At 26.8% G+C, this 57,671-nt stretch carries 58 protein-coding genes and 1 other annotated feature; of the genes, 44 read left to right on the top strand and 14 right to left on the bottom strand.

Features of this window, described 5'->3' with window-relative positions; all coding sequences use genetic code 11:
• From O212_RS0106925 to O212_RS16395, 4 genes are all read left to right on the top strand, one after another.
• On the top strand, nt 1-134 hold a 134-nt coding region (locus O212_RS0106925), incomplete at its 5' end, for a BhlA/UviB family holin-like peptide (RefSeq protein WP_029699229.1).
• Nucleotides 135-149: 15 nt separating this feature from the next.
• The gene (locus O212_RS0106930) at nt 150-641 is read left to right on the top strand and encodes a hypothetical protein (protein ID WP_024614397.1); all 492 of its coding nucleotides are present in this window, start codon (nt 150-152) and stop codon (nt 639-641) included.
• 138 nt (nt 642-779) lie between these two features.
• A complete protein-coding gene (locus tag O212_RS16195; RefSeq protein ID WP_051372995.1) occupies nt 780-1,487 on the top strand; it encodes an N-acetylmuramoyl-L-alanine amidase in 708 nt (235 codons plus the stop codon).
• Nucleotides 1,488-3,004: 1,517 nt separating this feature from the next.
• Complete coding sequence (locus O212_RS16395) at nt 3,005-3,703, top strand: PH domain-containing protein (RefSeq protein ID WP_024614399.1); 699 nt, start codon at nt 3,005-3,007, stop codon at nt 3,701-3,703.
• Nucleotides 3,704-4,268: 565 nt separating this feature from the next.
• Here the strand turns inward: O212_RS16395 and O212_RS0106955 are convergent.
• Nucleotides 4,269-5,150, bottom strand: a complete 882-nt coding sequence (locus tag O212_RS0106955; RefSeq protein ID WP_024614400.1) for a polysaccharide deacetylase family protein — start codon at nt 5,148-5,150, stop codon at nt 4,269-4,271.
• A gap of 336 nt (nt 5,151-5,486) precedes the next feature.
• Between O212_RS0106955 and O212_RS0106960 the strand changes: the two genes are divergently transcribed.
• From O212_RS0106960 to pflA, 10 genes are all read left to right on the top strand, one after another.
• Nucleotides 5,487-6,524 carry a TDT family transporter gene (locus O212_RS0106960; protein ID WP_024614401.1) on the top strand — a complete coding sequence of 346 codons (1,038 nt, stop codon included), beginning with the start codon at nt 5,487-5,489 and terminating at the stop codon, nt 6,522-6,524.
• Nucleotides 6,525-6,782: 258 nt separating this feature from the next.
• Nucleotides 6,783-7,706: an aspartate carbamoyltransferase gene (pyrB, locus tag O212_RS0106965; RefSeq protein WP_024614402.1), complete on the top strand. Its 924-nt coding sequence runs from the start codon at nt 6,783-6,785 to the stop codon at nt 7,704-7,706.
• Between the two features lies 1 nt (nt 7,707).
• On the top strand, nt 7,708-8,133 hold the full coding sequence (locus tag O212_RS0106970; protein WP_024614403.1) for an aspartate carbamoyltransferase regulatory subunit: 426 nt from the start codon (nt 7,708-7,710) through the stop codon (nt 8,131-8,133).
• 15 nt (nt 8,134-8,148) lie between these two features.
• Entirely contained in the window at nt 8,149-9,345 is a 1,197-nt protein-coding gene (locus tag O212_RS0106975; RefSeq protein ID WP_024614404.1) for a dihydroorotase, read from the top strand.
• Between the two features lie 13 nt (nt 9,346-9,358).
• Complete coding sequence (gene pyrF / locus O212_RS0106980) at nt 9,359-10,231, top strand: orotidine-5'-phosphate decarboxylase (protein WP_024614405.1); 873 nt, start codon at nt 9,359-9,361, stop codon at nt 10,229-10,231.
• Nucleotides 10,232-10,242: 11 nt separating this feature from the next.
• Nucleotides 10,243-10,983, top strand: a complete 741-nt coding sequence (locus O212_RS0106985; protein ID WP_024614406.1) for a dihydroorotate dehydrogenase electron transfer subunit — start codon at nt 10,243-10,245, stop codon at nt 10,981-10,983.
• A gap of 11 nt (nt 10,984-10,994) precedes the next feature.
• Nucleotides 10,995-11,891, top strand: a complete 897-nt coding sequence (locus O212_RS0106990) for a dihydroorotate dehydrogenase (RefSeq protein ID WP_024614407.1) — start codon at nt 10,995-10,997, stop codon at nt 11,889-11,891.
• Between the two features lie 30 nt (nt 11,892-11,921).
• The gene (gene pyrE / locus O212_RS0106995) at nt 11,922-12,599 is read left to right on the top strand and encodes an orotate phosphoribosyltransferase (protein ID WP_024614408.1); all 678 of its coding nucleotides are present in this window, start codon (nt 11,922-11,924) and stop codon (nt 12,597-12,599) included.
• A 209-nt stretch (nt 12,600-12,808) separates the two neighbouring features.
• Nucleotides 12,809-15,037 (top strand): formate C-acetyltransferase, encoded by a 2,229-nt coding sequence (pflB, locus tag O212_RS0107000; RefSeq protein WP_024614409.1) that lies wholly within the window; start codon nt 12,809-12,811, stop codon nt 15,035-15,037.
• A gap of 126 nt (nt 15,038-15,163) precedes the next feature.
• Complete coding sequence (gene pflA / locus O212_RS0107005) at nt 15,164-15,871, top strand: pyruvate formate-lyase-activating protein (protein WP_024614410.1); 708 nt, start codon at nt 15,164-15,166, stop codon at nt 15,869-15,871.
• Nucleotides 15,872-15,928: 57 nt separating this feature from the next.
• On the opposite strand, the gene O212_RS0107010 is transcribed toward pflA, so the two are convergent.
• Complete coding sequence (locus O212_RS0107010) at nt 15,929-16,543, bottom strand: 3'-5' exonuclease (protein WP_024614411.1); 615 nt, start codon at nt 16,541-16,543, stop codon at nt 15,929-15,931.
• A gap of 204 nt (nt 16,544-16,747) precedes the next feature.
• Between O212_RS0107010 and O212_RS0107015 the strand changes: the two genes are divergently transcribed.
• From O212_RS0107015 to O212_RS15975, 3 genes are all read left to right on the top strand, one after another.
• A complete protein-coding gene (locus O212_RS0107015) occupies nt 16,748-17,698 on the top strand; it encodes an L-lactate dehydrogenase (protein ID WP_024614412.1) in 951 nt (316 codons plus the stop codon).
• A 96-nt stretch (nt 17,699-17,794) separates the two neighbouring features.
• Entirely contained in the window at nt 17,795-18,808 is a 1,014-nt protein-coding gene (gene asnA / locus O212_RS0107020) for an aspartate--ammonia ligase (RefSeq protein WP_024614413.1), read from the top strand.
• A 191-nt stretch (nt 18,809-18,999) separates the two neighbouring features.
• Nucleotides 19,000-19,551, top strand: a complete 552-nt coding sequence (locus O212_RS15975) for a restriction endonuclease (RefSeq protein WP_024614414.1) — start codon at nt 19,000-19,002, stop codon at nt 19,549-19,551.
• A 42-nt stretch (nt 19,552-19,593) separates the two neighbouring features.
• Here O212_RS15975 and O212_RS0107030 read toward each other — a convergent pair whose 3' ends face one another.
• Nucleotides 19,594-20,556 carry a biotin--[acetyl-CoA-carboxylase] ligase gene (locus O212_RS0107030; protein WP_024614415.1) on the bottom strand — a complete coding sequence of 321 codons (963 nt, stop codon included), beginning with the start codon at nt 20,554-20,556 and terminating at the stop codon, nt 19,594-19,596.
• A 251-nt stretch (nt 20,557-20,807) separates the two neighbouring features.
• On the opposite strand from O212_RS0107030, the gene O212_RS15980 reads away from it, so the two are divergent.
• Nucleotides 20,808-22,187 (top strand): LCP family protein, encoded by a 1,380-nt coding sequence (locus tag O212_RS15980; protein WP_024614416.1) that lies wholly within the window; start codon nt 20,808-20,810, stop codon nt 22,185-22,187.
• Nucleotides 22,188-22,278: 91 nt separating this feature from the next.
• Nucleotides 22,279-22,923: a site-2 protease family protein gene (locus tag O212_RS0107040; protein WP_024614417.1), complete on the top strand. Its 645-nt coding sequence runs from the start codon at nt 22,279-22,281 to the stop codon at nt 22,921-22,923.
• 41 nt (nt 22,924-22,964) lie between these two features.
• Here O212_RS0107040 and O212_RS0107045 read toward each other — a convergent pair whose 3' ends face one another.
• On the bottom strand, nt 22,965-24,476 hold the full coding sequence (locus O212_RS0107045; RefSeq protein ID WP_024614418.1) for a Ppx/GppA phosphatase family protein: 1,512 nt from the start codon (nt 24,474-24,476) through the stop codon (nt 22,965-22,967).
• Nucleotides 24,477-24,626: 150 nt separating this feature from the next.
• Nucleotides 24,627-24,852 (top strand) — a binding site (T-box leader).
• A 56-nt stretch (nt 24,853-24,908) separates the two neighbouring features.
• Here O212_RS0107045 and argS point away from each other — a divergent pair.
• Both argS and O212_RS0107055 read left to right on the top strand, forming a co-directional pair.
• Entirely contained in the window at nt 24,909-26,603 is a 1,695-nt protein-coding gene (gene argS, locus O212_RS0107050; RefSeq protein WP_024614419.1) for an arginine--tRNA ligase, read from the top strand.
• A 176-nt stretch (nt 26,604-26,779) separates the two neighbouring features.
• Nucleotides 26,780-27,898, top strand: a complete 1,119-nt coding sequence (locus O212_RS0107055) for an AI-2E family transporter (RefSeq protein WP_024614420.1) — start codon at nt 26,780-26,782, stop codon at nt 27,896-27,898.
• A gap of 40 nt (nt 27,899-27,938) precedes the next feature.
• Here O212_RS0107055 and O212_RS16400 read toward each other — a convergent pair whose 3' ends face one another.
• Genes O212_RS16400 through O212_RS0107070 form a run of 3 tightly spaced genes read right to left on the bottom strand, consistent with a single transcriptional unit; the run spans nt 27,939 to nt 30,106 of the window.
• Nucleotides 27,939-28,073 carry a FeoB-associated Cys-rich membrane protein gene (locus O212_RS16400; protein ID WP_081705815.1) on the bottom strand — a complete coding sequence of 45 codons (135 nt, stop codon included), beginning with the start codon at nt 28,071-28,073 and terminating at the stop codon, nt 27,939-27,941.
• A gap of 17 nt (nt 28,074-28,090) precedes the next feature.
• Nucleotides 28,091-29,854, bottom strand: a complete 1,764-nt coding sequence (gene feoB, locus O212_RS0107065; RefSeq protein ID WP_024614421.1) for a ferrous iron transport protein B — start codon at nt 29,852-29,854, stop codon at nt 28,091-28,093.
• Between the two features lie 30 nt (nt 29,855-29,884).
• Nucleotides 29,885-30,106 (bottom strand): ferrous iron transport protein A, encoded by a 222-nt coding sequence (locus O212_RS0107070; protein ID WP_024614422.1) that lies wholly within the window; start codon nt 30,104-30,106, stop codon nt 29,885-29,887.
• Nucleotides 30,107-30,313: 207 nt separating this feature from the next.
• Here O212_RS0107070 and O212_RS0107075 point away from each other — a divergent pair, with 207 nt between their 5' ends.
• Nucleotides 30,314-31,045, top strand: a complete 732-nt coding sequence (locus O212_RS0107075; protein WP_024614423.1) for an HAD-IB family hydrolase — start codon at nt 30,314-30,316, stop codon at nt 31,043-31,045.
• A 14-nt stretch (nt 31,046-31,059) separates the two neighbouring features.
• On the top strand, nt 31,060-31,845 hold the full coding sequence (locus O212_RS0107080) for a ribonuclease H-like domain-containing protein (protein WP_024614424.1): 786 nt from the start codon (nt 31,060-31,062) through the stop codon (nt 31,843-31,845).
• A 29-nt stretch (nt 31,846-31,874) separates the two neighbouring features.
• On the opposite strand, the gene O212_RS0107085 is transcribed toward O212_RS0107080, so the two are convergent.
• Nucleotides 31,875-32,702: a ComEC/Rec2 family competence protein gene (locus O212_RS0107085; protein ID WP_242829563.1), complete on the bottom strand. Its 828-nt coding sequence runs from the start codon at nt 32,700-32,702 to the stop codon at nt 31,875-31,877.
• 185 nt (nt 32,703-32,887) lie between these two features.
• Here O212_RS0107085 and O212_RS0107090 point away from each other — a divergent pair, with 185 nt between their 5' ends.
• From O212_RS0107090 to feoB (O212_RS0107115), 6 genes are all read left to right on the top strand, one after another.
• A complete protein-coding gene (locus O212_RS0107090) occupies nt 32,888-33,601 on the top strand; it encodes a lysophospholipid acyltransferase family protein (RefSeq protein ID WP_024614426.1) in 714 nt (237 codons plus the stop codon).
• A 370-nt stretch (nt 33,602-33,971) separates the two neighbouring features.
• The gene (locus O212_RS0107095) at nt 33,972-35,717 is read left to right on the top strand and encodes a hypothetical protein (protein WP_024614427.1); all 1,746 of its coding nucleotides are present in this window, start codon (nt 33,972-33,974) and stop codon (nt 35,715-35,717) included.
• A gap of 218 nt (nt 35,718-35,935) precedes the next feature.
• A complete protein-coding gene (locus O212_RS0107100) occupies nt 35,936-36,187 on the top strand; it encodes a hypothetical protein (protein WP_024614428.1) in 252 nt (83 codons plus the stop codon).
• Nucleotides 36,188-36,202: 15 nt separating this feature from the next.
• Nucleotides 36,203-36,421: a FeoA family protein gene (locus O212_RS0107105; protein WP_024614429.1), complete on the top strand. Its 219-nt coding sequence runs from the start codon at nt 36,203-36,205 to the stop codon at nt 36,419-36,421.
• A gap of 12 nt (nt 36,422-36,433) precedes the next feature.
• Nucleotides 36,434-36,649 (top strand): FeoA domain-containing protein, encoded by a 216-nt coding sequence (locus tag O212_RS0107110; protein WP_024614430.1) that lies wholly within the window; start codon nt 36,434-36,436, stop codon nt 36,647-36,649.
• 17 nt (nt 36,650-36,666) lie between these two features.
• Nucleotides 36,667-38,673: a ferrous iron transport protein B gene (feoB, locus tag O212_RS0107115; protein ID WP_024614431.1), complete on the top strand. Its 2,007-nt coding sequence runs from the start codon at nt 36,667-36,669 to the stop codon at nt 38,671-38,673.
• A 48-nt stretch (nt 38,674-38,721) separates the two neighbouring features.
• Here the strand turns inward: feoB (O212_RS0107115) and O212_RS0107120 are convergent, their stop codons facing one another.
• Both O212_RS0107120 and O212_RS0107125 read right to left on the bottom strand, forming a co-directional pair.
• Nucleotides 38,722-38,925 carry a DUF378 domain-containing protein gene (locus O212_RS0107120; RefSeq protein WP_024614432.1) on the bottom strand — a complete coding sequence of 68 codons (204 nt, stop codon included), beginning with the start codon at nt 38,923-38,925 and terminating at the stop codon, nt 38,722-38,724.
• Nucleotides 38,926-38,996: 71 nt separating this feature from the next.
• Nucleotides 38,997-39,464, bottom strand: coding sequence for an Lrp/AsnC ligand binding domain-containing protein (locus O212_RS0107125; RefSeq protein ID WP_024614433.1), 468 nt, complete (start codon nt 39,462-39,464; stop codon nt 38,997-38,999).
• Between the two features lie 265 nt (nt 39,465-39,729).
• On the opposite strand from O212_RS0107125, the gene O212_RS0107130 reads away from it, so the two are divergent.
• Nucleotides 39,730-40,053: a hypothetical protein gene (locus O212_RS0107130; protein ID WP_024614434.1), complete on the top strand. Its 324-nt coding sequence runs from the start codon at nt 39,730-39,732 to the stop codon at nt 40,051-40,053.
• A gap of 30 nt (nt 40,054-40,083) precedes the next feature.
• Here the strand turns inward: O212_RS0107130 and O212_RS0107135 are convergent, their stop codons facing one another.
• Nucleotides 40,084-41,073 (bottom strand): hypothetical protein, encoded by a 990-nt coding sequence (locus O212_RS0107135; RefSeq protein WP_024614435.1) that lies wholly within the window; start codon nt 41,071-41,073, stop codon nt 40,084-40,086.
• Nucleotides 41,074-41,192: 119 nt separating this feature from the next.
• Between O212_RS0107135 and O212_RS0107140 the strand changes: the two genes are divergently transcribed.
• Complete coding sequence (locus O212_RS0107140; protein ID WP_024614436.1) at nt 41,193-41,693, top strand: gamma carbonic anhydrase family protein; 501 nt, start codon at nt 41,193-41,195, stop codon at nt 41,691-41,693.
• Nucleotides 41,694-41,706: 13 nt separating this feature from the next.
• Nucleotides 41,707-42,540 carry a S1-like domain-containing RNA-binding protein gene (locus tag O212_RS0107145; RefSeq protein ID WP_024614437.1) on the top strand — a complete coding sequence of 278 codons (834 nt, stop codon included), beginning with the start codon at nt 41,707-41,709 and terminating at the stop codon, nt 42,538-42,540.
• A gap of 27 nt (nt 42,541-42,567) precedes the next feature.
• Here O212_RS0107145 and O212_RS0107150 read toward each other — a convergent pair whose 3' ends face one another.
• Entirely contained in the window at nt 42,568-45,180 is a 2,613-nt protein-coding gene (locus O212_RS0107150; RefSeq protein WP_024614438.1) for a calcium-translocating P-type ATPase, PMCA-type, read from the bottom strand.
• 209 nt (nt 45,181-45,389) lie between these two features.
• Here O212_RS0107150 and O212_RS0107155 point away from each other — a divergent pair, with 209 nt between their 5' ends.
• From O212_RS0107155 to O212_RS0107185, 7 genes are all read left to right on the top strand, one after another.
• Nucleotides 45,390-46,382 carry an MqnA/MqnD/SBP family protein gene (locus O212_RS0107155; protein WP_024614439.1) on the top strand — a complete coding sequence of 331 codons (993 nt, stop codon included), beginning with the start codon at nt 45,390-45,392 and terminating at the stop codon, nt 46,380-46,382.
• Complete coding sequence (locus O212_RS0107160; protein WP_024614440.1) at nt 46,357-47,118, top strand: ABC transporter permease subunit; 762 nt, start codon at nt 46,357-46,359, stop codon at nt 47,116-47,118. Before O212_RS0107155 ends, O212_RS0107160 begins: the two co-directional genes overlap by 26 nt.
• Complete coding sequence (locus tag O212_RS0107165) at nt 47,111-47,782, top strand: ABC transporter ATP-binding protein (protein ID WP_024614441.1); 672 nt, start codon at nt 47,111-47,113, stop codon at nt 47,780-47,782. The genes O212_RS0107160 and O212_RS0107165 overlap by 8 nt, the downstream gene beginning before the upstream one ends.
• A 154-nt stretch (nt 47,783-47,936) precedes the next feature.
• On the top strand, nt 47,937-48,251 hold the full coding sequence (gene trxA / locus O212_RS0107170; protein ID WP_024614442.1) for a thioredoxin: 315 nt from the start codon (nt 47,937-47,939) through the stop codon (nt 48,249-48,251).
• Nucleotides 48,252-48,262: 11 nt separating this feature from the next.
• On the top strand, nt 48,263-49,117 hold the full coding sequence (locus tag O212_RS0107175) for an NAD(P)/FAD-dependent oxidoreductase (RefSeq protein WP_029699236.1): 855 nt from the start codon (nt 48,263-48,265) through the stop codon (nt 49,115-49,117).
• A 96-nt stretch (nt 49,118-49,213) separates the two neighbouring features.
• Nucleotides 49,214-49,354 carry a hypothetical protein gene (locus O212_RS16660; RefSeq protein ID WP_160166407.1) on the top strand — a complete coding sequence of 47 codons (141 nt, stop codon included), beginning with the start codon at nt 49,214-49,216 and terminating at the stop codon, nt 49,352-49,354.
• Between the two features lie 203 nt (nt 49,355-49,557).
• A complete protein-coding gene (locus tag O212_RS0107185) occupies nt 49,558-50,496 on the top strand; it encodes an alpha/beta hydrolase (RefSeq protein ID WP_024614443.1) in 939 nt (312 codons plus the stop codon).
• Between the two features lie 20 nt (nt 50,497-50,516).
• On the opposite strand, the gene O212_RS0107190 is transcribed toward O212_RS0107185, so the two are convergent.
• Nucleotides 50,517-52,088, bottom strand: coding sequence for a DEAD/DEAH box helicase (locus tag O212_RS0107190; RefSeq protein WP_024614444.1), 1,572 nt, complete (start codon nt 52,086-52,088; stop codon nt 50,517-50,519).
• 273 nt (nt 52,089-52,361) lie between these two features.
• On the opposite strand from O212_RS0107190, the gene O212_RS0107195 reads away from it, so the two are divergent.
• Together O212_RS0107195 and O212_RS0107200 are read left to right on the top strand one after the other, a co-directional pair.
• Nucleotides 52,362-53,024, top strand: a complete 663-nt coding sequence (locus O212_RS0107195; protein ID WP_024614445.1) for a deoxynucleoside kinase — start codon at nt 52,362-52,364, stop codon at nt 53,022-53,024.
• Nucleotides 53,025-53,083: 59 nt separating this feature from the next.
• Nucleotides 53,084-53,461, top strand: a complete 378-nt coding sequence (locus O212_RS0107200; RefSeq protein ID WP_024614446.1) for a PH domain-containing protein — start codon at nt 53,084-53,086, stop codon at nt 53,459-53,461.
• A gap of 87 nt (nt 53,462-53,548) precedes the next feature.
• On the opposite strand, the gene O212_RS0107205 is transcribed toward O212_RS0107200, so the two are convergent.
• The gene (locus O212_RS0107205; RefSeq protein ID WP_278244694.1) at nt 53,549-55,465 is read right to left on the bottom strand and encodes an NAD(+) synthase; all 1,917 of its coding nucleotides are present in this window, start codon (nt 55,463-55,465) and stop codon (nt 53,549-53,551) included.
• A gap of 259 nt (nt 55,466-55,724) precedes the next feature.
• On the opposite strand from O212_RS0107205, the gene O212_RS0107210 reads away from it, so the two are divergent.
• The 3 genes from O212_RS0107210 (at nt 55,725) to O212_RS0107220 (ending at nt 57,580) form a co-directional block, all read left to right on the top strand.
• A complete protein-coding gene (locus tag O212_RS0107210) occupies nt 55,725-56,159 on the top strand; it encodes an NfeD family protein (RefSeq protein ID WP_024614448.1) in 435 nt (144 codons plus the stop codon).
• A complete protein-coding gene (locus tag O212_RS0107215; RefSeq protein ID WP_024614449.1) occupies nt 56,159-57,103 on the top strand; it encodes an SPFH domain-containing protein in 945 nt (314 codons plus the stop codon). The genes O212_RS0107210 and O212_RS0107215 overlap by 1 nt, the downstream gene beginning before the upstream one ends.
• 144 nt (nt 57,104-57,247) lie before the next feature.
• Nucleotides 57,248-57,580: a hypothetical protein gene (locus O212_RS0107220; protein WP_024614450.1), complete on the top strand. Its 333-nt coding sequence runs from the start codon at nt 57,248-57,250 to the stop codon at nt 57,578-57,580.
• Nucleotides 57,581-57,671 lie beyond the last annotated feature (91 nt).

Below are 57,671 nucleotides of genomic sequence, written 5' to 3' on the forward strand. Positions count from 1 at the left end.
AAGAAGCAAGAGAAAGAGAAACAAAACTTAATAACCTCATAGATAAGTTTGCAGATAAATTTAACATTGTAGAAGATATTAAAGAAGATGTAGATACAATTAAAGATCATCTTTTTAATAATAAAAGTAAATAGAAAGAAGGAATTAATATGGATAAAATTTTAGAACCAATACTAGGAGCAGTAGCTATAGGAGTTACAGGAATATTAGTAGCAATAATTAAAAGTGTAGGAGATGTAGCCATTGAATATATAGGTAAGAAAAAACAAGTAGTAGAACAAAGATTACAACTAGATAAACATGTAGAAGAAGTAGAAACAGCTAAACAAATATGGAATATAGTAGAAGAAAAATATAGAATTACAGATAATATTAAAGACTTAGCTAAATCTAAAGCAGATGAATTTGATAAGTTATTGCTAGAAAAGATACCTTATCTTACTGAAAATCAAGTTAAAATGTTAAGACAAGCAATAGCTGGTGAAGTGAATAAAGGAAAAGCATTATTAAATGAAGATAATTTAAAACAACAAGCAACAGAATTAGTAAATAAAAATAATGCTTTAGAATCAGAAAATGCAGCACTTAAAAATAAATTAGCAGCTATATCAAGTTATGTACCAACAGAGCAAGAACAATAATCTTTGCTCTGTTTTATTATCAAAAATTAGTATAAAAATTAAAATGAGAATTTATTATATATAAGTTAGATGTAATAACGAGTTATAGATTCTCATTTTTTATATAAAAATAAATTAATGAGAAAGAAGGAATAAATTATGAAAATTAATAAAGTATATTTAAGAGGACAAGATGATGTAACAGGATGGAATGAACCAAATAAAATTATAATTCATCATCCAGAATATTATGGATCAGTTCAAGGATTGAATGATGTTATGAGAAATATGGGATTTACTATGATAGGATACAATTATTATGTAAGAAAAGATGGTTCAGTATGGCAAGGTAGACCAGTAAATGTTACAAGTGGTAATTGTTATGGTCAAAATCATAGCAGTATAGGAGTTTGTTTTGAGGGTAACTATGATAAAGATACATCTATGCCAGAAGCTCAATTTAATGCAGGTGTAGAGCTTATTAAATACTTAAAATCTAAATATGGAATAAGCGAAGTAAATGGACATAAGCATTATTACAATACAGATTGTCCAGGTAATAACTTCCCATTATCAAGAATGTTAAGTGCTGTAAAATCAAATAGTTCAGCTACTGACCATAGTAGTGGATTAGTTGAACAACACGGAAAATGTACAGTTATAGTTGATGAATTAATGATAAGGGAAAGACCTTCTACTAATTCAAAGGCAGTAGGTTCTTATACCAGAGGTGAAAGTGTAAATTACGACTATTATATAGATAACGAAGGTTATAGATGGATTAGCTGGATAGGTGCTAGTGGAAATCGTAGATATATGGCTGTAAGGGTTTTATCTTCTAATAAAAGATATGGTAAATGTGTATAGAAAGTAGATGATTTTATGTACAATATAATTATGTTAAAGATTAAATTATATAGGGTGGAATTAAGATTATATAAAATAATTAATAAGAGATTACCTAGACTATCAAATTTAATTAGAAAAAACATTAGCAAAAATATTCTTAATTTAGGTATTGAAATAAAAGAATATATAAAATAGTAAAAGAGCTGTAGGGATTAAGTTCCTTACAGCTCTTTTTTTATTGGATTTGAATTAGTAGTAAATTTAATGAATTTAATATTTGAAAAACTCTAATAACTTTATTGGATAAGTATTAACAGAGATATTTTTATTATTAACTATATTAAAAAACTTATTCATCATAAAACAAAAAGATCTGGAAGAATAATCTTACAAATCTTTTTGTTTTCCATTTGAGCATAAAGTAATATTTAATTAAATTGATAAAGGCATATCAATAATAAGCTAAGTAAATCTTAGATTATTATTGATTTTAGAGTTTAAATTATTATTGAAAAAACCTAGAAGTTAATTTATGAGTATATTATAAATTAAAATTTAAAATAAGAATAGAGTTGAAAAAGTATTTTAACAAAACGTTTACAAGAACTTGATTTAAGATTAAATTCATTATGTAATGATATTTTTTACTTCATTTTAAATGGAACAGTTTGAATAAAATAGTTATAATTTAAGGTAAAAGAGCTATAAGGATTAAGTTCCTTATGACTTTTTTTGTGATTACATATTCTTTATAGGAGAATAATTTTTATAAACCTCTTTCATTATAAAGTATATTTATTAAAGTAAATATTTAATATATTAAGTTTACAAAAATAGTATTTATATTTACAAATTATTTATTGTTAAACACAAAAAGAACTGCAAGAATAAATCTAACAGCTCTTTTTATGTTTTCTAATTGTGAAAAAGTAATAATTCAACTTTGTAAAAGTAATGACAATGATAAAAATATTATAAAATAAAAATATACTTATTTGATAAAAAATAGAAATAATTAACATAACGTTTACAAAGAAAGGTTGAACTTATGATATTATATTAAAAATACTTTATAATATAGTTAAATGGGGGATGTATGTTATCAGAAATTACTCAAATTTTAATATTCATTTTTAATATAATATTATTTGTAATAGCAGTAATAATTATAATAAAATGGATAAAAAATAAATAAATTAAAAAAATAATTGTAAGTTAAAAACCATAAAAGAGCTGTAGGAACTTAATCTCTACAGCCTTTTTGTTTTCTAATTTGTTTATGTAAGCGATGAAAAAATAGTATAGTTACTACAAATTAATTATATATTATATAAAATAAAAAAATCAACCAAGAGACTGGTGCAACTCAGTTGATTTTTTTCATTTAAGTTTGGCATGATATAAAAATATTTTAATATAAAATATAAAACAATAAAATATTAAATTACTAAAAATAAACATAATTTACAATTGATTAATAATTGTTAGTTTTGTCTATGCTAAAATATTCTTATAAATAACTAAGGAGGATTTTTATGGGATTTCTATTTGATAAAATTACTGAACAAAGAGAAAAAGAAATAAAAGAAGATATATCTAAACTTGGAGAATATTCTTTAGATAGTGATAAAGATGATATTAAAGAATTAAAAAGATTAATAAAAAATAATGAAGAATGTTTATTGATAGTATCAGGAACTGCATTTAATAATAACTGGAAAATAGCAATAACAAATATTAGAATCATACTAATAAGAAAAAAAATATTTAGTAATGGAATAGATGAAAAAGATATTTATTTAGAAGATATATTAAGATTAGATAGTAAAAAAGGAAAGATGTTATCAGAAGTAAAAATTATTTCAAAATATGAAGAGATTTTAATAACTAATTTAGGAACAGTGTATTTAAATATGTTTTTAGAAACAATAAACAACAATATTAAATCAAGTAGTAATGAAGCAATAGAATTTAATATAGAGTCTAAAGTATCTAAAAGACAGAAAGAAAAACAATATCAAAAAGATAGGTTAGAACAATTAGAAAGAGATCATATACCATATTGTCCTAAATGCAAGAGTACATCATTAACGTATGAAAATAAAAAGTTAAGTGTTGGCAGAGCTGTAGTAGGAGGAACATTATTTGGTGAGAATGGTGCTATCCTTGGAGGACTTACAAGCAAAAAAGGATATGTTAAATGTTTAAATTGTGGGCATAGATGGAAGTTATAATAAAAAGACTGGGAGTTTTTATTCCCAGTCTTTTTCGTCAAAAATTCGTCAAAAATATGTTAATGATTCTACTTATTCATTAACTATATATTAAGATACATTAATCCCTTAAAATGACACAATAACTAATGTTAGCTACGATTTTTCAAAAATTGATTAAATATATTTTTTTATGTGGGACAATGTAATGAATAATTGGAATTAGTATTTTTAAATATTAATGGTATATAAAAAAAGCAGTAATAGAAAATTTACTGCTTTTTTTATTCTAAGTTAATGAGAAAAATATAATTAATAATTATAAAAGTAAATAATACTATAAGTTTATAGGTTTTATTAAAGTGCACTTAAGGTTTAGTTTAAGAAAATGGTTCGAAATTTATTTGTTTAATTGATAATATTTATTTTTAGTATACATAATTTAATTGATAATATTTATTTTCAGTGTATATAATAAGTTCTATTTTATCTTTATTAGTTATTAAAAATATTTTATATAGTATTAGTATTTAAAGTGAAATTTATAATATAAAAGATATATTATAGCGACTAATGAAATTTTAATTTATTTTATTGTCTTAAATTCAAACCCTTTACTTTTAAAATATTCAATTATGTCAGGTAAAGCTTTAGCAGTTTCAGATTTACCATATGTATCATGCATTAAAACAACAATACTATCTGCATCTTTTCCAAGTTTATTTACACTATTTTTTAAATATGAAACTAATTCTTTAGAATTTTTTTTTCTGCCTTCTGCATCTCCATTTAATGCATTCCAATCAATATTTTTTATGCCAAGTTCATCTATTTTATTTTTAAAGTTTTCTTTTCCATTCCAAGTACGATATCCTCCTGGTAATCTGAAAATTCTAGTACAAAAGTCTTTACCTAATATATCTTTCATTAAATTATTATTTTTCTCTAAATCTGATATAACATTATCTACATTTATAGTTCTAGAAGGATAAAGATAATTATAATTATGACTATATGTATGATTTCCTATGGCATGTCCGTTCTTAGAAATTTCTTTTAACAGTTCTTTAGACTTTTCAGTTGCTATTATGGATTTACCTACTACGAAAAATGTTGCTTTGACATTATATTTTTTTAAAGTATGGAGTATATTTGGGGTGTTTGTTATTGATGGTCCATCATCAAAAGTTAAATATACAACTTTTTTATTATCTGATCTAATAGGATAATGTTTAAATCCTTTCAATAAATCATTTATATTTTGAGAAACGATTAATGCATCATCTGCATTTGGATCTTCTTTTAGTTCTAGATAATTACTGTTATCTAAATTTTCTTTTACAGTTATATTTTCGGCCTTAGCAATTTTAGGAGTATCAAATTTATAATTTTTTATACATAATAAAGAAAGTGATATAATTGATAAGGTTATTATTGTAAATAGTATTGTTTTTCTATTTTTGTACATATATAAGTCTCCTTTTAATATTAATTGATACTTTTAGTATTGTTATTAATTGAAATTTTATTCTAATATTAAATTGAACTAGATTTAATTAATAGGATTTTAAGGTATAAATAAATTATTCATAAATACAATATAATTTGTGTGATAAAATACTTTATGAAGTGTTATGTAATAAATATTTATATAAATAAGACTTTGTAAATGGAAAAAAATTCATAAAATTTATATGAAAAATTAATATAAGTAAAAACTTATTTATAACATAACATAATAATATTTCACTTATTTATATTTGGCATATATAATTAACGGGTAGAAAACAGTGGAGGTAAATAAATGAAAGTTAAAAATAGTTTATTAAATAAATTAGAAAATTATCCAATAGGAATATGCGGAACTTCATTAGCATTAATAACTATAGGTTCAGCATGGCAATTAAATGGAATTAAATTCTTTAAACCTGTAGCAGTTATATTTGCAATTATGGCCTTATTATTAATGGTTTTAAGAATATTTATATTCCCTAAAAAGATTTTAGAAGAATTAAAACATCCTGTTTTAGGAAGCTTTTATCCAACTATAGATATGGCTCTTATGTTAATAGCAGCCTACTTTTTAGATGTAGTGCCTAAAATAGCAGAAACTGTATGGCTTGCATGTATAGTAATACATTTTGTACTATTTATAGTATTCTCTATATTTAGATTTAAAAGCTTTAAATTAGAAGATATGGTTCCTAGTTGGTTTGTAATATGGATTGGGGTTGTTGTTGCATGTGTTACAAGTCCAGGAATGGGTCATGATAGCTTAGCTAGAGGATTATTTTATTTTGGATTTGTATTATATATAATTACATGGCCAATAATGTTATATAGAGTATTCAATCACAAGGCAATAGAAGAGCATAAATTACCAACAATAGGTGTAATGGCGGCTCCAGCGAGTCTTTGTATAGTAGGATATACTTCAGCATTTACAGTTATAAACCCTTTAATACTTTGGGTATTAGTTGTGATTTCATTTATAAATTTATTTATTGTTTATAGCTATATAATAGGATTTATAAGAAAAGGGTTTGCACCAACTTATGCAGCTTTAACATTCCCATTAGCAATAAGTGTAATGGCAGCTTATAAAGTTAGCAAATATTTAGGAAGTGGAATTTTACAATCTGTATTTAAAACAATAGGAGACCTTGAGATATTTATAGGTACAGGTGTTATATTATATGTTGTATTTAACTTCTTATTATTATTTGCAAAAGCAATAAATCCAAGATTAGAAGAAGCTTTAGAAAGAGAAGAACAATTATTTGGAACAACTGCTAAAGAAGAAACTTTACCAGATTCAGAAGTTGAAGAGTTAACAAAATAGTTTAAAAATAATAAATAATTACTTCTTTAAATTATTGACAATTTATCTTTTTAGTGGTATTCTTACAAACAAGATAACCTTTAATTTGATCCAGAGAGATCATTAAGGAAGTAATAGTAATGTAGTTATATACGGGATAATTACGCCTTCCTTAAATTTAAGGAAGGCTTTTTTTAAAGCTTTTTATGACAAGTATATAATTGCAAGAAAATATTTCCCTTTAAATTTAACACGGAGAGGTTAAGAAGGAGTGATATTATGTTAAAAAACAGACATTTAATAGACCCTATGGACTTTACTATAGGTGAATTACAAGAAATTTTCGAATTAGCACATCAAATTATAGAAGATCCAAAAAAATATTCACATATATGTGATGGAAAGATTTTAGCAACTCTATTTTATGAGCCTAGTACAAGAACAAGATTTAGCTTTGAAGCAGCTATGATGAGACTAGGTGGAAATATCTTAGGCTTTTCAGAGCCAAATTCAAGTTCAACATCAAAAGGTGAAACACTTGCAGATACAATAAAGATGGTATCAATTTACTCAGATGTAATAACAATGAGACATCCAAGAGAAGGATCAGCTAGAGTAGCAAGTATGTATTCAGATGTATCAGTTATAAATGCCGGCGATGGTGGACACCAACATCCAACTCAAACTCTAACAGATTTATTAACAATAAAAACATTAAAAGGTAATCTTGAAAACAAAACAATAGGAATATGTGGAGACTTAAAGTACGGAAGAACAGTACATTCTTTAATAAAAGCAATGTCAAGATATGAAGGAAATAAATTCGTATTAATATCTCCAAAAGAACTTAGAATTCCAGATTATATAAGAGATGAAGTATTAAAGAAAAATAATATAGAATTCAAAGAAGTTGAAAGATTAGAAGATGTAATATCTGAAGTTGATATTCTTTATATGACAAGAATTCAAAAGGAAAGATTTTTCAATGAAGAAGAATACTTAAGACTTAAAGACAGTTATATATTAGATATTGAAAAAATGAACCTTGCAAAAGAGGATATGATAGTTATGCATCCACTTCCAAGAGTTAACGAAATTGCTGTAGAAGTTGATAGTGATAAGAGAGCAGCTTACTTTAAGCAAGCTGAATATGGAATGTATGCAAGAATGGCATTAATATGTAAACTTTTGGGGGTATGTTAATATGTTAGAAATTACAAGTATAAAAAATGGATTAGTTATAGACCACATAAAAGCAGGAGTTGGAATTAAAATATTTAATCACTTAAATTTAGAGAAATCAGATTTAAGTGTAGCCTTAATAATGAATGTCCCAAGTAATAGATCAGGAAAAAAAGATATTATAAAAATTGAAGATATAGAAAGAATAAATTATGAAGTTTTAGCTATGCTTTCTCCTAATGTAACAGTAAATGAAATTAGAGACGAAAAAATAGTTAATAAAATAATACCAGAATTACCACAAAGGGTTAAAGGTATTATTACTTGTGATAATGTAAGATGTATAACAACTGATGAAAAGTATGTACCTCAAATATTCAATTTAGTGGATAGAAATGAAGCTACTTATAAATGTGAATATTGTGATCATATAATGACACTTAAATAAAATGAGGTGCTTAATTTGAATATTTTAATAAAAAATGCAAATGTAATAGATTCATGCCAAAATTTTTATGGTGATGTTTATATAGAAAAAGGAAAAATAAAGGAAATAGGAACTGATATAAATATAGGTGGAGTGGAAGTAATTAATGCTGAAGGATTAACATTAATGCCATCATTTGTAGATACACATGCTCATTTTAGAGATCCAGGACTTACTTATAAAGAAGATTTAGAAACAGGATCAAAGGCTGCATTAAGAGGAGGATATACAGGGGTTTGCCTTATGGGAAATACAAACCCTGTGTGTTCAACTAAAGAAGTCTTAGATTATGTAAAAGACAAAGAAAAGAAATTAAATCTTATAGATATACATCAGTGTGTAACTATAACAAAGAATTTTGATGGTAAAACAATATCACATTTAGAATGTTTCAAAGATGATGATAGGGTTAAAGCTATATCAGATGATGGTGTTGGGGTATCAGATTCAAGAATTATGATGGAAGCTATGAAATTAGCAAAAGAAAATAATTGGGTAGTTATGTCTCATGCAGAATCAGGAGAATTTTCAGATATAGATATGAGACTTGCTGAAAACATGATGACTTGGAGAGATATAACATTAGCAAAAGTTACTGGAGCAAAGCTTCATATGGCTCACGTAAGTACAAAGGAAGCTATGAAATACATAATAGATGGAAAATGTGATGGAGTAAATGTAACTTGTGAGGTAACACCACACCATATAGCACTTACTAATGATGTGAATAATTATAGAGTGAATCCACCAATAAGAGAGCATGAAGACGTAGACTTTTTATTAAAAGCTATAAGACACGGTGATGTAGATTGTATAGGAACAGATCATGCACCACATACAAAGGAAGATAAAGAAAAAGGATCTCCAGGAATGGTAGGACTTGAAACTGCATTTCCTATATGTTACACAAAGTTAGTTAAAGATGGAGTTATTTCAATTAATAAATTATCAGAAATGATGTCAAGAAATCCGGCTAATATTTTAGCAATGAATAAAGGGAATATTAGTATAGGATTAGATGGAGATGTTGTTTTATTAGATCTTAATAAAAAGATAGTAGTAAATTCAGATGAGTTTGAATCAAAAGGTAAAAATACTCCATTTGAAGGCATGGAATTTTATGGAGAAGTAGTGATGACTATAAAAGGTGGAAAAGTTTTATATAAAAAATAGTGAGGGGCAAATTATGAAAAGTAAGATTATAGATAAATTATATGATAGAGTTTCAGAAAGAGGAGTAGTTTGTATTGGACTTGATACAGCACTTGATTATATACCATCATTTATAAGAGAAGGTAAAAGTGATAAAGATGCAATTGTAGAGTTTAACAAAGCTATTATAGATGAAACAAGAGATGTTGCAGCCTGTTTTAAAGTACAAATAGCGTATTATGAAGCATTAGGAATGGAAGGATTAGAAGCTTACAAAGAGACATTAGCATATCTTAGAGGTTTAGATGAAATAATAATTGCAGATATAAAAAGAGGAGATATAGCAGCAACTGCAAAGATGTATGCAAAAGCTCATTTTGAAGGAGATTTTGAAGCGGACTTTATAACATTAAGTCCTTATATGGGAATGGATAGTATAGAACCTTACATTCCATATATAGAAAATGGAAATAAAGGTGTATTTAGCTTAGTAAGAACTTCTAATAAAGGTGCATTTGATATAGAGTATATAAAAGCTAAATCAGGAAGAAATGTTTATGATATAGTTGGAGAAAAAGTCTTACAATTAGGAGAGCCTTTCAAAGGAGAATGTGGATACACACCTATAGGAGGAGTTATAGGATGTACTCATGTAGAAGAGGGAGCAAAAATTAGAGAAAATTTAAAAGATATGTTCTTTTTAATACCTGGATATGGAGCACAAGGTGGAAAAGCTGAAGATGTTGCAATGTATTTAAATAATGGTAATGGTGGAGTAGTAAATTCATCAAGAGGAATTCTTTTAGCATACAAGAACAAAGAGGTAAGTGAGAAAGATTTTGCAAAATGTGCAAGAGAAGAAGCTATAAGAATGAGAGATGAGATAAAATTAGCTTGCAATAGATAGGAGGAAGTTTAATGAGCATAAACTACAAGAAGGTTAAAGTAATAAGCAATGATGAAATATCAAATGGAATATTTAAATTAGTAGTAGAAGAAAATCAAGATATAAAATGTGGTCAATTCTATATGCTTAAAGTTGACTGTGCATTACTTCCAAGACCTATAAGCATATGTGAAAAAGATGGAGATAATTTAACATTTCTTTATTCAGTAGTTGGAAAAGGAACAGAAGAAATAAGTAGATTAAAATCAAATGAAGAAATAAACATTACAGGTCCTCTTGGAAATGGATTTAATGTAAATGAAAAGCTTGGAAAAGTTGCATTAGTTACAGGTGGAATAGGAACTGCACCTATGCTTCAAGTTGCTAAAGAATTAAAAGAAAATGGAAATAGTGAAGTTATAGATTTATATGCAGGATTTAGAGATGAAGTATACTTAATAAATGATTTTGAAAAATATGTTGATAACATAAATTTAGCAACTAATACAGGAAAGCATGGAATAAAAGGTTTTGTAACAGATATTTTAGATGCTAAAAAATATGATGTAGTATTATGCTGTGGTCCTGAAATAATGATGAAAAAAGTTATAGAGTTATGCAAAGAGGTAGAAGTTAAAGTATATGTTTCAATGGAAAAACATATGGCTTGTGGAGTTGGAGCATGTCTTGTATGCACGTGTAAAACAAAGGATGGGCATAAAAGAACTTGTAAAGATGGTCCAGTTTTTGATGGATATTATGTGGAGCTTTAAGGAGGGGTATTATGTTAAAGGTAAATATAAATGGAGTAGAATTTAAAAACCCTGTTATAGCAGCTTCAGGGACATTTGGATTTGGACAAGAATACAATAACTTTTATGATGTTGGTATTTTAGGGGGAATATCAACAAAGGGGTTAACTTTAAATAAAAAAGATGGAAATAGTGGTATAAGAGTTTATGAAACTAAAGGTGGAATGATGAACTCAGTTGGACTTCAAAATCCAGGGGTTGATCATTTTATACAATATGAATTAAAAGATATGAAAAAATTAAAAACAAATATAATTGCTAATGTTGGTGGCGGTTGTATAGAAGATTATGAAATAGCAGTAAGCAAATTAAATGAAACTGATATAGATATGATAGAACTTAATATATCATGTCCTAATGTAAAGTCTGGGGGAATGGCTTTTGGAATAAAAGGTGATGTAGCATTTGAAGTTGTAGAAAAAATAAAAAAAATTACTAACAAACCTCTTATGGTTAAATTATCACCAAATGCTGAGAATATAGTAGATATGGCTTTAAAGTGTGAAAAAGCTGGTGCAGATTCAATTTCATTAATAAATACATTAAAAGGAATGGCTATTGATATAAATAAAAGAAAACCAGTATTTGATAACGTATATGCTGGACTTTCAGGACCTTCAATAAAACCAATTGCGTTAAGAATGGTTCATGAAGTATCAAAGGCAGTAAATATACCTGTTATAGGACTTGGAGGAATAAGTACTGCAGAAGATGCAATAGAATTTATGATGGCTGGGGCGTCAGCTATACAAATAGGAACTATAAATTTTAATAATCCATTAGCAGGAAAAGAAATAGTTGAAGGAATGAAAAATTTCTTAATAAAAGAAGGAATAAAAGATATAACTGAAATTATCGGAATTGTCTAAAAATTAACAAAAATTTGGAGGTTTTTTAAGATGAAAGCATATAAAAAAGCATTTATTGAGTTTATGGTAGAATGTGGAGTACTTACTTTTGGAGATTTTGTAACTAAAAGTGGAAGAAAAACTCCATTCTTTGTTAATACAGGAAACTACAAAAAAGGAAGTCAATTAAAAAGACTTGGAGAGTTTTATGCAGAAGCTATAAAAGAAAATTTTGATGATAACTATAATGTGTTATTTGGACCTGCTTATAAAGGTATTCCGTTAACAGTAACTACATCAATAGCTTTATCAGATCTTTATAATATAGACGTAGACTACTGCTCAAACAGAAAAGAAGTTAAAGATCATGGTGACAAGGGGATACTTCTTGGAGCGAAGTTAAAAGATGGAGATAATGTTTTAATTGTAGAAGATGTAACGACTGCAGGTACTTCAATATATGAAACAATGCCTATATTAAAAGGTCAAGGTGATGTTAATGTAGAAGGACTTATAATATCAGTAGATAGAATGGAAAGAGGTCAAGGAGAAGCATCTGCATTAAAAGAAATTAGAGAAAAATTTAATTTTAAAACATGTGCAATAGTTACTATGCAAGAAGTTATAGAATACTTACATAATAAAGAAATAAATGGAAAAGTATTAATTGATGATGAAATGCTTGAAAGAATAAATGATTATTATAAACAATATGGGGCTATAAAATAATAATTAAAATTAAATATTACTAAAATATGTTAAAAAAAAGGACTTTATGTTAAAAAAAAATTTACATTTAGTCCTTTTTAATTTAAAATAAAAAGTGAAAGAAATTTTGGGTTATGATAAGAAATTTCAGTTGAAAATAATTATTGACTGTTAAAATTTTATCATTTATAATCAAAGTATATTATTAATTGAAAGGGAGGCGACGCACAGTGTTTAATCAATGGGAAGGCTTTAAAGATGGAAGCTGGAAAGAACAAATAGACGTTAGAAACTTTATACAAAATAACTATACTCCATATGAAGGAGATGCTTCATTCTTAGCAGGAGCTACAGAAAATACTAAAAAGTTATGGGATGAGGTTAGTGAACTATTCAAGAAAGAAAGAGAAAATGGAGTTTTAGATGTTGATACTAAAACAGTATCAGGTATAGATGCTTATGAGCCAGGCTATATAGATAAAGCTATTGAAAAGATTGTTGGAGTACAAACAGATGCGCCACTTAAAAGAGCTGTTATGCCACAAGGTGGGATTAGAATGGCTGAAAATGCAGCTAAAGCTTATGGATATGAGGTAGATTCAAAAATATCAGAAATATTTACAAAGTATAGAAAGACACACAACCAAGGTGTTTTTGATGTATATACAGATGAAATGAAATTAGCTAGAAAGTATGGTATTGTAACTGGACTTCCAGATGCTTATGGCAGAGGAAGAATTATAGGTGACTATAGAAGAGTTGCATTATATGGTGTTGACAGATTAATAGAAGATAAATTAGAGCAAAAGAAAAGCTTAGAAGTTGGAACAATTGATGCTGATATTATTCAATTAAGAGAAGAAATAACTGATAAAATAAGTGCATTAAAAGAACTTAAAGCTATGGCTTTAAGTTATGGATTAGATGTATCAGTTCCAGCTAGTAATGCAAGAGAAGCTGTTCAATGGTTATACTTTGGATACTTAGCAGCAATTAAGCAACAAAATGGTGCTGCAATGTCATTAGGAAGAACTTCAACTTTCTTAGATATATTTATAGAAAGAGATTTAAATGCAGGAGTTATAACTGAAGAAGAAGCTCAAGAGATTATGGATCACTTCGTAATGAAACTTAGATTAGTTAAATTCTTAAGAACTCCTGAATATAATGACTTATTCTCAGGAGATCCAACTTGGGTTACTGAATCAATTGCTGGTATGGGACTTGATGGAAGAACATTAGTTACTAAGAACTCATTTAGAGTACTTAATACACTTTATACTTTAGGACCATCACCTGAACCAAATTTAACAGTTTTATGGTCAACTAGATTGCCACAAAACTTTAAAGATTTCTGTTCAAAGGTTTCAATTGATACAAGTTCTGTACAATATGAAAATGATGACTTAATGTTAGAATACTGGGGAGATGATTATGCTATAGCTTGTTGTGTATCAGCAATGAGAGTTGGAAAGCAAATGCAATTCTTTGGTGCTAGAGTTAACTTGGCTAAAACTTTACTTTACACAATAAATGGTGGTAAGGATGAAAAATCTGGAGTACAAGTAGCTCCTAAGATGGAACCAATAACTAGCGAATATTTAGATTATAATGAAGTAATCAAAAAATTTGATGTAATGACAGATTGGCTTGCTAATCTTTATGTAAATACATTAAATTGTATACATTACATGCATGATAAATACTCATACGAATCATTACAAATGGCTTTACATGATAGAGATGTATTTAGAACAATGGCTTGTGGTATAGCAGGTTTATCAGTATGTGCTGATTCATTATCAGCAATTAAATATGCTAAGGTAAAACCAATAAGAAATGAAGAAGGAATAGCTGTAGACTTTGAAGTTGAAGGAGATTTCCCTAAATACGGAAATGATGATGATAGAGTAGATGAAATAGCTGTATATCTTGTTAAGAACATGATGGATAAAATCAGAAAGAACAAAACTTACAGAAATGCATATCATACTCAATCAATATTAACTATAACTTCAAATGTAGTATACGGTAAGAAGACTGGTACAACTCCATGTGGAAGAAAAGCTGGAGAACCATTTGCACCAGGAGCTAACCCAATGCACGGAAGAGATTCAAGTGGTTCACTTGCATCATTAAATTCAGTTGCTAAGCTTCCATATGAGCATTCACAAGATGGTATATCAAATACTTTCTCAATAATACCAGATGCTTTAGGAAAATCAGCTGAAGAAAGAATATCAAACTTAAGTAATTTAATGGATGGATATTTTGGACAAAGAGCTCATCACTTAAATGTTAATGTATTTAATAGAGAAACTTTATTAGATGCTATGGAAAGACCGGAAGAATATCCACAATTAACTATAAGAGTTTCAGGATATGCTGTAAACTTTATTAAGCTTACTAGAGAACAACAATTAGATGTTATAAACAGAACATTCCATTCAAAAATGTAATGTAATTTAAAAGTATCCTCTGCTAATATATTTTTGGCAGAGGATATGTATTATAATTTTAAATAAATAAATTTTGATTTTTAAATAAATTATTTACTTAAAATTATAAATTAGGAGGTACATACAATGACAACAGGATTAATTCACTCAATGGAAACTATGGGGCTTGTTGATGGACCAGGAATAAGAGTTGTAGTATTTATGCAAGGATGTTCATTAAGATGTAAATATTGCCATAATCCTGATACTTGGGAATATGGAGTTGGGGAAAAAATTACACCAGAAAATTTAGTTAAAAAATTAAAAAGATATAAGGCATATTTTGATACATCAAAAGGTGGAGTCACTTTTTCAGGTGGAGAGCCACTTAGACAGCCTGAATTTTTAATAGAGGCATTAAAGCTTTGTAAAAAGGAAGGAATACATACATGTATTGATACTGCAGGTTCTGGAATTGGAATGTATGATGAAATATTAAAATATACTGATTTAGTTCTTTTTGATGTAAAAGATGTTACTAAAGAAGGATATAAAAATGTAACTTTAGTTGATATGGATGAATCACTTAAATTTATAGAAGCAATGAAAAAAAATGAAACGAAAATGTGGATAAGACATGTAGTAGTACCAGGACTTACTGATGGCGAAGAACATATAAAAGAATTTAAAGAGTTTATAAAAACATTTGATAATGTTGAAAAGGTAGAGCTTTTACCATATCATTTGCTTGGAGTAAATAAGTATGAAAAGATTGGTATAAAATATCCATTAGAAGGTGTTGAAGCAATGGATAAAGAAGTGATTAAAAAATATTATGAAATAATAAATGAATAAATTAATTTTTAGGATAGAATTAAGTTGTAATTTATAAATTAATTCTATCCTAAATTTTTAGTAAGAATTAGCTATTTTAGAAAAATATCCATGAGGAATAATTTTTCTTTTTAACCCTTCAATAACGACTAGATAAGTTGCTGCTGTATCGAATCTAGCATCGTGGTAATCAGAGCTTCCACCAAATAGTTGTTTTGCTTTAGTCTCTATTTGATCTTTTGTTATATTTAAGTAAGATATAACTTCTTCTAATTTTGGATTTTTATATGTTCCGTTAGGCTTTAATATTTTGCATACATCTCTATAATAGTCCATAGTACAGAATGTTCTTTTAGGTTCATAATTAGCACCTAAAAATATAAGTTCGCTATGTAAAAACTTAATATCAAAATTAACATTATGGCCTATTACAAAGTCTGCATCCATAAAATCATCTATAAATTCAGAGACAGTATCTTCAAAATACATTCCATTTGAAAGTTCATATAATTTTTCTAAAGAAAATCCATGAACTGCTTCTGCATTTGGATCCATTTCATCAACTGCAAAGAAAAAGTTCTTACCTTCTGTTTTTTGTGGCTTTGTACTTGTATCAACAGTTATATAACTAAGCTGGCATATATGACCAGGACGTATACTAGTTGTTTCTGTATCGAAAAAAAGTAGTTTCATTTTAAGATATCCTCCTAAGTCTTTTGAGTATAATAAATATTATATACCATATTTGTTAACAATAAAATAACAAATAAAGTATAGTAAAACAGTAAGAATTAATTGAAAGTGATTATTGATTATAGTATAATATGTAATATAAAGAGTAGTAAAAGAGAAAACTAATATGAGATAAATAGATATAGTGATTAGGAGTGATACAACATGTTAGTAGAAGGAAAAAGAAAGGTATCTATAATTGGTGCAGGTTTTGTAGGAGCTACAACAGCATATGCATTAATGAATAGTGGAATAGCAACAGAAATTTGTATTTATGATATAAATATGGATAAGGCTATGGGTGAAGTTATGGACTTAGTTCATGGTACATCATTTGTAAAGCCTGTTAATATATATGCAGGATCATTAGAAGAAACAAAAAATTCTGATATAGTTATAATTACAGCAGGAGTTGGACCAAAAGAAGGAGAAACTAGATTAGACGTTATAGATAAAAACTATAAGATATTTCAAGGATTTGTTCCAGAATTAGCAAAGCTTAGCCCTAATGCTATACTTTTAGTAGTTTCAAATCCAGTTGATGTATTAACTTATATAACTTATAAATTATCAGGATTCCCTAAAGAAAGAGTAATTGGTTCAGGTACGGTTTTAGATACATCAAGATTAAAATATGTTTTAGGTAAATATTTTAGCGTAAATAATAATAACATTCATGCATATGTAATTGGGGAACATGGAGATAGTGAAGTTGTAACTTGGAGCAATGGAAGAATTGGTGGAGAAGACTTTGATATTTATGCTAATCAAACAGGACTTTCTTGGGATGAAGAAACTAAAAAAGTAATAGAAGAAGATGTTAAAAATGCAGCTTATGAAATAATAAATAGAAAGAAAGCAACATATTTTGCAGTAGCACTTGCTGTAAATAGAATAGTTGAAGCTATATTTAGAGATGAAAATAGCATTTTAACAGTTGGATCATTATTTGAAGGTCAATATGGAATAGAAGATATGTATTTAGCTATTCCAACTATTGTAAATAGAAAAGGAGCTAAAGAGATTATAGAAATACCTTTAGCAAAATCAGAAGAAGAAAAACTTAAAAAATCAGCTGAAATATTAAAATCACATTTAAATAAGTGTCATATTTAATATTTGATAATAAAAGCACTATTTAATTTAAAATAGTGCTTTATTTTTTTAGAATTTTTGTATATAATAATATTCAAAATCAAAGGAGGGCTATTTATGAAAGTAGAAGGAGTAATAATTCCAGAAGATTACAAAAGTAAAACAACACTAATTGAAACAGAAATGCATATAAAAAGTATTAAGGATTTCTTTGAGAAGAATTTGGCTGATAAGTTAAATTTAATAAGAGTTTCTGCACCGCTTTTTGTTGATGTAAAATCAGGATTAAATGATAATTTAAATGGAGTAGAAAGACCAGTTAAATTTGATGTTTTAGCAACTAATGAAGATGTTGAAATAGTACATTCACTTGCAAAGTGGAAGAGAATGAGTTTACATAGATATAAATTTCCAGTTGGAAAAGGTTTATATGCTGATATGAATGCTATAAGAAGAGATGAGGATCTTGATAATATACATTCAATTTATGTAGACCAATGGGATTGGGAACTTATAATGAATAAAGAAGATAGAAACTTAGAGTTTTTGCAAAGTGTAGTTAAAAAAATATATAGTGTATTTAAAGATACAGAGAAGTATGTTAAAGAAAATCTTTTAGATATTGAAGAAGAATTGCCAGAAGAAATATTTTTTGTAACATCACAACAATTAGAAGATATGTATAAAGATTTATCGCCTAAGGAAAGAGAAAATGCTATATGTAAGGATAAAGGGGCAGTCTTTATAATGCAAATAGGAGATAAGCTAAATTCTGGAGAAAAACATGATGGAAGAGCACCAGATTATGATGATTGGAAATTAAATGGAGATATATTATTTTGGAATAAAATATTAGACAGTGCTATTGAATTGTCTTCTATGGGAATAAGAGTAGATGAAAAATCTTTAAGTCGTCAGTTAAATGAAGCTGGTTGTGAAGAAAGAAAAGAACTAGATTTCCATAAATCATTATTAAATGGAGAATTACCTCAAACTATAGGTGGTGGAATTGGACAATCAAGAATATGTATGTATTTCTTAAGAAAGGCTCATATTGGAGAAGTTCAAGCATCAGTTTGGGATGAAAAAAATTATAAAATTTGCAGTGAAAATGGAATAGAATTATTATAAACAAATAGGACTACAAAATTGTAGTCCTATTTGTTTATATTTAAGTTTAATTAATAAAAGTTAATGTTTGAATATATTAGAATTTAATAGTCAATAATACAAACATAATATTAAAGAAAGGAAAGTATGAATTTGTATCATACATAAGTATTATGAGGCTTTTAAATATTTTAATAATTTTTATTATGATAATGGTTGTTATAAAGTCTATAACTCCATTAATAAATAAGATGGTTACACTTGAAGATGAAAAAGTTAAATTTAAAATGAAAGTTAAAAAAGAAAGTATAAATAATATGACTGGACTTGAATTTGAATCTTTTTCAGCATGGTTTTTTGAAGAAGTATATGGGTTTAATGATATAGTTATTACACAAGCAACGAATGATGGTGGCGTTGATTTAATTATGACAGATAATAATGGAGAAAAAATATATGTTGAGTGTAAAAGATATAATAAATTTAAAAGGGCTAGTAAATATGAATTTAATGAAGATGAGGAATATGACTTTATAATTGGAAGAGAGATATGCCAGAAATTAGTTGGTGCAATGACCTTAAATAATATAAAAAAGGGAATAATAATGACTACTGGAGATATTAATAAAAATGCTCTTAATTACGTAGAAAAATTAAGAGAAAATAGTGGTGTAGACATAAAATTTATAACAATGGAAGAAATAATAGAAGGATTTGAAAAAGTACAAGAAGATTTGGATTATTCAATTGAAGTTGAAATATAAGAGGATATAAATTAATTTATATCCTCTTATTTGTATTTAAAATTAATTTTTAAATGTTATTTCACCACTTATAACCTTTTTTATATTTCCATTTGAATCTTTTATTATTAATTCACCAAAGTCATCTATGCCAAGACAAGTAACCTTTTCTTCTTTTCGTAAAGTTATTAATGTTGCTTCTTTATTAATTAACATAGAATTGTTTTTACAAATTTTTATTACTTCAGATAAATCATTATTATTTATGAAGTTATTATATAAGAATTCAAAGTTATTTAGAAATTTAGCTAAAATTTCAGATTTATTAAATTCAGTATTTTTCTCTAATAATAAAGATGTAGCTGTATTTAAGTCATTTGTAAAGTCTTTTTCATTAATATTTATATTAATACCTAATCCAACTATAATATAATTAATTTTGTCCATATCAGCATTCATTGTAGTTAATATGCCACAAACTTTTTTATTATTTATATAAATATCATTTGGCCATTTAATTTTACATTGTATATTAAGATTTAATAGAACTTTTACCATAGCTGCAACTGTTATTAATGTTATTTTGTTACCTTCGTTTGGAGAAATGTTTGGTTTAAGCACAAAGGACATCCAAAGTCCACCTAAGGGAGATTGCCACTGTCTATTAAATCTACCAGTTCCATTAGTTTGAGTTTCAGAAACTATTACTAAACCATCTTCACAATTATTTTGAGCTAAATCTTTTGCAACTAAATTTGTTGATGTTACTTCTTTATAATGTAATAAATTTCTACCAATAAATTTTGTGTTTAATAGCTTGTTCACTATTTCTATATTTAATGTGTCAGGAGATTTTATTAATTTATATCCTTTATTTCTAATAGCATCAATTAAATAGCCTTCTTTTTTTAATGAATTTATATGTTTCCATATAGAGTTTCTAGATACACCTAAAAGATTACTTATATATTCACCAGAAATATAATCATCGGTAGATAATAATAAGTCTAATATTTTATTTTTCATAATTGCCTCCAAGGAAAAATTTTTTATTAATTATATTATAGACAAAAAATGAGTAAAATAATAAAAAAAGTAGCTTAAAAATAATAAAAACAAATAAATTTTAATAGAAATGTAATTTTATAAGTGCGAATATACTGGTTTTATGTCAAAAAGTCTATTATAATGTTATTAGTTAACTGAAATTAACAAAATATTAATTTAATAAAAATTATTTTTAAGAAAAATTCTTAAATTTTTTAGGGAGGTAAAATATGCAACAAAAGGGAGATAAGAAAAAAGCAAATTCTACTGAAAAAAAGAAAATGTCTAAAAAGAAAAAGGTATTACTTTCAGTTGGAATTGTATTTCTTCTTATTATACTAGGAGTTGGTGGAGCTTATATGTATATAAGGGGTCAAATCTACCAAGGAAATCCTAATGGAGAAGAAGTAACTTATGAAGAGCAACCAGGCATTACAAACATACTACTTATAGGAACTGATGCTCGTAAGTTAGATGAAGCTGCAAGAGCTGATGCTATTATTATTGCAACAATTGATAACAATAATAAAAAGTTAAAGCTTACTTCAATTATGAGAGATACTTTAGTAAATATACCAGGTCATGGAGAACAAAAAATAAATGCTGCACTAGCATTTGGTGGACCAGATTTATTAATGAAGACAATAAAAGAGAATTTCAATTTATCATTAAATAAATATGTAATGGTTAACTTTAATGGATTTACATCAATTATTGATGCTGTTGGTGGCATTGATGTAGATGTACATGAGTATGAAATAAAAGAGTTAAATAAATTTATTGGAGAATATGAAAAGGTAAAATCTCCTAAGATAGAAAAACCAGGAATGCAACACTTAGATGGTCAGCAAGCTTTAGCTTATGCAAGAATAAGAAAAGTTGGTGATGGAGATTATGAAAGAACAGAAAGACAAAGAAGGGTAATAGATTTAGTAACACAAAAGTTTAAAGATTTAAGCGTTATTAAATATCCATCAGTTATGGGAGAGTTATTACCATATGTAAAGACTAATATAGAACCAGCTATGATATTAAATTATGCATATACTGTTTCTAAATTTCCAAGTCTTAAATTTGAACAATTAAGAGTTCCTGTAAGTGAAGATATTTCATGGGGAGGACTTTATAAAGATAAAGGTTGGGTTTTAATTATAGATAAAGAACAAAATGCTAAAATAATGGATGACTTTATATTTAATAATAAGAAACCAACAAAAGATAGTTATAGTGTGGATGTGTGGAAATCTAAGCTTCAAGAATATATGGGAGCTAATGAGGAACATATTAAAGATAATGGACCTCTTCAAGAAAAAGATGAGGATTATATTCCACCTACTAATAATTCAAAAACAGAAATAAAACCAAATAACAATGGAAGTGGAAGTGGAAACTCAAATAGTTCAAGTTCTAATAACCAAAGTAAACCAAAACCACAACCAAAACCAGAGAAGCCAAAACCACAACCAGAACCGGAGAAACCAAAACCACAACCAGAACCGGAGAAACCAAAACCACAACCAGAGAAACCAAAACCAGAACCAGAGAAACCACAGCCAGAACCAGAGAAACCATCAAATTCAGAACAAAATACTTCAAACAGTAATAAATAATAAACTTTATTATAATAAACAAGACACGGCTTATTTTTAAAAGCTGTGTTTTGTGTTATAATACTATAAAATGGAAAAAGGAGAATTTTAGATGGAGTTTTTATTAGGTAAAATAATGATGCTACCTGCTATACTTATAGGTTTTACATTTCATGAATATGCTCATGCTAAGATGGCAGATAAGCTTGGAGATAAAACACCAAGATTCCAAGGAAGACTTACATTAAATCCTATTGATCATTTAGATCCTATAGGTACTTTATGTATATTGTTTTTTGGAATAGGGTGGGCAAAACCTGTACAAGTTAATCCATCAGCTTTTAAAAATTATTATAAAGATGATTTAAAGGTAAGTTTAGCTGGTCCTATTGCAAATTTAATAGTAGCATTCTTTGGAATGATATTATACACTTTAATTTTCATATTAGGTACTTCAGGAGTATTAGGAGGAACTTTATTTTCAGTTCTTTTTAATATGGCATCTCAAATAGTGTGGTTAAATGTAGTATTATTTGTATTTAACTTATTACCACTTCCAGGACTAGATGGATTTAGTATACTTAGAGATTTAAGTCCAAAACATTTCTATAAAATATCAGATAATATTTATAGATATCAATTTATAATATTTTTAGCTGTAATATTCTTTGCAGGTCCTATAATTAGAATACCAGCAAATTTTATAATGAATTTATTATCAAGTATTGTAGGAACAGTATTTGGATTCTTTTTTTAAAAAAACAGTTAGCAAAATAAAATTTGCTAACTGTTTTTATATTAATCTACTTTTTCAATTATTAATTCTTTGCCATATATTTGTTTAAAGGAATATGCACTTCTCATTGCTTGACGAATTTCTAATTCTAAATCAAGTGATGATTTTAATTTAAGTACAACAGAATCAGGTAAAATATCAACTATTAATTCTTTAACAGCACCACCTAGACTTCTATCTAAACTTTCAGCAATTTTTATTATAGAACCTAAATATTCTATTGCATTAATATCTATTCTATTTATTATAGAACTAAATTGCGGATATGGCATATGATAGGAATTATTTCTATGAGATGCAGCAACAGTAGCACTTATTAATAAATCTTTATGACTAAGACCATTTATAGATGAATTTAATATAATATAAAAGCTATGCTTATGATGATTATAATAATCTATACTTATGCCACAATCATGTAACAATGCTGCAGTTTTTAATATTTTTTTATAATTATCATCTAGTTTATGAATAGGCTTTAAATTATCAAATAAATTCATTGCAATATCATAAACATTTTTGGCATGATTTTTATTTATATTAAGTTTATTCATTATACCTTTTATACTAAATATAAGCATATTTTTTTCATAATCGTAATGTTCATCTATATACTTATACATAATACCTTCACTAAGATCTTTAGATGAAGTTGTTAAATTTGTTATATTACTATATTTTTGTAAATTTTTTAAAATACAAAGTCCTGAAACAATTATATCAGCACGTTCGTGAGGTAGTCCATAAACTTGATAACGTTGTTTTAAGCATTTACATTTTAATAGGTTATATATTTCTTGTACATCTATATCAGTTAAGTTATAGTTATGTTCTATATCAAGAGGATAACGCTTTCTATATCTATCTATTTTACCAAGGCATTTAATAGTTCCTCCAACACCAACTATAGATGGTGAGTCACATTCTTTAAGCCATTTACATTCTTCTAAACAATCCATAACTTTATTTTTAGCTGATTCAATATTTTGATTTAGTATTCTATCATGTAATTCATATTCGTATGTAAGATTTAAAGTACCTATAGGCATTGAATGGCATTCTTTTATTTCACCATCTTTAACCCAGGCTAAATGAGTTGATAATCCTTCTATATCAACTAAAAGGTAATTATCAAAGTAAGTAGTATTAGAAATTCCTAAGAAATTAAAATAAATTTCTTTTTCAATATCTAATATATTTACATCTATATCTAATTCTTTTTTTATTAAATCAAAAAGTATAGTGCTGTTTGAAGCATTCATAAAATCTTCAGTAGCAATAGCTATTATTTTTTCAGCACATGATATTTTGCACATAGATTTAAATGTTCTTAAAGTTGATAGGGCAGTATTTAATTTATCTGATGATATTTCGTTTCCATATACTAAATCTTGGCATAATCTAATTGATGTTTTTAATTCATCAATCGGTCTAAAATAACCATCATCTTCAACTTCATTTAATGTTAATGTAACTGAGTTAGCACCTATTTCAATAACACCAATTCTTCTCATAATAAACTCCTTAAATAATAAATTTTACATATAATTATATAGTATACATTATACAACATTTTTTTATTATATGTTATAAATAAGAATATTTAACTATTTGTTGACATTATTATAATTATGTATGTATAATATAATGAAAGAAAGTAAAATATAAATTCAGTGAAGAGGAGAGTAGAGTAATCGATTCTTTTAGCGAACAAGGGATTTGGTGTAAGCCTTGTAGATAGATTATTTGAAGAGAGCCTTGGAGAAGCACCTGAAATGAGTAAGGATTGCCGCAAATTCAAACTATTTGCGTTAACAAAAAAAGAGTGGCATTACTTTATGCAAAAAGAGTGGTACCGCGGAAATTTTATGATATTATTCCGTCTCTTATTTTATATAAGAGGCGGTTTTTTATATTTTACGGGAAATATTAAGGAGGAACAGAAAATGGATTATAAACAAATAATAGCAGAATTAATAAGCAAGCATGTTGATTTAGATGTAGAAACAATAAAAAAACTTATAGAAATACCACCAAAGTCAGATATGGGAGATTACGCTTTTCCTTGCTTCCAATTAGCAAAAGTTATGAGAAAAGCTCCAAATATGATAGCTGAAGAATTAGCTTCAAAGTTAGATAAAGAGGGTTTTGAAAAAATAACAAGTTTAGGACCATATGTTAACTTTTTTGTAGATAAAGCTTCATTTACTAAAACTACAATAGAAACAGTATTAGAAGAAGGAGACAAATATGGTAGCTCAAATATTGGAGAAGGAAAAACTGTATGTGTTGAATATTCATCACCAAATATAGCAAAACCTTTCCACGTAGGACATCTTTTCTCAACTTCAATAGGTAACTCACTTTATAAGTTATTCAAAGAAGAAGGATATAATGTAGTTGGAATAAATCACTTAGGAGACTGGGGTACTCAGTTTGGTAAACTTATAGCAGCTTATAATAGATGGGTTGATGAAGAAGCTTTAGAAAAAGATCCAATTGGAGAATTATTAAGAATATATGTTAAATTCCATGATGAAGCAGAAAAAAATCCAGCATTAGTTGATGAAGGAAGAATGCACTTTAAGAGACTAGAAGATGGTGAACCAGAAGAAACAGCACTTTGGGAAAGATTTAGAGAATTAAGCTTAAAAGAATTTAATAGAGTATATGATCTTTTAGGAATTCAATTTGATTCATTAGCTGGTGAAGCATTCTACAATGATAAGATGCAAGTTATAATTGATGAATTAAGAGATAAAAATTTACTAACTGAAAGTAATGGAGCTCAAGTTGTTATGCTTGATGAATATAATATGCCACCTTGTATAATATTAAAAGGTGATGGAGCTACTATATATGCAACAAGAGATTTAGCTGCTGCAAACTACAGAAAGAATACTTATGATTTCTATAAATCAATATATGTAGTTGGAACACCACAAGCATTACACTTTAAACAATTCTTCAAAGTATTAGAGCTTGCTGGAAAAGATTGGTCTAATGATTGTGTACACGTAGGATTTGGATTAGTTAAGTTTAAAGATGGTGGAATGTCAACAAGAAAAGGTAAAGTAATTCTTTTAGACGAATTATTAAATGAAGCTGTATCTAAAACTTTAGAAGTTATAAATGAAAAAAATCCAGATTTAGAAAATAAAGAAGAAGTTGCTAAGAAGATTGGTATCGGAGCAGTTGTATTTACTTACCTTAAAAATTCAAGAGAAAAAGATATTATATTTGATTGGAAAGAAATACTTTCATTTGAAGGAGAAACTGGTCCATATGTTCAATATTCATATGCAAGAGGAAATAGTATATTAGAAAGAGCTTCAGATGTTGATTTAACTAATGTTGATTACAGTAAGTTAAATTCAAAAGAAGAATTTGAATTAATAAAGGCATTAGAAGTATTTAAGAAAAATATACATTCAGCAATAGAAAAGCTTGAACCATCAGTTATTTCAAGATATGTAATAGAAGTTGCAAAACTATTTAATAAATTCTACAATGCTCATTCAGTGTTAAATTTAGAAGATGAAGAACTTAAAAAAGCAAGACTTAGCTTAGTTAAAGCGAGCTTACAAGTTATTAAAAATGGATTAGCTCTATTAGGAATAGATGTTGTAGATAAAATGTAATAAATACTATATAAAAAGCTAGGGAATATGTTATATTCTCTAGCTTTTTTACAAAAATATTTAAACTATTTTAATATTGTTTTATATATGTAAAGTTTTTATTATTTAAGAATTTTACAGAGAAAATGTGGTATAATTTAAAATATTTGATAGTGTATTAAGAGGAGGTGAATTATATGAATAGGAGGAACTCCATATATAAAAATGTTTTAATAATAGCAATAATAGCTATTATAGGTTATAAAATTGTTGATAATTATGATGTCTATTTAGCAATATTTAAAAAATTATTAAATGTTTTAGCACCGTTTTTCTATGCTTTAATATTTGCATATGTGTTAAATCCTTTAATGAAAGTTTTCCAAAAAAGGCTCAAGCTTAAAAAAGGAGCAGCAGTTGGGCTTACTTATTTATGCGTATTAGTTGTGCTTTTTGTAATTGGTTTATATGGAATACCAGCTTTAATAGATAGCATAGTATCAATAACAAAAGAAATACCTAGTTACGTAAATACAGTACAAAGCTGGGTTAATGATGCCCTTCAAAATGATAAATTCTATGCTCTTATGCAAGATGCAGGAATACTTAAAACTTTAACAAGTCTTTCAGCTAAGATAGGAAGTGTAGCAATTTCTGTTTTGGAAGGAGCTGCAGGATCTCTTTTAAGTATAACAACAGGAATAATTCAAATTGGATTTGGACTTTTAATATCAATTTATTTATTATTAGATAAAGAAAACTTTATAAAACAAGCAAAATTAATTGTTATAATGATATTAAAAGAAAAATGGGGAACAGCATTAATTAATTTATTTAGAACATATAATGCAATGATAGGAACTTATATAGGGGTAAAAGCTGTAGATTCAACAATAATAGGTTTTATTTCCCTTGTTGGACTTGTAATATTAAAAGTACCATATGCTATATTACTTGCAATATTTGTTGGATTTACTAATATGATTCCTTATTTTGGACCTTTTGTTGGTATGGTTGTATGTGCTTTAGTAGAAGTATTTGTATCACCAATGAAAGCTATAGTAGTATTTATATTCTTATTAGCTGTTCAACAATTTGATGCTTGGTATTTAGAACCAAAATTAGTTGGTACTAAAGTAGGTATAGGACCTTTCTGGATAATACTTGGAGTAACTATTGGAGGAGGATTCTTTGGAGCATTAGGAATGCTTCTTGCATCACCAACAGTTGCAACAATAACTATTTATTATGATAGAATAGTTAAGAATTTTAAAGAAAAGCATGAAGATGTAGATAATTTAATAGATTCATTATAATTGATAAATAAAAAAAGCTGCTTTATAAGCAGCTTTTTTTTTATTTTTTTCTAGAAGGACAGTTCTTATGACAAGAACTACAATTACATTCGCCTTTAGATGATTTTTTTATATTTTTATATATTATGTATGCAGCTACAGCTGCAATTCCTATTGTTATAATAATTTCAACCATTTTATATCACCTTACCTTTAAACAAACAGGGAAGCTACATTGTAGAATATAAATGCCACAACCCAAGCAAGAACTAATTGATATACAACAGAGAATATAGTGAATTTAGTACCATATTCTTTTTTCATAGTACCTATAGTTGATACACAAGGTACATATAATAAAGTAAATATTAAGAATGAATATGCTGAAATTGCTGTAAAGAATTGAGGTAAAATAAGTTTTAAATCACCATTAAAAATTACTTCCATTGAAGAAACAACAGTTTCTTTTGCTAAAAGTCCACTAAGTAATGATACTGATGATTGCCAATTTCCAAATCCTAAAGGAGCAAAAATTGGTGCTATAAATGAACCTATAGATTCAAGTATACTTTGATCAACACTTTCAACCATTCCATGTAAATTAAAGTTTGATAAGAACCAAATAACTACACTCATAGCAAAGATTATAGTTCCAGCTTTCTTTATAAATCCCTTACCTTTATCATAAGTTTGTTTTGCTATTGATGAAAGTTGTGGAATTTTATAATTAGGTAGTTCAATTATAAAAGGTTCTTCATCTTTTTTAAATATAGTATTTTTAAATAACATACCAATTAAGAATGCTACAACAACTCCAAGTAAGTATAATGAGGCAACTACTAGTCCTCTATGCTCAGTAAAGAATACTGAAGCAAATAATGCATAAATTGGAAGTCTTGCATTACATGACATAAGAGGTACAAGTAATGCTGTAAGTTTTCTATCTTTTTCACTTTCAAGAGTTCTTGCGGACATAATAGCAGGAACAGAACAACCAAATCCAACTATCATTGGAATAAATGCCTTACCTGAAAGTCCCATCTTTCTCATAAACTTATCCATTAAGAAAGCAACTCTTGCCATATAACCACTATCTTCTAAAAATGTTATACAAACAAATAATGCAAGGATAACTGGTAGAAGAACTAAAATTCCTCCGACACCGCCAACTATACCATCAACTAATAAAGATTGGAACCATGGTGATGTAGAAGCAAGAACAGTATGTAGCCATGGGATAAGTGAATCATTTAAAAGTCCATCTAATAAATCTGAAATAGGTTGTCCAACCCATGAAAATGTGAATTGAAACATAAATGCCATTATTAGTATAAAAAGAGGATAAGCTAAAAATGGATTTAAAAATATTTTATCTAATTTTTCAGTTAAATCTTTTTTATTTGTATCTTTCTTTTTAACACATTTATGTAAAATATTTTCTATATAATTATATGTATCTTTTTCATTTTTAAAATTAAACTTAGAATTATCAGTATTATTTATAAAATTATTCCCTTTTAAAGTTTCTTTAATTAAATCAATACCTTGAACTTTCGCAGCTATAATAGGTATTACAGTAACTCCAAGTTCTCTTGATAAATCTTTATAATCAATTTCATAACCTTTATTATTAACAACATCAATCATATTTATGGCAAGTACAATTGGTTTATTAAATTGCTTAAGTTGAGTTGTTAAATAAAGATTTCTAGATAAATTTGATCCGTCTACAATATTTAAGATGATATCAACATCATCTTCTTCTAAAAATTTTTTTGCAACTTTTTCTTCATGAGAAAAAGTATCCATTGCATAAATACCTGGTAAATCTACTATTTTTAAATCGTCAAAATAACCTTCTTTTTTTTCAACAGTAACACCTGGCCAGTTACCAACATATTGTTTTGAGCCAGTTAATGCATTAAAAAGAGTAGTCTTACCGACATTTGGATTTCCTAGCAATGCGATAGTTTTCATGTTTGTCCCTCCTAAAGTCAATAAACTATATTAAGCTGATAAAATTATATTTTTAGCATCCTTCTTTCTAATAGCTAAATCAAAACCTCTAAAATTAATAACTACTGGATCTCCAAGTGGAGCAACAGTTTTTAATGTTACTTCAGTTCCTTCTATACAACCTAGAGCTAATAATCTCTTTGTTAATTTATTGTCACCTAAAATATTTTCTATAATACCATGTTCACCCGGTTTTAAATCTATTAATTCCATAAAATCACACCTCACAATGAAAATCATTATCATATAATTATAATATCATTATATGGATTTAGAAGTCAATGTTTAATATAAAAATATATACATAAAAATTTTGGAAGTGCAAAAACTAAGTAATTAATAGAGTATATTTTCAAAAAGAACAATTATATGTATAATATAAAGAAATATATTAACATAAGAAAAAAAGGAGGTCTTATTATGACTAAAAATATAGCGGCTTTTTTTGATATTGATGGAACATTATATAGAGAAGGATTAATAACTGAAGTATTCAAAAAAATGATAAAGTATGAAATTATTGAACCTGAAAAATGGTATAATGATGTAAGGAAAGATTTTGAAAAATGGGATAGAAGACAAGGCGATTATGATACATATTTATTAAAAATGATAGATATATACATGGATGCTATAAAGGGATTAAATAAGCATCAGATAGAATTTATTGCTAAAAAAGTTATAGAGCAAAAAGGAGATAGAGTATATACTTTTACAAGAGATAGAATTAAGTGGCATAAAGAACAAGGACATATACTTATAACTGTCTCAGGATCACCAATAGAATTAGTTAAAGAAATGTCATTAAAGCATGGTTTTAATGATTATAGAGGTGCAGAATATATATTAGATGAAAAAGGAAGATATACTGGTGATGTTATTCCAATGTGGGATAGTGAAAGCAAAGAAAAAGCAATAAGAGAATTACAAGAAAAATATGATATAGATTTAGAAAAAAGTTATGCATACGGAGATACTGCAGGAGATTATACTATGCTTAGTAAAGTAGGGAATCCATATTGTATGAATCCAACAAAGGAACTTTTAAGAAAAGTTACATCAGATAAAGAATTATCAGAAAGAATAAATGTTATTGTAGAAAGAAAGGATGTAACGTATAATCTTAATGTAGGGGATATACAATTTGAATAAGAAAGAGTGATACTGTGATTATAAAGGAAAACATTATACCTGTAGATAAATTTGAAAAACAATATTTTTTAGAAAATGAATATGAAATTTTACCTGAGGAAATTATATTTTTTGATTTAGAACATTATGTTTATAAAAAACCTAAATGTATAGGGGTCTTTGGAGCATGTGTATATAATAATGAAAGAAATAGTCTTCATGTAACTCAATATATGATAGAGAATAAAAGAGAGAGCTTAGATATTTTAAATTTAGCATTGAGATATTTTGAGGATATGAAGAAAAAAGGTAAAAAAGCAATATCTACATTTTCAGGTAATAATGATTTTACAGTTATAAATTACTTATTCAATAAAAATAAAATAACATATAACTTTAAAGAAGAATTTATATCAATAGATCTTCAAAAGGCATATGAAAAGGATATGAAAACCTCTATTGGTCTTAAAAAGTTAGAAAAAATATTTGATATAGATAGACAAGGTGAAGTAATAAGTGGCTCAAATTTAGCCAAGACATTTCATAAAGTTATGAAAGATAGTGATTATGTAAAGAGAATGCCACAAGAAAAAATAGAAAAAATACTTCTTTATAATGAACAAGATGTTGTAAATCTTTATTATATTTATACTAATTGGAAAAGATATATAAAAATAGAAGAAGATAATGATAAAGAAGAGTTAGATAATTTAGATAAGGATATTATTTTAAAAGAAGAAATTATTAAAGAAGATAAAGTTGACTTAGAAGAATTTAAAAGTTTAGAAGCTTTAGAAATAGATAATAAAGAAAACACTTAGGTATTTTTTAAATACCTAAGTGTTTTCTTTTAATTTAATTTTGTTATTTTAGTTCCATTACTTTGTAAAACTATAGTTCCATCTTTATCTGTTCTATAAATTTTAACTTTTAATTTGTTTAAATTAGCTAAAGTTTCTTTATGAGGATGACCATATTTATTATCAACTCCACAAGAGATTATCCCAATTGAAGGATCAACTTTTTCTAAAAATTTATATGATGTTGATGTTGAAGAACCATGATGTCCTAATTTCAATACATCTGATTTTAAATTGTAATTTTTATTTAAAACATAATTTTCTTCAAGTTTTTCAGCATCTCCAGTAAATAAAAATGAATTTTTACCATAACTTATTTTTATTATAGGTGAATAATTGTTCATATCAGTATCTTTGCCATAACCATCTTCTTTAGGTGAAAAGACTTGAACTTTAGTATTTTCTCCTAAATCTATAGAGTCTGTACCTTCTTTAATTACATTAATTTTTAAGTTTTTTTTCTTCAAAGAATTTATCATATTTTCAAAACTTTTTGTAGTATGTGTAACTTTAGGTGAGTAAAACTTACCTATTTGATATTTATCAATAACTTCATCCATGTTACCTATATGATCTTCATGAGGATGGGTTGCAATTACATAATCTAATTTTTTGATTTTCAATTTATCTAAATAAGAAATTAAGTCATTTTCATTAGTTCTAGAACCTGAGTCGATAAGTACATTCTTGCCATTTACTTGTATAAGTTCAGCATCTCCTTGACCTACATCTATGTAGTGTACAGTCATATTTGATGTATCAGAATTTTTAGATATAACATTAGAATCTTTACATCCAAATAGAAATAGTGATAACATAGAAATAATTATTAAAAGAGATGATTTAAATAATTTTTTCATTTTATTCCCCCAATCTTAATATTTACTGTATCAGTTTATCATCATATTGTATAATGATAAAGGATAAGTTTTATTATATATAATAAAACTTATGGGGAATAACACATTTTTATAAATTTAAAATTTTTTTAAGAGGTGAAGTCATGCAAATATTTAAATTTATTAAATATGGAATTTATATGCTATTTGTTAGATTAAAAGGAATTAAGTTTAAGCATATATATAAGAAAAAAGGAGAAGAAGAAGCTTTTAAATATGGACAAGAGGTCTTTAGAAAGTGGAGTGAGTTCACTATAAATATGACAGGAATGGATATTGAAGTAAAAGGATATGAAAATATACCAAAAGAAACATGTACATTTATAGGAAATCATAAAAGTATTTTAGATATACCAGTACTTAAACATGCAAGTCGAAGAGATGTAGGATTTATTGCAAAAAAAGAAGTTTTAAAGGTTCCAGTATTAGGTTTTTGGGTTAAAAATATGAATTGTGTTGCTTTAGATAGATCTAATCCAAGAGATGCTATAAAGGTTATAGCAAAGGGAGTTGAATATTTAAAGAAAGGGCATAATATGGCCATATTTCCAGAAGGAACAAGATCAAAAGATGGAGAGGTACATGAGTTTAAAAAAGGAAGCATGAAACTTGCTGTAAAAGCAAAGGCACCAATAGTTCCGGTTTCAATTGATGGAACATCAAAATGTTTTGAAGATAATAGAGAATTTATTCCAGGAAAAGTTACTATAGTTTTTGGAAAACCAATATATACAGATAATTTAACAAAAGAAGAAGAAAAAGGTTTAACTGAAAGAGTTAGAGATGAAGTTATAAAAAATATGATAAAGGTAGATTAGGAGTTGTTTTAACAACTCTTTTTTTATAAGAAAATATAAATTTTTAAGAAAGGTATCAAAGATACTTTTTAGTATAAAGAAAATAAAATTTATTAAAATAACATTTAGAAATTAAAAATACTTTTTAACAAAAATTAAATTAATACATATTTTAGATAGTATTAGTTACTATAATAATGTGATAGAAAAAAATACACGAAAAATATATTAAAAAATTGGCTTAAAATATGTGTTTTGTCGGAATTTGATAAAAAATGAAAAAAAATTATTCACAAAATTTCAAAAAGTATGTTATAATGAGTTTAAATTAATGAAATTTAAGAAAAAATGCAATTTTTACGTCGAGAAAATTTCATGAGGGGGCAAAGATATGCAAAAAGAGTTTTCAATAAGCAATGATAAAGTTATAATTAATTTTACCGCTAAATACTGTAAAACATTTGAATCTTTATTAGAAAGTGAAGGTTTTAGAAGAGTATTAGAATCTTATTTAAGGGTGGCTAAAAGAAAAAATTCGTTAAGTTATAGATATTTAAAAACAGGCTTAAATAGTGGAGAAACTAGTGTATTAAGAGATAATTTATCTAAAATATTAAAGTTTTTAACAGTTATGAGTGTGGAAGAAATATGTGAATTTAATTCTGAGTATAAAGGGCTATTAGAAAAGAAAGATGAATTCATAAGATTTGTAGAAGAATTTTATTTATTTTGGAGAAGACTTGAAAGATATACATTGATACATGGTGGAAAAGTAGAAAATGGATTAGCACAAGTAAGCTTTACTGAAGCAAATGATGGTTTATCAAAATTAATTTTACGTTTCTATAGAAAGATAGAAAAAAATGTTTTAGGAGTTCAACCAAAGGTATTTAGACAAATACCAGCAGGTGGAAATTCATGTATTATGATAAATGATATAATATGGCCTATTCCAAAGGGATATGAAGTTTTAGAGGAAATACCATTTATAGATAGTATTTTATTAGAAACTCCATTTATAACATATCCAAAGAGAAATACTAGAACAGGTATGTTTAGTGAAACAAAAGAGAATCCATTAAAGTATTCTAGAATGAGTAAAGATCATTGGTTCTGTTATCCAGCAAAAGTTGGAGAACTTTTAGCTTATATATACTTCCATAGAGATTTTATGGAACATGGAATTACTTTATGTAATCTTTTTGAAATGGCTAGAAAAGAAGAGTGTAGAGGTAGAAAACCAGATATGATTTATGTATTTGGTGGAAGAGGAGAAGATAAAGATCCTAAGACTGTATTTTATGATGATGAACAAAATGATATAATGCTTGGATATGTTAGTTATTCAGATGAAATTGATTATTTTGGCTATATGAAGAAAATGACACTAACTCTTCATAATTTAATAATGATAAAAAGAGGAAATCTTCCAATACATGGTGCTATGGTTAATATAGTATTAAAAGATGGAAAAACAGCTAATGTAGCAATAATGGGAGATAGTGGTGCTGGAAAATCAGAAAGTTTAGAGGCATTTAGAACTTTAAGTGAAGAATATATATCAGATATGACTATAATATTTGATGATATGGGAACATTTAAGCTTAAAGATGGTAATATATATGGATATGGAACAGAAATAGGTGCTTTTGTTAGACTTGATGATTTAGATCAAGGTTATGCATTTAAAGAAATGGATAGAAGTATATTTATGAATCCAGATAAAATAAATGCAAGATTAGTTGTTCCAGTAGCTCCATACAATGCTATCATAGAAGGATATAAAGTAGATTTATTCTATTATGCAAATAATTATGAAAAAGTCGAAGAAGGTAAAAAATCAATAAGTTACTTCAATGATCCTAAAGAAGCTATAAAAGTATTTAAATCTGGTGCAAGAATGGCAAAAGGAACTACATCAGAAACAGGATTAGTTGAATCATACTTCGCAAATCCATTTGGACCTGCACAAAAACAAGAAGAAACTAATAAGTTATTAGATAGCTATTTTGATGCTATGTTTAAATCAAAAATTAAAGTAGGTCAAATAAGAACTTGTTTAGGTGTTAATGGTCAAGAAAAAGATGGTCCTAGAGAAGCAGCTTTAGAGTTATTTGAAGAAATTAAAAAATTATAAATAAAAAATAAAAAGCTTAGGCTATTTTATATAGTCTAGGCTTTTTTTATTTTAATTAATGATAATTAATTTCAATTGATATATATTTTAAAGTATTTATAGTTTAATTAGAGTATTTAAAAGATAATTTAAATATATTAGCAATTTTATGAATTGACAGAGAAATGGAAATTGAATATATTATAAATAGTGATAATCATTATCAAGGAGGTGCTTTTTTGATTAAAGAAATAATTAATTATATTTATAAAAATAATGATTTTTCAGTTGAAGGTATAGCTAAAGCATTAGATATAAGTGAGGATATTGCAAGTGAATATAAAAAGAAGTTAGAAAGTGGAGGGTACATAAAAAGAGAAAGTTGTTCAGCTGAAAAATGTAAAGGATGTAGTTGTGGATGTAGCGATAAGATTCTTAATCCAATAATAAAGTGGGAGGTTACAAGTAAAGGATTAAAATTAATTAAATAAGATGAGGTGGTATATATGGATAAAATAAGAAATTTAAATATAGGAGAAAAAATAATTGTTAAAGGGCTTAATAAGGAAAGTTTAGTAAAGAGAAGACTTATGGATATGGGAATAACTCCGGGAGTTTTAATAGAAGTAACAGGGAAGGCACCACTTGGAGATCCAATAGAAGTGATAGTTAGAGGTTATAAATTAACTTTAAGAAAAGAAGAGGCTGATGCCATTTTAATATAAGGAGGAAATTATATGATTCCAATAACATTTATGGAAGAAGGGAAAAGGGTAAAGATAAAAGATATTAAAATTGATGATAAATTTAGCAAAAGAATTAATGAAATGGGAATAAGTAAAGGAAGCTTAGTAGAAATAATAAAAAATGATGGGGATTATATGATTTTGGGAGTAAGCGGATCAAGGTTTGCAATTAGTAAAATGATGGCACAAAAGATACTATCAGAATAATATTTAGGGGGATATAAATAATGAAAATAGCTTTAGCAGGTAATCCTAATTGTGGTAAGAGTAGCATATTTAATATTTTAACTAAATCAAGGCAACGTATAGGTAACTGGCCAGGAGTAACTGTAGAAAAGAAAGAAGGTATATTAAAATATAAAAATAACGAATATACTATTATTGATTTACCAGGGACATATAGTTTAGGTGCATACTCCGAAGATGAAATAGTTGCAAGAGACTATATTATAAAAGAAAAACCAGATGTAGTTATAAATGTTGTAGATGCTTCAAATTTAGAAAGAAATTTATATTTAACGGTTCAATTATTAGAACTTGGAGCAAATGTTGTACTAGCTCTTAATATGATGGATAGTGCAAAGGAAAAAGGTATTGAAATAAATTCAAAGGAATTATCAAAAAGATTAGGTATACCAGTTGTAGAAACTGTAGCTACTAAAAAAGTAGGAATAGAAGAATTAATAGAGAAAGCAATAAATTTTAAAAAGGAAGAAAAAGAAAATTTAAATTTAAATGACAATTTATTAAATAAGGTAACTGTTATAAAAGATAAAATTAATTGTTCAAATAATAATTTTGATTATGAATCAGATTGGATAGCATTGAAATTATTAGAAAATGATAATTACGTAAAAAGTTACATAGATGAAAAAGGTTTAAATGATATTATAGTTTTATCAAATAAGTTAATTGAAGAATATACAGAATTAGAGGGAATAGATCCAGAAATGGCTATAGTTGATGATAGATATAGTTATATAAATAATATAACTAAAGGTATTTTAAATAAGCCTAAAAATTCTACAAAAACATTATCAGATAAAATTGATAAAATAGTTACAAATAAATTTTTAGGAATACCAATATTTGCTGTAATTATGTATATTTTATATTATATCACTTTTAAAATAGGAGGCTTTTTACAAGAATGGGTTGCTGGTTTAATTGAAAACTTAGGGACTTTTGTCGTAGGAAAACTTGAAGTTATAGGAGCTCCAGAGTTTTTAACTGGTTTTGTTAGTGGTGGAGTATTTGCGGGAGTTGGGGCTGTCCTTAGTTTTTTACCCCTTATTATGGTTATGTATTTATTAATGGGGCTTTTAGAAGATAGTGGATATATGGCAAGAGCTGCATATATTATGGATAAAATTATGAAATCATTAGGATTACATGGAAAAACATTTGTATCAATGATAATAGGATTTGGATGTAATGTTCCTGGAATTATGGCAACTAGGACTTTAGAGAGTAAAAAAGATAGAATGATTGCAATACTTATAAATCCATTTGTATCTTGTGGTGCTAGACTTCCTATATATGTAGTATTTATTGACGCATTTTTCCAAACGCATGCAGCACTTATTCTTATAAGTCTTTATGTATTAGGAATTATTATAGCATTAATTTGTGGAAAAATATTAAGTAAAACTATATTTAAAGGGGAAACATCATACTTTGTAATGGAACTTCCAAGTTATAGAGTACCTTCAATTAAAAATGTACTCACTTTAACTTGGGAAAAGGGAGGGGCTTTTGCTAAAAAGGCAGGAGTTATAATATTCCCAGCAGTTATAGTTATTTGGTTATTATCTGTACTTCCATTTGGAGTAGAGCAATATGGAGAGGCTTCAATTTTAGGTAGAATAGGTACATTTATAGCACCAATTTACGCATTAGCAGGTTTTGCAACTTGGCAAGCATCGGTAGCACTTTTTTCTGGAATAATTGCAAAGGAAACAGTTGTTGCAACACTTGGAATGTTATACGCTGGAGTTTCAGAAGGCGCTGAACTTACAACAGCGATAGCTGCACATTTTACACCTCTTTCAGCTATGTCATATATGGTAATGACACTTTTATTTACTCCTTGCCTTGCAGCACTTGGAGCAATAAAGAGAGAAACAAATTCTTTAAAATGGACTATCTTTGCTGCTGTAGGAACATTTATAGTTGCATTAATAGTATCCACTATAGTTTACCAAGTTGGTTTACTTTTAGGATTTAGATAATAAAAAAGATAAGGTAGATTAAAAATAATCTACCTTATCTTTTTTTTATTAATCATGTATATATCTGCTTTTTGCAAAGAAAGAAATAGCATAAAGTCCTGCAATACCTACAATGGAATAAATAATTCTACTTATTGCAGACATATCTCCAAATAAAGTAGCAACTAGATCAAATTGGAAGAATCCAATTAATCCCCAGTTAACTGCACCAATTATGACTAATAAAAGTGCTAAGGTATCAAGAAATTTCATAATAAACACTTCCTTAAAATAAATTTTGTCTATAATATTTTTAACTATTTAAGGAAGAATTATACTAAGTTTTAAAGAGTTATATTTCTATCTATTGGTTGAGATAGAGATATGAACGTATCAGTTCTTTGAATACCTGATATATTATTAATTTTATTCAATAATATATTTTGTAAATCTTCGATGTTTTTACATGATAATTTTGCAAACATTGAATAGTTACCAGTAGTTAAGTGAAGTTCAACAACTTCAGTAATACTTTGAATTTGCTCTATAACAGTATCAAATGATGATGTTTTATCAACATATATACCAACAAAGCAACAAACATCATAGCCTAGTTTTGGAAGATTAAGAATTATACGAGTTCCTTTAATGATACCCATATCTTCCATCTTCTTCATTCTAACGTGAATAGTACCACCGCTTACGTGACATATTCTAGCTATTTCTAAATATGGTGTTCTACAGTCTTTTATTAATAAATCTAATATTTGTAAATCTAAATCGTCTAATTGTAAATGTGTATTTACAGCCATTAAACCACCTCTTGGATAATAATCTATAAATGTTATGTACTCTATAGTCAAAATATATTCTATCAAAAAATATATAATTCAGAAAGGTAAAAATGATAAATGTTTAAAATTTTAAAGAAATATTATTATTTTAATAAGAAAGTACCTATTTAGAGGGTAATTAAATATAAATTTAAAAAAAGTTAATCTTTTAACCTTTACACTTGAAAAGATTTGCAAATTAAATTAAGATATTTATATAGCTAAAAATAGGAGGGCAAGCAAAATGCTAAATATAGTTTTACAAATATTATATATCGTAGTAATGATAGCAATAATACTTGGGGTATACGCTCTTTGTAAGAAATTTGTATTTCCCAAAATTCGTATAAACAAGTTTATACCATTAGCTGTAGCAATTGTATTATTTATTATTCAAATATTTGGAGTTGTGAAAAATCAATGGGGAAGTTTAGCTATAACAGTTATTATAATCGTATCTTTCTTATGGTTTATGGACATACATCAAACTGGTGGTCCCAAAATAGATAAGAAAATAGTTATTAAGCCAAAAGCTAAACCAAATAGAGCTAAACATTTAAAGAAATAAAAAAATCCAAAGTAAGAACTTTGGATTTTTTTATTCTACAAATATAGGAGAACTTATAGCAATTCTATTGTCTTCTTGATATATTTTTACTAAAAACCATTTTTCATTATTTTCTATATTATGTTCATAGATATATTTAATTTTATGAAGTTCTATATTATCTATTGAGTGAAGAACAGTGCCTCCATTTGTTATTATTTCTATTTTATCTATTTTAAAATAAGGATCTTCTAAAATTATAGAAAATTTTAAAGAGGAAAATGATTTATTTAATATTCCGCCCATAAAAGTATTGTTTGCAAAGAAGTAAAGTTTTAAGCTTCTACTTTCTGAAGAAAAAGTGTGTCTCTTTCTAAATGCATTTACTAAATTTTCTTTATTAAATTTTGTACATACAATTCCAGTTAAGTTATCAAAATCTCCAAAATTCAAATCTTTATTATTTTGACTATTTACAGCACCAAGTTTCCAACCTTTATCTAAAAGCATAAAATAATAGTTTTCACGTCTATTATACCTTTTGGAAAATTCACCACTACAAATCTCAATTGAAGTTATAATATTATTTAAAATTGGATTATAAGGTAGTGATACAGTTGTTTTTAGAGGGCTTTTCATTATTAAAAATGCATCATGATTTCTAAGCATCCATAATATTAATAAATTTATATCTTTAATTTCACCTAAAAAATAAGATTTAGAGTTAACAATATACATATCACCATAAGGGATAGTTTTGGCTTCAAATCCTATAAGGGGTATAAAGCTTTCATGTTTTTTATAAAATTTTTGGCTTGTTTTTTGAAGAGATGACCATTTACTTGAGTTTTGCATAAAATCTTTGAAAAAATTATTTTGATCTGTAGTGATTAAAAAATTTAGCTTATTATGATAGCAATAACTAAAGGCTTCATAAGGAGAAACCTTACCAATAGAATAAGAAGTATAAGCATTTGGTATTCCATAAAATATATTAATTTGTCTTGGACTTAAAAGATTATTATAAGATTTTTTACCCATTATTTATTACCTTTAAAATTGATTATAGTTATATATAGTTGTATATAGGATAAAATAATGACAATAATTTATTTAAATGATAAAATAATATAAACAGTTAAAATGGAGATGAGAATATTATGATAAAAAGTTTTAGAGGAATTGAGCCTAAAATTAACGAAAGTGTTTATATATCAGAAAGTGCTGATATAATAGGTGATGTTACTATAGGAGAAAACTGTAACATTTGGTTTGGAGCTAGATTAAGAGGGGATATGAGTAAAATACAAATTGGAGATAGAACTAATATTCAAGAAAATTGTGTTTTACATGGAGATACAGATTTTGAAACATATGTTGGTGATAATGTAACTATTGGTCATGGTGCTATAGTACATGGATGTAATATAGGCGATAATGTTTTAGTTGGAATGGGTTCTATAATTTTAAATGGAGCTAAAATATCTAAAAATTCTATTGTTGGAGCAGGTGCACTTGTAACTCAAAACAAAACATTTGAGGAAGGAGTTCTTATTATAGGAAATCCAGCAAAGGCAGTTAGAAAGTTAACAGAAGAAGAAATAGAAGGTATAAAAGAGTCAGCTAACCATTATATTGAAATTAGTAAAGAATATATTTAACTTAGGAGGAAAAATGATAAAAATAGGAGAATATAATAATCTTGAAGTGGTAAAAGAAAGAGATTTCGGATTTTTCTTAAAAGATGAAAAGGGTAATGAAATATTATTACCTAAGGCACTTTTAAATGGTGCAGAAATTAATTTAGGTGATTACGTAGAAGTATTTACATATATGGATTCTAATAATAGACCTGTTGCAACTATGAAAAAACCATTAATTGAGGTTGGAAAAGTTGCGTACTTAGAAGTTGTTCATCAAAATGATTTTGGAGCTTTTTGTAATATGGGATTAGAAAGAGATTTATTTATTCCAATGAAAGAGCAAAGATTTAAACTTTTAGTTGGTAAAAAATATCTTTTCTATGCTTATTTAGATAAGACTGGAAGACTTGCAGCAACTACTGAAGTAGATGATTATTTAGATCAAGCTGAAGGCTTTAATGTTGATGATGAAGTTGAAGTTATATCATATGGTAAAGGTTCATCAACAACTATAAAGGTTGCGATAGATGGAAAATATAGAGGAATAATATTAGGAAACGAACATATAGAAACTATATATCCAGGTCAAGTTCTTAAGGCTAGAGTTAAAAAGATATATGAAGATGGAACAATTGGTCTTACAACAAGAAAGAAAAGATTAGATGCAAGATCAGAAATTCAAGAAACTATATTAGATTATTTAAAGCAAAATGGTGGAGTAATGCCATATAATGATAAATCTAATCCAGAAGAAATTAGAGAAGTATTTAAGACGAGCAAAAATTACTTTAAGATGGCTCTAGGTGGACTTATGAAAGAAGGATTAATAGAGCAAAATTCAGAAGGTACTAAGTTAAAAAAATAAAAAAAGTGAGCAATTTGCTCACTTTTTTTATTTATATCCTATACGTAAAATTAATTTACTAATTTCATTAATGATTAAAGGAACAAGAGAAATTAAAAATACAAAAATAAAATCATTAAATGATAAAGAATATACTTTAAATACTGATGCAAGGACTGGTATTGATATTATAGATATCTGAAGAACTATTCCTAAAAGTATAGAAAGTAATAAATATTTATTTTTAAATATTCCAATTTGGAATATAGATTTTTTATTATTTCTCATTGAAAGAGATAAGAAAAGTTGGGATACACTAAGGACAACAAATGCCATTGTTTGAGCATGGACTGTTGAATCTTTATAATAATTAAGCCCCATTTTAAAAGCAATTAAAGTAACTGCACCAATTGATAATCCATTTATAATTAAAGAAATTATTGTATCTTTTGTAAAAATACTTTCTTTTGGATTTCTTGGTGGATCTTTCATAACACCTTCATCTAAAGGATCAACTCCAAGTGAAAGGGCAGGGAAACTATCTGTTATTAAATTAACCCATAAAATATGAATTGGTTGAAGAGGAGCTACCCAATTTAAAAGTATTGCAATAAACAAAGCTACAATTTCTCCAAAGTTACAAGATAGTAAAAATGATATAGATTTTTTTATGTTTGCATATATGTTTCTACCTTCTTCTACCGCTTTTACTATAGTTGTAAAGTTATCATCTGTTAATATCATATCAGCAGCTCCTTTAGCAACATCAGTGCCGGTAATACCCATAGCAACACCTATATCAGCAGCTTTTAATGATGGAGCATCATTTACACCATCACCTGTCATTGAAACTATATTATTGTGAGATTTAAATGCTTTAACTATTTTTACTTTGTGCTCTGGAGATACTCTAGCAAATATTCTGTATTTATTTATATTACTTTTAAGTTCTTCATCAGACATGTTATCCAATTCACTACCCATAATACATTCATCAAAATTATTTGATATTCCAAGTTCGTGACCTATAGCATAAGCTGTGTTTTTATGATCTCCGGTAATCATTATTGTTCTAATTCCAGCAGTTTTACAAAGTTCAATGGAATCCTTAACTTCTTCTCTTGGAGGATCAATCATACCCATTAATCCTAAGAAAATTAAATCTTTTTCTATATTAGAAATTTCTATATTTTTTGAAGGAACATCTTTATATGCAGCTCCTAAAACTCTTAATGCTTCATCTGACATTTCATTTGATTTTCTTAAAAGTTCATTTTTAATTTCATCAGTTAAATCTTTAATTTCACCATTTAATAAAATTTTATTACAAACTTTAAATAAAGAATCTATTGCTCCTTTTGTATGAACTCTATAATTATCATTATATTTATTTACTGTACTCATAAGTTTTCTATCAGAATCGAAAGGAACTTCATCAACTCTAGTATAGTTTGAGTTTAAATCATCTTTAAAATAGTTGAATTTAACACCTATATCTAAAAGTGCTATTTCAGTAGGGTCACCAGTTGCACCTTTATCAGATGATGTTGCATCATTACATAATACCATTGTTTCTATTAATAGGTTTATGTTATTATTTATATCTTTAATATTTGATGCATCTAATAAATCTGTGTTATCAAATATTTTTCTAACAGTCATTTTATTTAATGTTAATGTACCAGTTTTATCTGAACAAATAATATTTACTGAACCTAAAGTTTCAACAGCAGGTAATTTTTTAATTATTGCATTTTGTTTAATCATTCTTTGAACGCCAAGAGCAAGAACAATTGCAACAATTGCAGGAAGACCTTCAGGTATTGCAGCAACAGCTAAACTTATGGCTGTTAAAGCCATTTCAAATAAATCTCTTCCTTGAATTAGTCCAATTCCAAAAATAAGTAAACAAATAATAACAGCAGCAATTCCAAGTATTTTACCAAGATTGGATAATTTTTTTTGAAGTGGAGTTAATTCTTCATCTTCATCTTCAATCATTTTAGCGATTTTACCAATTTCAGTATTCATTCCTGTAGCTATACATACGCCAATGCCTCTTCCGTAAGTAGCTAATGTAGACATATATGCCATGTTAGATCTGTCACCAACAGGTATATCTTCAGAAAATACTTTATCAGCATTTTTAGTTGAAGGTAAAGATTCACCAGTAAAAGCAGATTCTTCTATTTTTAAATTAGCGGTTTGAATAAGTCTTAAATCACAAGGGATATATCTACCAGCATCTATTATTATAATATCTCCAATTACAACATCTTCAGATGGTATTTCAATAATATTCCCATTACGTTTAACTAGGGCTTTAGGGGTAGATAATTCTTTAAGGGCAGAAAGTGCTTTTTCGGCCTTTGACTCTTGAACTACACCAATAATTGCATTTATAAAAATTACTATTAATATTATTATAGAGTCGCTATATTCTCCCATTAAAGCTGATATTATTGCAGCACCTATAAGTATATATATCATGGCATCTTTTATTTGGGAGAGGAAAATACTAAAAATGGTTTTAGGTTTTTTGGTAGAAAGTTTGTTAGGACCATCTTTTTCTATTCGTCTTTTGGCTTCTTCATCTGATAATCCATTATTTTTATCAGTAGAGAATTCCTGTAAGACGGAATTAATACTTTTTTTATACATTTTATCACCTCAATACAGACTATGATTTTTAATAAAAACAGCTACTAAATATATGGTAATCAAAATAATGAAAATAAATACATGGTAATTTTATAGAGTTAGTAATAAAATTTTGATATAATTTAACTTAAAGTGAAAAGTTTTCTAAAACTAAAACTAGCATTTATTTATATAAAAAAGAAATAATATTAAAATGAGGAGGAGATAATATGAAGAAAAAAATTACAGCAATATTATTAGCAGTATTATCAATTTTTGTATTAATTGGATGTGGAAAAACTGAAAATAGTGCTAAGACTGAAACTCAAAAACAAGTTAAAGAAATAAAGGTTGACATTCCAGATGGTTTGCCAGCTATTGGAGCTGCAAAACTTATAAAAGATAATCCTAAAATAAAAGATGGATATAATGTTAGTTATACTATAGAGAAAACTCCAGAAACTTTATCAACAGCAGTTATGAAGGGAGAACCTGATATAGCAATAGTTCCTTCAAATCTTGCAGCAATACAATACAATAAAGGAGCTAAGTATAAAATTGCAGCAACAACTGGATGGGGATCTTTTTATTTAGTATCAACAGAAAATGTTAAAAATATAAAAGATTTAAAAGGAAAAGATATATATAATATAGGAAAAGGTCTTACACCTGACATAGTAACAAGAGATATATTAAAAGGATTAGGATTTAATGTAGATAAAGATTTTAACTTTACTTACTTAAATGGTGTTCAAGAGCTTGCACCAACTATATTATCAGGAAAAGCTAAATTTGCAGTTGTTCCAGAACCAGCTTTAAGTCAAGTTTTAGCTAAGAAAAAATTAAATATAATTCTTAATTTAAACGAAGAGTGGAAAAAACAAAACAAATCAAAATATGGTTTCCCTCAAGCTACTGTAATAGTAAAAGAAGACTTAATAAAAAATGATAAAGAATTTGTAGATGAATTTTTAGATAAATTAGATGATAGTGTTGAATATGCAGTTAAAAATAAAGATTCTATAGGTGAAATTTCAGAAGCTGTAGGAGTATCAGCTAATAAAAATATAATAGGAAAAGCTATGGGAAAAGCTAATTTAAAATATGTATCAATTGATGATTCTAAAAATGAATATAATGTATATTTTAAAAAATTATATGGATTTGATAAAAAATCAGTAGGTGGAAAAGCAATAAATGAAGGAATTTACATGGAAGACTAAGTTACAAGTTTTATTAGGAATAGTATTATTACTAATAATATGGCAAGTTATTGCAATTTATATTAATAATGATATTTATCTTCCAAAACTTCAGGAAGTTATAAAATCATTAAAAGAAATTGTAACAAAAAAAGATTTTCTTCTAATTGTAGCATCAAGCTTTTATAGAACTGTAATAAGTTTTGTTATAGCGCTTTTGGCGGCTATTATAATTGGGGTACTATCTAGCATGTACCCCTTTATAAATAATTTATTGAAACCATTAAATTCTATAGGAAAAACAATACCAACATTAGTGTTAGTAGTATTAGCACTTATATGGTTTGATAAAGATAATGCACCATTTATTGTTGGAATAGCTATAGTATTTCCTATACTTTACGACGGGATAGTTAATACATTAACTAAAAATGATAAGAAGTTAGATGAAATGATGAAAATATATGAAATACCAAAAGTATATAAAATAAGAAAAGTTTATATACCAAATATAATATTTTATATATTAAAAATTTTAGTACCAACTATATCTTTAGCCTTTAAAGTAGTAATAGCTGGAGAAGTACATGGACAGCCTAAATATGGAATAGGATCTGCTGTTCAACTAGAAAAAGTAAATTTTAATACTCCAGGTATATTTGCATGGATAGTTATTATAGCTATAATATCAATTTTATTTGAGCTTTTTAATAAATTTTTAACAGGAAAATATTATAGGTGGCAAAGAGATGCATAAAGTAATATTAGAAAATATAAGCAAAAAGTTTGGTGAAAAATTAGTATTAGATAATTTTAAATTTGCTTTTGATAATAATAAGATTAACTGCTTAATTGGAGAGTCAGGAAAAGGAAAGAGTACAATACTTAATATAATATCAGGACTTTTAAAGGCTGATGGAGGAGAAGTTATTGGGGCTAATATAGAAAATGTTAGCTATATATTTCAAGAGGATAGATTAATACCCTGGCTTACAGTATATGAAAATTTAAAATTATCACTTATAAATTATTATAATTTAAAAGAACTTGATGAAAAAATAGATGAAATACTTAAAAAGGTTGATGGATTAGATTGGAAAAACTTATATCCAGATAATTTAAGTGGTGGAATGAAGCAGAGAATTAACATTGGAAGAGCACTTGGAAAGCCATCAGATGTAATACTTATGGATGAACCATTTAAATCATTGGATTATAAAACTAAGTATTCAATAATGCATGAGTTTAAAGAAATATTTAAACATGATAGAAGAATAATAATATTTGTAACTCATGATGTTGATGAGTGTATTTATTTTCAAGGAAAAGTTATAGTAGTTGGAGATTCACCATTGAAAATAAAAGGAATATTTGAAGAAGATTTAGAAAAAAATAAAGATAATATAATAAAATTATTATAAAAACTAGCTATATTTATAGCTAGTTTTTTACATAAATTAACTTTGGAATAATAAAAGGTAAATAGCTAAAAATAGTATTGACTATTAAGGAAAAAAAGAGTATTATAAGAAAAAAGACAATACCCCTAAGGGGTATAATGAGGAGGAATAAATTATGCCAAGACATATAGGTGATAACAATTTTAATGAAGAAGTTTTAAATTCAAAAGGATTAGTTTTAGTTGACTTTTTTGCAACTTGGTGTGGACCATGTAAAATGGTAGCTCCAGTTTTAGAAGATTTAGAATCAGAAATGACAGATATAAAATTTGTAAAAGTAGATGTAGATGAAAGTCCATCAGTAGCTAGTACTTATGGAATTCAAAGTATTCCAACATTAAAAGTATTTAAGGATGGAAAAGCTGTAGATACTGTTGTAGGATTCTTACCAAAAGAACAAATTAAAGCTTTAATAGAAAGAAATAAATAAGAGGCTTTAATATGAGCGAAAGATATGATATCGCAATAGTAGGTAGTGGACCGGCAGGATTATCAGCAGCATTAAATGCAAAAATAAGAAATAAGTCATTTGTAATTTTTGGGAGCGAAAATTTAAGTGATAAACTAGAAAAAGCACCAAAAGTAAATAATTATTTAGGATTTTCTCAAGGAACAGGAAAAGACCTTTTAGAAGAGTTTAAAAAGCATTTAGATAGAATGGAAATTTCAATAACTAATGAAAGAATAAATAATATTTATGCTATGGGTGATTATTTTACTTTAATGGTTAACCAAAAGATGTATGAAGCTAAGAGTGTAATATTAGCAACTGGTATTGAATATACGAAACCTTTAAAGGGAGAAACTGAGTTTTTGGGTAGAGGAGTAGGTTATTGTGCAACATGTGATGCACCTCTTTATAAAGGTAAGAAAGTAACTATTATAAGTTATACAAAAGAAGGTGAAGAAGAGGCTAATTTTGTAAGTGAATTAGCCAGTGAAGTATTTTTTATACCTATGTATAAAGGAGACTATAAGTTAAATGATAGTATAACTATAATAGATGATAAACCAGTTGAAATAGTTGGGGATAATAAAGTTTCTAAGGTTATTTTAAATGGAAATAAAGAAATAGAAACAGATGGAGTATTTGTATTAAAAAATGCAGTACCACCATCACAACTAGTTCCAGGACTTGAAATTGAAGACGGACACATAAAGGTTGATAGACTTATGAAGACAAATATCAAAGGATGTTTTGCAGCCGGAGACTGTGTTGGTAAGCCTTATCAATATATAAAGTCAGCTGGAGAAGGTAATATAGCGGCTCTTAGTGCAGCTGCGTACTTAGGTTAGAAAAAAGTGTCAGAATTTCTGGCACTTTTTTTATTGACGTTGATATATTAGTGTGTATAATATAACTTATAATCATTTTTGAAGGGAGGAGAGTATATGAATTATAGAGAAAAATTTATTTCAAAAATAAGACAAGCTACAAAAAGTAATATGTATAGTAGACAAAGTCTTTCAAAATTAAGTTTATTTGAGCTTAAGGAATTATCAGAAAAATTATCTCATAAAGATAGCTTTTAAAAAGAAAGGACTTACTTATGATTGAATATCAGAGTTAAAAGAGAGTAGTTATTATGTTTAAGAACTACTCTTTTTTTATGTATATAAAAGTATAAAATATAAATTAATAATAATCATTAAAATAGTAGTTATGTATTGATAATTAAATTGTGTGGTAAAATTAAATTTTATACTTTATAAAATAATATTTGGAGGACATTTAAGTGAAATTAATTTTAGTATTAATTATATTAGTTATAGTTTCAATTATTTTAGTTGTACAATATACATTTAATAATTCTATATTAAGAGAAAGAAAAGATGAAAATAAGGCCATTGAAGTTTTAAAAAACAGAGGTATTTATAATGAAGAGCTAAAAAGACTAATTGATAAATCAAATTATGAGGAGTTAGAATGTATATCAAAGGAAGGGTATAAACTTAAGGGTTACTATTATGAAAAACATAAAAATGGAGATAAGGGAGTAATATTAGTTCATGGATATACTGCAAATCATTTTGTTCATTTACCTTTTATAAAGATGTTTTTTAATGAGGGATTTAACGTTTTGCTTATAGATGTTAGAAGTCATGGAATGAGTGAAGGTAAATATGCTACATATGGAGTTTATGAAAAAGAAGATTTAGCTTTATGGGTTAAAATATTAAAAAATAAATTGAAAAATAATGCTTTTGTTGGATTGCATGGTCAATCAATGGGAGCTGCAACTTCCTTAATGTATGGTGGATATAAAAAAGATATAGATTTTATAATAGCTGATTGTGGATATTCAAGTGGAAAAGAAATATTAAAATATCAAATAAAAGAAAAAACCAGAATTCCATTTTTCCCATTATATCAATTACTTAACATTAAAACAAAAATATTATGTAAATTTGACTTTAATAAAGTATCTCCTATTGAAGATATAAAAGATATTGATATACCTATATTTTTTGTTCATGGAACTAAAGATGAGACAGTTCCAGTTAGAATGAGTGAAGAAATGTTTAAATTAAGAAATAAAGAATTTGATAAAATATTGATAGTTGAGGGTGCTATTCATATGAATTGTTATGATATGTGTAAAGATAAGTATATAAGTGAATTGCATGAGTTTTTACAATTAGCAGAAAAATTAAAAGAAAAAAGCGATGATTGAAAACATCATCGCTTTATTTTTTATCTTCTTTTTGTAGCTACTTCAATATTAACTCTTCTACCGTTAAGTTTTATACCAGAACATTTATTAATAACTTTTGTTGATATATCAGGCTCAACAGATACGAATGAAAAGTTTTCAAGTATATCTATTTTATTTATTTTAGATCCGTTAACTTTAGCTCTATCAACAATAAATTTAACTAATGTTTTAGCATTTAATTTATCTCTCTTACCAATTGAGAAGAATAATCTAACATCTTCTGATTTTGGAGTAGATAAAGAATTTTCTTTATAATCAAATGACATTTCATTATCGAATTGCATTTTAAGTAATGCTGCAATAGCTTCAACAGGGTTAAAGTTATCAGCTATTTGTTCTGCTAAAGGTAAATATTTTTTGTAAGCTTTATTTTCTAATATTCCCTCTATATTTGAGAATTTATTAAATAATTTCTTTTCTACTATTTGGTCAACAGTAGGTATAGTACCTTCTGTAAGGTTAGCTTTAGTAACTCTCTTTATGTCTCTCATCATTCTGTTTTCTCTTGGAGTAACGAATGAGTAAGCAGTACCTTCTCTATTTGCTCTACCAGTTCTTCCGATTCTGTGAACGTAGCTTTCAACATCTTGAGTAAGATCGTAGTTTATAACGTGTGTAACACCTTCAACGTCTATTCCTCTTGCAGCTACATCAGTTGCAACTAAGAAGTTTAATGAACCTTCTTTAAATCTCTTTAAAGTTTTCATTCTATGTGCTTGAGACATATCTCCGTGCATTCCTTCAACAACATAGTTCTTAGATTGCATATCTTGAACTAACTCATCAACACCTTTTTTAGTCTTACAGAAAACTATAGCTATTTCAGGTGTATCAAAATCTAAAACTCTGCATAATGCTTCAAATTTATTTTTAGGACTAACTTCAAAATATTGTTGTTTAATTTTAGATACTGTCATAGCAACTTTTTTAATTTCTATATGTTTAGCATCTTTTTTCATATATTTGTTAGCTAGTTTTTTTATTTGAGGTGGCATTGTAGCTGAGAATAGTAATGTTTGACGTTCTTCTGGAAGTTCATTTATAACACTTTCAATATCATCTATGAATCCCATATTAAGCATTTCATCAGCTTCATCTAAAACTAAATAATTAGCTTTGCTTAAGTTAAGTTTCTTTCTTCTAATTAAGTCAAGAACTCTACCTGGAGTACCGACAACTATATCAACTTGTTGGCTTAAAGCTTTTATTTGTTTAGTTATTGAATCTCCACCGTACACTGGTAATACTTTAATTTTATCGTATTTAGTAAGCTTGTTAAGTTCTTCGTAAACTTGTATAGCAAGCTCTCTTGTAGGAGTAAGAATTAATGCACCTACACCTTTAGTTCTTTCAAAAGTATTAAGTATTGAACAAGCAAAAGCTGCAGTTTTTCCAGTTCCAGTTTGAGCCTGCCCAATTAAATCGTATCCTTCTGTCGCTAATGGTATACTTTGAGCTTGTATTGGAGATGGTGATTCGTATCCTAAATCATCTATAGCTTTCAGTATACTTTCTCTTAAGTTTAAATCTTTAAATTTTAAATCGTTCATTTAAATTTCCCTTCGTTTGTAAATTTGAATATTTATATTTGTACCGTACAATTATTATCAACCTACTAAGTATAGCTTATAAAACATACAATTGTAAAGGAAGTTTAAAATATTTAAATAAGTAATCTATTACATAATATCCATGGATAAAATTGTATGAAAATAATACTATTAAAAATATAGGATAAAAATATATTGACTTAAAAAGATAAAATTTGTATTCTTATAGATAGACGATTTTTGTAATGATAAATTTATAAGGATAGGTGAGATATGTTGATAGTTGTTGGTGGAATGATAGGACTTGGAAAAAGTTCAGTGGCAAAAATATTAGGAGAGCATTTTAATTCAGATGTATTTTATGAAAGTGTAGATGATAATCCTATATTGCCTTTATTCTACAGTGAAAGCGAAGAAGAGATACAGAAGAAGAGATATCCATTCCTTTTACAATTATATTTTTTAAATACTAGATTTAAAAGTATAAAAGATGCATTAGTTCATAATAATAATGTTTTAGATAGATCAATATATGAAGATTGGTATTTTGCTAAAAAAAATATGGAACTTGGTAGAATATCAGAACTTGAAATGTCAATATATGAGAATCTTTTAAATAATATGATGGAGGAGTTAGAAGAATTACCAAAGAAAGCTCCAGATATTATGGTGTATTTAAAAGGTTCATTTGAAACAGTATTAAATAGAATTAAGCTTAGAGGAAGAGAATTTGAAATAGATGATGATTTAAGAGAATACTATGAATTTTTATGGAAAGATTATGATGCATGGGTTGAAAATCATTATAAAGCTTCTGAGGTGTTAATTATAGATATGGATAGAATGGATGTAGTTAATAGTGAAGAAGACAAAGAAGAACTTATAAAATTAGTACAAGCTAAGGTTAATGAAGTTAGAGAAAAGGAAGAAATTTAATATTATATAATATTAAAAATGATATAATATTTTTATATTTTAAAAGGGAGATGTGAGAGATGGGATTATTAGGTGGAATATTAGGAAATGCTTCTGAAATTTCAAGAGAAAGTGTTATTAAAGATTTTGGTAAATTACTTTGGAATGGAGAAAATGTTGAAAAAGCATATAAACTTATAAGAGATACACTTATATTTACAGATAAAAGACTTATAATGGTGGATGTACAAGGAGCTACTGGTAAAAAAGTAGAGTACCATAGTATACCTTATAAAAGTATAACTCATTTTTCCATAGAATCATCAGGACATTTTGATTTAGATTCTGAACTTAAAATTTGGATTTCAGGTACAGCAGAACCTATAGAAAAACAATTTACTAAAGGTGTTAATATATATGAAATACAAGCTTTTTTAGCACAAGCAGTTTGTAGATAATAAAAATAGATATAAATATTTGAACCCAAATGTTATATAAATTTAAATAGCATTTGGGTTCATTTTTAAATTAAGATTATATTTTTTTTATTTAAAACAATTAACTGATGCATCAGATGGCATTCTCCAGTCACCACGAGGGCTTAAGGAAATTGTTCCAACTTTTGGTCCATCAGGTAAAGCACTTCTTTTAAATTGTTGAGAGAAAAATCTCCATAAAAATTTATCTAGCCATTTTTCTATAGTTTCTTTTGAGTATTCATCTTTAAATGCATGTTCAGCCAAGAATAAAATTCTTTCTTTAGATGAGCCATGCTTTATAAAATGATAAAGGAAGAAATCATGCAGTTCATAAGGACCTACTATATCTTCAGTTTTTTGTGTTATTTCTCCAGTAGTTTTATCTTTTGGAAGAAGCTCTGGACTAACAGGAGTATTTAATATATCAATTAAAGTTTCTTTAACCTTTTCAGTTGATTCATTATTTGCAACATAATTTACTAAATATCTAACTAATGTTTTGGGAATTGATGGATTAACAGAGTACATTGACATATGGTCTCCATTATATGTACACCATCCAAGGGCAAGTTCTGAAAGATCTCCAGTACCAACTAAAATGGCTCCTTCTTTATTTGCTAAATCCATAAGTATTTGAGTTCTTTCTCTTGCTTGAACATTTTCATAAGTAACATCATGTATTTCCTTATCGTGACCTATATCTTCAAAATGTTGAAGACTAGCATTAACAATATTTATTTCTCTTAAATCACAACCAAGTTCTTTACATAAAGTTAAAGCATTATTATATGTTCTATCTGTAGTACCAAAGCCTGGCATTGTAATAGCAATAATATTTTTATTATCAATATTTAAAAGCTTAAATGTTTTAACAATAACAAGTAAAGCAAGTGTTGAATCCAAGCCTCCAGAAATTCCTATAACTGTTTTATTAGAATTTACATGCTCTAATCTTTTAGCTAAAGCAGCTGATTGTATATTAAATATTTCTTTGCATCTAGCTTCCATTTCAGATTTTTTTGAAGGAACAAATGGATGTTTATCAATAAATCTATCAAAATATTTATTTTCTGTTGAATCAAAATCAAAATAAATTTTTCTTGCTTTAAATGGAGTAAACTTTGAAGAATCTCTAAAACTTAAATTTTTCATTCTTTCTGCTTTTAATCTAAATGTATCTATATCTGCATAAATTACTTCATTTTCTCTTTGAAATCTTTCATTTTCCTTTAATAAAGTTCCATTTTCACTTATTAATAAATGACCACTAAATAAAAGATCAGTTGTTGATTCAAATACTCCTGCAGAAGAGTATACGTAAGCACAAATTGAACGAGCACTTTGATTTTTAATTAAGTCTTTTCTGTAATCAGCTTTAGAAACCAATTCATTTGAAGCTGAAAGGTTAAATATTAAATTTGCACCTAATAATGAAAGATATGAACTTGGAGGTATAGTTACCCATAAATCTTCACATATTTCGCATCCAAAGCTTATATTATCACAAGTGAAGATAAGATCTGTACCAAAAGGTATATCTTGTTGAAAAGGTAAGTTTATAGTTCTATTTGTAATAGAAACACCTTCACTAAACCATCTTTTTTCATAAAATTCACTATAGTTTGGTATATATGATTTTGGAACTATTCCAAGAATTTTACCTTTAAATAAGATAACAGCACAATTATAAAGTATACAGTCATCTAAAATTGGAGCACCAACTATAGTAATCATATCAGTATTAGAAGTTTCAAGCATTATTTCAACTAAGCCCTTTAAAGCTTCATTTAATAATCTATCTTGAAGAAAAAGATCACCGCATGAGTATGAAGTTACACTAAGTTCAGGGAAAACTATAGCTTTAGCAGAGTTTTCTTTAGCAATGTTCATGCAATTTATAATTTGACTAACATTATATTCAATATCAGCGACTTTAGTCTTTGGACAAGCTGAAGCTATTTTTATAAAATCCATATTTATCATCTCCGTTATATATTTTATATTTAATATTAGCTTTTACTTTACATATAACAATAATAAGATGAAAATATTAGAAAATCAATGAAAACAGAAGAAATGATTTATAAATACACTTTAAATGGTATTAAATAACCTTTAAAGTGTTTGGGGGTAATTTGAAAAAGTGTAAGTTTAAATATATAATTTAATTATAATTAAATTATATATTTCTAAGGATATTTAATTTAAAAAAGCATATAAATTTTAAAAAGGAGGGATATTAATGGCTTTAACTATATTTTGGATAATAATTGCTGTTGCTATGGTGGGAATAGATTTAGCTACTAGTGCTTTTCTATTTTCATGGATAGGACTTGGGGCAATAACAGCTATGTTTTTAAATATCTTCGGCATAAGTTTTTTAATTCAAATAATTATGTTTGGAGTAGTTAGTGTTATAGCAATTGGAATTGGATATCCTTGGGCTAAGAAAAAATTTAAAGTTTCTTTAACTAGAACTCAAACTATGGAGGAAAGTTATATTGGCATGAAATTCGAGGCAGAAAAAAATATAGCAGAAACAGCTATGATAAAAGTTGGGGGAGTTTATTGGTCTGCTATAAATGAAGGTAAAGAAATAAAAAAGGGTGAAAAATTTATAATTACAGGTATTGAGGGAAATAAATTTAAAATAAAAGGATTTAAGGAGGAAAAATAATGGCTTTAATAATAGTTTCAATAATAATAGTGTTATTAATATTAATAACTATAATATCATCAATTAAAATAGTAAATACAGGTTATTTATATGTAGTAGAAAGATTTGGACAATTTAATAGGGTATTAGAACCAGGATGGCATGTTACTATTCCGTTTGCTGATTTTGTAAGAAAGAAGGTTTCTACAAAACAACAAATAATTGATGTACCACCACAAAATGTTATAACTAAAGATAATGTTAATATTTCAGTAGATAATGTTATTTTCTATAAACTTTTAAATGCAAAAGATGCAGTTTATAATATAGAAGATTTTAAATCAGGTATAATTTATTCAGCAACAACAAATATAAGAAATTTAATAGGTAATATGTCATTAGATGAAGTTTTATCAGGAAGAGATAAAATAAATCAAGAATTACTTACTATAATTGATGAAATTACTGATGCGTATGGTATTAAAATATTATCAGTAGAAATAAAAAACATAATTCCACCAGCAGAAATCCAAAATGCTATGGAAAAGCAAATGAAGGCTGAAAGAGATAAGAGAGCTATGATACTTCAAGCTGAAGGTTTAAGACAATCACAAATTGCTAAGGCAGAAGGTGAAAAGCAAGCTAAGATATTACAAGCAGAAGCAGAGAAAGAAGCTCAAATAAGAAGAGCAGAAGGTTTAAAAGAATCTCAATTATTGGAGGCTGAAGGTAAAGCAAAAGCTATAGAAGAAATAGCAAAAGCAGAATCAGAAGCTGTTAGAAAAATAAATGCTGCTATTATAGAATCAGGAACTGATGAAAGAGTAATAGCATTAAAACAAGTTGAAGCATTAAAAGAAATGGCAACAAATCCAGCAAATAAACTTATATTACCAAATGAGACTTTATCATCACTTGGAAGTATAGCTGCAATAGGAGAAATGTTAAAAGATAGTAATAATTAGAATAAAATCCCTAGAAATATGAATTTCTAGGGATTTTATATTAACATTGTGTAAAACTTAGTTAAAGGTTATTGAAAACTTGGGAAATAAAATCATAAAATGATAATATCTCAAGTTAAGAATATCTTAAGTGAGGAGGATACAATGAGAAAATTTACATTAGTTATGTTTTTAACATTATCTATTGGAATATTAGCAGGATGTACTGGAGATAATAAGACAAAAGTAGATGTGGCTAAAAATGAAAAAAACAATATAGAAGAAACTGGAAAAGATATATCTTTACAATTAGATTTACCAGATACATTAGAAGCTAAAAATGAAATAGATGAAGCTAAAAGAGTATCAAATCAGTATAAAGATATAAAAAAAGAACTAGATAAAGAAAAAGAAAACATTAAAAAAGAAGTTAACGATACGGTTGTTGGGCATGCTGAACAAGTTAGCGGAACTTTAAAGGAATTACTTAATAAATAACTCCAAGAGTGAAAATTAACTCTAGGAGTTAATTTTTTATATATTGACTTTAATAATTTAGCGTGATAAAGTATTAAATAAATAAAGTGAT

Origin of the sequence: Clostridium sp. Ade.TY (genome assembly GCF_000498355.1) — a bacterium.
Classification (GTDB): domain Bacteria; phylum Bacillota; class Clostridia; order Clostridiales; family Clostridiaceae; genus Clostridium.

Bases quoted from the DNA above. Each gene is read 5' to 3' on its own strand.
- O212_RS0106990 (WP_024614407.1), top strand. From the start codon at position 10,995: ATGTTAAAGGTAAATATAAATGGAGTAGAATTTAAAAACCCTGTTATA.
- O212_RS0107155 (WP_024614439.1), top strand. From the start codon at position 45,390: ATGAAGAAAAAAATTACAGCAATATTATTAGCAGTATTATCAATTTTT.
- O212_RS0107140 (WP_024614436.1), top strand. From the start codon at position 41,193: ATGATAAAAAGTTTTAGAGGAATTGAGCCTAAAATTAACGAAAGTGTT.
- O212_RS0107145 (WP_024614437.1), top strand. From the start codon at position 41,707: ATGATAAAAATAGGAGAATATAATAATCTTGAAGTGGTAAAAGAAAGA.
- O212_RS0107120 (WP_024614432.1), bottom strand. From the start codon at position 38,925: ATGAAATTTCTTGATACCTTAGCACTTTTATTAGTCATAATTGGTGCA.
- O212_RS15980 (WP_024614416.1), top strand. From the start codon at position 20,808: ATGCAACAAAAGGGAGATAAGAAAAAAGCAAATTCTACTGAAAAAAAG.
- O212_RS0107130 (WP_024614434.1), top strand. From the start codon at position 39,730: ATGCTAAATATAGTTTTACAAATATTATATATCGTAGTAATGATAGCA.
- O212_RS0107135 (WP_024614435.1), bottom strand. From the start codon at position 41,073: ATGGGTAAAAAATCTTATAATAATCTTTTAAGTCCAAGACAAATTAAT.
- O212_RS0107195 (WP_024614445.1), top strand. From the start codon at position 52,362: ATGTTGATAGTTGTTGGTGGAATGATAGGACTTGGAAAAAGTTCAGTG.
- O212_RS0107030 (WP_024614415.1), bottom strand. From the start codon at position 20,556: ATGAAAAATAAAATATTAGACTTATTATTATCTACCGATGATTATATT.
- O212_RS0107175 (WP_029699236.1), top strand. From the start codon at position 48,263: ATGAGCGAAAGATATGATATCGCAATAGTAGGTAGTGGACCGGCAGGA.
- O212_RS0107190 (WP_024614444.1), bottom strand. From the start codon at position 52,088: ATGAACGATTTAAAATTTAAAGATTTAAACTTAAGAGAAAGTATACTG.
- O212_RS0107085 (WP_242829563.1), bottom strand. From the start codon at position 32,702: ATGTTATCACTATTTCTATTTGGATGTAAAGATTCTAATGTTATATCT.
- O212_RS0107125 (WP_024614433.1), bottom strand. From the start codon at position 39,464: ATGGCTGTAAATACACATTTACAATTAGACGATTTAGATTTACAAATA.
- trxA (WP_024614442.1), top strand. From the start codon at position 47,937: ATGCCAAGACATATAGGTGATAACAATTTTAATGAAGAAGTTTTAAAT.
- O212_RS0106970 (WP_024614403.1), top strand. From the start codon at position 7,708: ATGTTAGAAATTACAAGTATAAAAAATGGATTAGTTATAGACCACATA.
- asnA (WP_024614413.1), top strand. From the start codon at position 17,795: ATGAAAGTAGAAGGAGTAATAATTCCAGAAGATTACAAAAGTAAAACA.
- O212_RS0107210 (WP_024614448.1), top strand. From the start codon at position 55,725: ATGGCTTTAACTATATTTTGGATAATAATTGCTGTTGCTATGGTGGGA.
- O212_RS16400 (WP_081705815.1), bottom strand. From the start codon at position 28,073: ATGGTTGAAATTATTATAACAATAGGAATTGCAGCTGTAGCTGCATAC.
- O212_RS0107055 (WP_024614420.1), top strand. From the start codon at position 26,780: ATGAATAGGAGGAACTCCATATATAAAAATGTTTTAATAATAGCAATA.
- O212_RS0106930 (WP_024614397.1), top strand. From the start codon at position 150: ATGGATAAAATTTTAGAACCAATACTAGGAGCAGTAGCTATAGGAGTT.
- pyrB (WP_024614402.1), top strand. From the start codon at position 6,783: ATGTTAAAAAACAGACATTTAATAGACCCTATGGACTTTACTATAGGT.
- O212_RS0107090 (WP_024614426.1), top strand. From the start codon at position 32,888: ATGCAAATATTTAAATTTATTAAATATGGAATTTATATGCTATTTGTT.
- O212_RS0107040 (WP_024614417.1), top strand. From the start codon at position 22,279: ATGGAGTTTTTATTAGGTAAAATAATGATGCTACCTGCTATACTTATA.
- O212_RS0107220 (WP_024614450.1), top strand. From the start codon at position 57,248: ATGAGAAAATTTACATTAGTTATGTTTTTAACATTATCTATTGGAATA.
- O212_RS0106960 (WP_024614401.1), top strand. From the start codon at position 5,487: ATGAAAGTTAAAAATAGTTTATTAAATAAATTAGAAAATTATCCAATA.
- pyrF (WP_024614405.1), top strand. From the start codon at position 9,359: ATGAAAAGTAAGATTATAGATAAATTATATGATAGAGTTTCAGAAAGA.
- O212_RS15975 (WP_024614414.1), top strand. From the start codon at position 19,000: ATGGTTGTTATAAAGTCTATAACTCCATTAATAAATAAGATGGTTACA.
- argS (WP_024614419.1), top strand. From the start codon at position 24,909: ATGGATTATAAACAAATAATAGCAGAATTAATAAGCAAGCATGTTGAT.
- pyrE (WP_024614408.1), top strand. From the start codon at position 11,922: ATGAAAGCATATAAAAAAGCATTTATTGAGTTTATGGTAGAATGTGGA.
- O212_RS0107045 (WP_024614418.1), bottom strand. From the start codon at position 24,476: ATGAGAAGAATTGGTGTTATTGAAATAGGTGCTAACTCAGTTACATTA.
- O212_RS0107160 (WP_024614440.1), top strand. From the start codon at position 46,357: ATGAAGGAATTTACATGGAAGACTAAGTTACAAGTTTTATTAGGAATA.
- O212_RS0107110 (WP_024614430.1), top strand. From the start codon at position 36,434: ATGATTCCAATAACATTTATGGAAGAAGGGAAAAGGGTAAAGATAAAA.
- O212_RS16395 (WP_024614399.1), top strand. From the start codon at position 3,005: ATGGGATTTCTATTTGATAAAATTACTGAACAAAGAGAAAAAGAAATA.
- O212_RS0107105 (WP_024614429.1), top strand. From the start codon at position 36,203: ATGGATAAAATAAGAAATTTAAATATAGGAGAAAAAATAATTGTTAAA.
- O212_RS0107075 (WP_024614423.1), top strand. From the start codon at position 30,314: ATGACTAAAAATATAGCGGCTTTTTTTGATATTGATGGAACATTATAT.
- O212_RS0107010 (WP_024614411.1), bottom strand. From the start codon at position 16,543: ATGAAACTACTTTTTTTCGATACAGAAACAACTAGTATACGTCCTGGT.
- O212_RS0107205 (WP_278244694.1), bottom strand. From the start codon at position 55,465: ATGATAAATATGGATTTTATAAAAATAGCTTCAGCTTGTCCAAAGACT.
- O212_RS0107015 (WP_024614412.1), top strand. From the start codon at position 16,748: ATGTTAGTAGAAGGAAAAAGAAAGGTATCTATAATTGGTGCAGGTTTT.
- pflA (WP_024614410.1), top strand. From the start codon at position 15,164: ATGACAACAGGATTAATTCACTCAATGGAAACTATGGGGCTTGTTGAT.
- O212_RS0107070 (WP_024614422.1), bottom strand. From the start codon at position 30,106: ATGGAATTAATAGATTTAAAACCGGGTGAACATGGTATTATAGAAAAT.
- O212_RS16195 (WP_051372995.1), top strand. From the start codon at position 780: ATGAAAATTAATAAAGTATATTTAAGAGGACAAGATGATGTAACAGGA.
- feoB (WP_024614421.1), bottom strand. From the start codon at position 29,854: ATGAAAACTATCGCATTGCTAGGAAATCCAAATGTCGGTAAGACTACT.
- O212_RS0107215 (WP_024614449.1), top strand. From the start codon at position 56,159: ATGGCTTTAATAATAGTTTCAATAATAATAGTGTTATTAATATTAATA.
- O212_RS0107150 (WP_024614438.1), bottom strand. From the start codon at position 45,180: ATGTATAAAAAAAGTATTAATTCCGTCTTACAGGAATTCTCTACTGAT.
- O212_RS0107165 (WP_024614441.1), top strand. From the start codon at position 47,111: ATGCATAAAGTAATATTAGAAAATATAAGCAAAAAGTTTGGTGAAAAA.
- O212_RS0106955 (WP_024614400.1), bottom strand. From the start codon at position 5,150: ATGTACAAAAATAGAAAAACAATACTATTTACAATAATAACCTTATCA.
- O212_RS0107095 (WP_024614427.1), top strand. From the start codon at position 33,972: ATGCAAAAAGAGTTTTCAATAAGCAATGATAAAGTTATAATTAATTTT.
- O212_RS0106985 (WP_024614406.1), top strand. From the start codon at position 10,243: ATGAGCATAAACTACAAGAAGGTTAAAGTAATAAGCAATGATGAAATA.
- O212_RS0107200 (WP_024614446.1), top strand. From the start codon at position 53,084: ATGGGATTATTAGGTGGAATATTAGGAAATGCTTCTGAAATTTCAAGA.
- O212_RS16660 (WP_160166407.1), top strand. From the start codon at position 49,214: ATGAATTATAGAGAAAAATTTATTTCAAAAATAAGACAAGCTACAAAA.